Annotated in this window: 53 protein-coding genes (1 of these 53 only partly in view); 27 read left to right on the top strand and 26 right to left on the bottom strand. The window is 72.7% G+C overall.

Translation table 11 applies throughout. The features are described from left to right. The 5 genes in view from ROT00_RS15400 to ROT00_RS15380 are tightly spaced (at most 45 nt apart) and all read left to right on the top strand, a layout consistent with a single transcriptional unit that may run on beyond the window. Positions 1-65: the end of a hypothetical protein gene (locus ROT00_RS15400; protein WP_404775912.1), read on the top strand. It extends 82 nt beyond the left edge of the window; the window shows 65 of its 147 coding nt (coding positions 83-147); its start codon lies beyond the left edge, outside the window; it ends in the stop codon at positions 63-65. Further along, positions 62-1267, top strand: a complete 1206-nt coding sequence (locus ROT00_RS15395) for a CaiB/BaiF CoA transferase family protein (RefSeq protein ID WP_404775911.1) — start codon at positions 62-64, stop codon at positions 1265-1267. Before ROT00_RS15400 ends, ROT00_RS15395 begins: the two co-directional genes overlap by 4 nt. Continuing rightward, positions 1264-2127 carry an amidohydrolase family protein gene (locus ROT00_RS15390; protein ID WP_404775910.1) on the top strand — a complete coding sequence of 288 codons (864 nt, stop codon included), beginning with the start codon at positions 1264-1266 and terminating at the stop codon, positions 2125-2127. Before ROT00_RS15395 ends, ROT00_RS15390 begins: the two co-directional genes overlap by 4 nt. A 45-nt stretch (positions 2128-2172) precedes the next feature. Then, complete coding sequence (locus ROT00_RS15385; RefSeq protein ID WP_404775909.1) at positions 2173-3015, top strand: DODA-type extradiol aromatic ring-opening family dioxygenase; 843 nt, start codon at positions 2173-2175, stop codon at positions 3013-3015. Next, positions 3015-3362 (top strand): hypothetical protein, encoded by a 348-nt coding sequence (locus ROT00_RS15380; protein ID WP_404775908.1) that lies wholly within the window; start codon positions 3015-3017, stop codon positions 3360-3362. Before ROT00_RS15385 ends, ROT00_RS15380 begins: the two co-directional genes overlap by 1 nt. A 105-nt stretch (positions 3363-3467) precedes the next feature. Here ROT00_RS15380 and ROT00_RS15375 read toward each other — a convergent pair whose 3' ends face one another. Together ROT00_RS15375 and cofD are read right to left on the bottom strand one after the other, a co-directional pair. After that, a complete protein-coding gene (locus ROT00_RS15375; RefSeq protein ID WP_404775907.1) occupies positions 3468-3689 on the bottom strand; it encodes a hypothetical protein in 222 nt (73 codons plus the stop codon). A 183-nt stretch (positions 3690-3872) separates the two neighbouring features. Next, positions 3873-4910 carry a 2-phospho-L-lactate transferase gene (gene cofD / locus ROT00_RS15370; protein WP_404775906.1) on the bottom strand — a complete coding sequence of 346 codons (1038 nt, stop codon included), beginning with the start codon at positions 4908-4910 and terminating at the stop codon, positions 3873-3875. A gap of 269 nt (positions 4911-5179) precedes the next feature. Here cofD and ROT00_RS15365 point away from each other — a divergent pair, with 269 nt between their 5' ends. The 5 genes from ROT00_RS15365 (at position 5180) to ROT00_RS15345 (ending at position 11557) form a co-directional block, all read left to right on the top strand. Then, positions 5180-6028, top strand: coding sequence for a nitrilase-related carbon-nitrogen hydrolase (locus ROT00_RS15365; protein ID WP_404775905.1), 849 nt, complete (start codon positions 5180-5182; stop codon positions 6026-6028). A 120-nt stretch (positions 6029-6148) separates the two neighbouring features. Next, positions 6149-7612 carry a dihydropyrimidinase gene (gene hydA, locus ROT00_RS15360; RefSeq protein ID WP_404775904.1) on the top strand — a complete coding sequence of 488 codons (1464 nt, stop codon included), beginning with the start codon at positions 6149-6151 and terminating at the stop codon, positions 7610-7612. 26 nt (positions 7613-7638) lie between these two features. Further along, positions 7639-8655 carry a TIGR03842 family LLM class F420-dependent oxidoreductase gene (locus ROT00_RS15355; protein WP_404775903.1) on the top strand — a complete coding sequence of 339 codons (1017 nt, stop codon included), beginning with the start codon at positions 7639-7641 and terminating at the stop codon, positions 8653-8655. An 80-nt stretch (positions 8656-8735) separates the two neighbouring features. Beyond that, a complete protein-coding gene (locus tag ROT00_RS15350) occupies positions 8736-10061 on the top strand; it encodes an aspartate aminotransferase family protein (RefSeq protein ID WP_404775902.1) in 1326 nt (441 codons plus the stop codon). Then, positions 10058-11557 carry a CoA-acylating methylmalonate-semialdehyde dehydrogenase gene (locus ROT00_RS15345; RefSeq protein WP_404775901.1) on the top strand — a complete coding sequence of 500 codons (1500 nt, stop codon included), beginning with the start codon at positions 10058-10060 and terminating at the stop codon, positions 11555-11557. The genes ROT00_RS15350 and ROT00_RS15345 overlap by 4 nt, the downstream gene beginning before the upstream one ends. Positions 11558-11594: 37 nt before the next feature. Here ROT00_RS15345 and ROT00_RS15340 read toward each other — a convergent pair whose 3' ends face one another. Next, a complete protein-coding gene (locus ROT00_RS15340; protein WP_404775900.1) occupies positions 11595-12560 on the bottom strand; it encodes a helix-turn-helix transcriptional regulator in 966 nt (321 codons plus the stop codon). A 61-nt stretch (positions 12561-12621) separates the two neighbouring features. On the opposite strand from ROT00_RS15340, the gene ROT00_RS15335 reads away from it, so the two are divergent. Together ROT00_RS15335 and ROT00_RS15330 are read left to right on the top strand one after the other, a co-directional pair. Continuing rightward, entirely contained in the window at positions 12622-13218 is a 597-nt protein-coding gene (locus ROT00_RS15335; protein ID WP_404775899.1) for a VOC family protein, read from the top strand. Further along, positions 13215-13811, top strand: coding sequence for a YdeI/OmpD-associated family protein (locus tag ROT00_RS15330; RefSeq protein ID WP_404775898.1), 597 nt, complete (start codon positions 13215-13217; stop codon positions 13809-13811). Before ROT00_RS15335 ends, ROT00_RS15330 begins: the two co-directional genes overlap by 4 nt. A 41-nt stretch (positions 13812-13852) precedes the next feature. On the opposite strand, the gene ROT00_RS15325 is transcribed toward ROT00_RS15330, so the two are convergent. From ROT00_RS15325 to ROT00_RS15315, 3 genes are all read right to left on the bottom strand, one after another. Then, positions 13853-15445: an HNH endonuclease gene (locus ROT00_RS15325; protein WP_404775897.1), complete on the bottom strand. Its 1593-nt coding sequence runs from the start codon at positions 15443-15445 to the stop codon at positions 13853-13855. A gap of 113 nt (positions 15446-15558) precedes the next feature. After that, complete coding sequence (locus tag ROT00_RS15320; RefSeq protein ID WP_404775896.1) at positions 15559-16242, bottom strand: hypothetical protein; 684 nt, start codon at positions 16240-16242, stop codon at positions 15559-15561. A gap of 87 nt (positions 16243-16329) precedes the next feature. Beyond that, positions 16330-17265 carry a LysR family transcriptional regulator gene (locus ROT00_RS15315; protein WP_404775895.1) on the bottom strand — a complete coding sequence of 312 codons (936 nt, stop codon included), beginning with the start codon at positions 17263-17265 and terminating at the stop codon, positions 16330-16332. A gap of 121 nt (positions 17266-17386) precedes the next feature. Between ROT00_RS15315 and ROT00_RS15310 the strand changes: the two genes are divergently transcribed. From ROT00_RS15310 to ROT00_RS15285, 6 genes are all read left to right on the top strand, one after another. After that, positions 17387-17524 carry a hypothetical protein gene (locus ROT00_RS15310; protein WP_243570243.1) on the top strand — a complete coding sequence of 46 codons (138 nt, stop codon included), beginning with the start codon at positions 17387-17389 and terminating at the stop codon, positions 17522-17524. 265 nt (positions 17525-17789) lie between these two features. Next, a complete protein-coding gene (locus ROT00_RS15305) occupies positions 17790-18545 on the top strand; it encodes a Type 1 glutamine amidotransferase-like domain-containing protein (RefSeq protein WP_404775894.1) in 756 nt (251 codons plus the stop codon). Further along, a complete protein-coding gene (locus ROT00_RS15300) occupies positions 18542-19897 on the top strand; it encodes an anaerobic C4-dicarboxylate transporter family protein (RefSeq protein WP_404775893.1) in 1356 nt (451 codons plus the stop codon). Before ROT00_RS15305 ends, ROT00_RS15300 begins: the two co-directional genes overlap by 4 nt. Positions 19898-19938: 41 nt before the next feature. Further along, positions 19939-21255, top strand: coding sequence for a threonine/serine exporter family protein (locus ROT00_RS15295; protein WP_404775892.1), 1317 nt, complete (start codon positions 19939-19941; stop codon positions 21253-21255). Positions 21256-21322: 67 nt separating this feature from the next. Continuing rightward, entirely contained in the window at positions 21323-21883 is a 561-nt protein-coding gene (gene pyrE, locus ROT00_RS15290) for an orotate phosphoribosyltransferase (RefSeq protein ID WP_404775891.1), read from the top strand. Further along, positions 21883-24837 carry a septum formation family protein gene (locus ROT00_RS15285; RefSeq protein WP_404775890.1) on the top strand — a complete coding sequence of 985 codons (2955 nt, stop codon included), beginning with the start codon at positions 21883-21885 and terminating at the stop codon, positions 24835-24837. The genes pyrE and ROT00_RS15285 overlap by 1 nt, the downstream gene beginning before the upstream one ends. A 52-nt stretch (positions 24838-24889) precedes the next feature. Here ROT00_RS15285 and ROT00_RS15280 read toward each other — a convergent pair whose 3' ends face one another. The 5 genes from ROT00_RS15280 to ROT00_RS15260 form a co-directional block, all read right to left on the bottom strand. Continuing rightward, the gene (locus ROT00_RS15280) at positions 24890-25684 is read right to left on the bottom strand and encodes an HAD-IIA family hydrolase (RefSeq protein ID WP_404775889.1); all 795 of its coding nucleotides are present in this window, start codon (positions 25682-25684) and stop codon (positions 24890-24892) included. A 96-nt stretch (positions 25685-25780) separates the two neighbouring features. Beyond that, positions 25781-27124, bottom strand: coding sequence for a serine hydrolase domain-containing protein (locus ROT00_RS15275; RefSeq protein ID WP_404775888.1), 1344 nt, complete (start codon positions 27122-27124; stop codon positions 25781-25783). A 38-nt stretch (positions 27125-27162) separates the two neighbouring features. Further along, on the bottom strand, positions 27163-27834 hold the full coding sequence (locus tag ROT00_RS15270) for a metal-dependent transcriptional regulator (RefSeq protein ID WP_404775887.1): 672 nt from the start codon (positions 27832-27834) through the stop codon (positions 27163-27165). Between the two features lie 183 nt (positions 27835-28017). After that, positions 28018-29352, bottom strand: a complete 1335-nt coding sequence (locus tag ROT00_RS15265) for an ATP-binding protein (protein ID WP_404775886.1) — start codon at positions 29350-29352, stop codon at positions 28018-28020. A 217-nt stretch (positions 29353-29569) separates the two neighbouring features. Beyond that, entirely contained in the window at positions 29570-30988 is a 1419-nt protein-coding gene (locus ROT00_RS15260; RefSeq protein WP_404775885.1) for an Nramp family divalent metal transporter, read from the bottom strand. A 69-nt stretch (positions 30989-31057) separates the two neighbouring features. Here ROT00_RS15260 and ROT00_RS15255 point away from each other — a divergent pair, with 69 nt between their 5' ends. Together ROT00_RS15255 and ROT00_RS15250 are read left to right on the top strand one after the other, a co-directional pair. Beyond that, the gene (locus ROT00_RS15255) at positions 31058-31756 is read left to right on the top strand and encodes a TrmH family RNA methyltransferase (protein WP_404775884.1); all 699 of its coding nucleotides are present in this window, start codon (positions 31058-31060) and stop codon (positions 31754-31756) included. Between the two features lie 101 nt (positions 31757-31857). After that, positions 31858-32892 (top strand): magnesium and cobalt transport protein CorA, encoded by a 1035-nt coding sequence (locus ROT00_RS15250; RefSeq protein ID WP_404775883.1) that lies wholly within the window; start codon positions 31858-31860, stop codon positions 32890-32892. Positions 32893-33071: 179 nt separating this feature from the next. Here the strand turns inward: ROT00_RS15250 and ROT00_RS15245 are convergent, their stop codons facing one another. Both ROT00_RS15245 and ROT00_RS15240 read right to left on the bottom strand, forming a co-directional pair. Further along, the gene (locus ROT00_RS15245; RefSeq protein ID WP_404775882.1) at positions 33072-34931 is read right to left on the bottom strand and encodes a YhgE/Pip family protein; all 1860 of its coding nucleotides are present in this window, start codon (positions 34929-34931) and stop codon (positions 33072-33074) included. Then, the gene (locus ROT00_RS15240; protein WP_404775881.1) at positions 34928-35590 is read right to left on the bottom strand and encodes a P-loop NTPase family protein; all 663 of its coding nucleotides are present in this window, start codon (positions 35588-35590) and stop codon (positions 34928-34930) included. Before ROT00_RS15240 ends, ROT00_RS15245 begins: the two co-directional genes overlap by 4 nt. Positions 35591-35794: 204 nt before the next feature. On the opposite strand from ROT00_RS15240, the gene ROT00_RS15235 reads away from it, so the two are divergent. After that, the gene (locus ROT00_RS15235) at positions 35795-36133 is read left to right on the top strand and encodes a hypothetical protein (RefSeq protein ID WP_404775880.1); all 339 of its coding nucleotides are present in this window, start codon (positions 35795-35797) and stop codon (positions 36131-36133) included. 144 nt (positions 36134-36277) lie between these two features. Here the strand turns inward: ROT00_RS15235 and argG are convergent, their stop codons facing one another. Then, entirely contained in the window at positions 36278-37702 is a 1425-nt protein-coding gene (gene argG / locus ROT00_RS15230; RefSeq protein ID WP_251203135.1) for an argininosuccinate synthase, read from the bottom strand. 95 nt (positions 37703-37797) lie between these two features. Between argG and ROT00_RS15225 the strand changes: the two genes are divergently transcribed. Next, positions 37798-38274 (top strand): DUF3151 family protein, encoded by a 477-nt coding sequence (locus ROT00_RS15225; RefSeq protein WP_404775879.1) that lies wholly within the window; start codon positions 37798-37800, stop codon positions 38272-38274. Between the two features lies 1 nt (position 38275). Further along, a complete protein-coding gene (locus tag ROT00_RS15220; RefSeq protein WP_404775878.1) occupies positions 38276-39562 on the top strand; it encodes an adenylosuccinate synthase in 1287 nt (428 codons plus the stop codon). 81 nt (positions 39563-39643) lie between these two features. Here ROT00_RS15220 and ROT00_RS15215 read toward each other — a convergent pair whose 3' ends face one another. Next, positions 39644-39862: an antitoxin gene (locus tag ROT00_RS15215; RefSeq protein WP_404775877.1), complete on the bottom strand. Its 219-nt coding sequence runs from the start codon at positions 39860-39862 to the stop codon at positions 39644-39646. 115 nt (positions 39863-39977) lie between these two features. Here ROT00_RS15215 and ROT00_RS15210 point away from each other — a divergent pair, with 115 nt between their 5' ends. Further along, positions 39978-40625 (top strand): GNAT family N-acetyltransferase, encoded by a 648-nt coding sequence (locus ROT00_RS15210; protein ID WP_404775876.1) that lies wholly within the window; start codon positions 39978-39980, stop codon positions 40623-40625. 14 nt (positions 40626-40639) lie between these two features. Here the strand turns inward: ROT00_RS15210 and ROT00_RS15205 are convergent, their stop codons facing one another. The 7 genes from ROT00_RS15205 to ROT00_RS15175 all read right to left on the bottom strand — a co-directional run bounded on the left by ROT00_RS15205 (position 40640) and on the right by ROT00_RS15175 (position 49316). Beyond that, positions 40640-41380: a TSUP family transporter gene (locus tag ROT00_RS15205; protein ID WP_404775875.1), complete on the bottom strand. Its 741-nt coding sequence runs from the start codon at positions 41378-41380 to the stop codon at positions 40640-40642. Between the two features lie 68 nt (positions 41381-41448). Next, the gene (locus tag ROT00_RS15200) at positions 41449-43737 is read right to left on the bottom strand and encodes an exo-beta-d-1,3/1,6-glucosidase (RefSeq protein ID WP_404775958.1); all 2289 of its coding nucleotides are present in this window, start codon (positions 43735-43737) and stop codon (positions 41449-41451) included. Positions 43738-43787: 50 nt separating this feature from the next. Next, positions 43788-44930 carry an ABC transporter permease gene (locus ROT00_RS15195; protein WP_404775874.1) on the bottom strand — a complete coding sequence of 381 codons (1143 nt, stop codon included), beginning with the start codon at positions 44928-44930 and terminating at the stop codon, positions 43788-43790. 1 nt (position 44931) lies between these two features. Beyond that, positions 44932-45915 carry an ABC transporter permease gene (locus ROT00_RS15190; protein ID WP_404775873.1) on the bottom strand — a complete coding sequence of 328 codons (984 nt, stop codon included), beginning with the start codon at positions 45913-45915 and terminating at the stop codon, positions 44932-44934. Then, complete coding sequence (locus tag ROT00_RS15185; RefSeq protein WP_404775872.1) at positions 45912-46718, bottom strand: ABC transporter ATP-binding protein; 807 nt, start codon at positions 46716-46718, stop codon at positions 45912-45914. The genes ROT00_RS15190 and ROT00_RS15185 overlap by 4 nt, the downstream gene beginning before the upstream one ends. After that, a complete protein-coding gene (locus tag ROT00_RS15180; protein WP_404775871.1) occupies positions 46715-47596 on the bottom strand; it encodes an ABC transporter ATP-binding protein in 882 nt (293 codons plus the stop codon). Before ROT00_RS15180 ends, ROT00_RS15185 begins: the two co-directional genes overlap by 4 nt. Positions 47597-47657: 61 nt before the next feature. Further along, positions 47658-49316 carry an ABC transporter substrate-binding protein gene (locus ROT00_RS15175; RefSeq protein ID WP_404775870.1) on the bottom strand — a complete coding sequence of 553 codons (1659 nt, stop codon included), beginning with the start codon at positions 49314-49316 and terminating at the stop codon, positions 47658-47660. Between the two features lie 249 nt (positions 49317-49565). On the opposite strand from ROT00_RS15175, the gene ROT00_RS15170 reads away from it, so the two are divergent. Then, a complete protein-coding gene (locus ROT00_RS15170; RefSeq protein ID WP_404775869.1) occupies positions 49566-50201 on the top strand; it encodes a TetR/AcrR family transcriptional regulator in 636 nt (211 codons plus the stop codon). A gap of 38 nt (positions 50202-50239) precedes the next feature. On the opposite strand, the gene ROT00_RS15165 is transcribed toward ROT00_RS15170, so the two are convergent. From ROT00_RS15165 to ROT00_RS15150, 4 genes are all read right to left on the bottom strand, one after another. After that, positions 50240-51727 (bottom strand): sodium/solute symporter, encoded by a 1488-nt coding sequence (locus ROT00_RS15165; protein ID WP_404775868.1) that lies wholly within the window; start codon positions 51725-51727, stop codon positions 50240-50242. Continuing rightward, on the bottom strand, positions 51724-52086 hold the full coding sequence (locus ROT00_RS15160; RefSeq protein ID WP_404775867.1) for a DUF485 domain-containing protein: 363 nt from the start codon (positions 52084-52086) through the stop codon (positions 51724-51726). The genes ROT00_RS15165 and ROT00_RS15160 overlap by 4 nt, the downstream gene beginning before the upstream one ends. Positions 52087-52163: 77 nt before the next feature. Beyond that, positions 52164-52895: a LytR/AlgR family response regulator transcription factor gene (locus ROT00_RS15155; protein ID WP_404775866.1), complete on the bottom strand. Its 732-nt coding sequence runs from the start codon at positions 52893-52895 to the stop codon at positions 52164-52166. Beyond that, positions 52892-54103: a sensor histidine kinase gene (locus ROT00_RS15150; protein WP_404775865.1), complete on the bottom strand. Its 1212-nt coding sequence runs from the start codon at positions 54101-54103 to the stop codon at positions 52892-52894. Before ROT00_RS15150 ends, ROT00_RS15155 begins: the two co-directional genes overlap by 4 nt. Before the next feature lie 196 nt (positions 54104-54299). On the opposite strand from ROT00_RS15150, the gene ROT00_RS15145 reads away from it, so the two are divergent. Further along, entirely contained in the window at positions 54300-54677 is a 378-nt protein-coding gene (locus ROT00_RS15145) for a DUF485 domain-containing protein (RefSeq protein ID WP_404775864.1), read from the top strand. After that, the gene (locus ROT00_RS15140; protein WP_404775863.1) at positions 54674-56311 is read left to right on the top strand and encodes a solute symporter family protein; all 1638 of its coding nucleotides are present in this window, start codon (positions 54674-54676) and stop codon (positions 56309-56311) included. Before ROT00_RS15145 ends, ROT00_RS15140 begins: the two co-directional genes overlap by 4 nt. The last annotated feature ends 194 nt before the right edge of the window (positions 56312-56505 follow it).

Below are 56505 nucleotides of genomic sequence, written 5' to 3'. Positions count from 1 at the left end.
GGCCCGGCACGGCCGCCGCATCCGCCATCCCCCGTGCGCCCCGAGGAGAGGACCTCCCAGCATGACCCCCACCCCCAGCGGCCCGCTCGCGGGCGTCCGCGTCATCGAGCTCGGCCAGTACATCTCCGGGCCCTACGCCGCGAAGCTCCTCGCCGACCTCGGCGCCGACGTCGTGAAGGTCGAGTCGCCCGACGGCGACCCCATGCGCCGCTGGGAGGGCAGCGGGCAGATGAGCCCCCAGTTCGCCGCGTACAACCGGGGCAAGCGCGCCGTCGTGCTCGACCTGAAGAGCGAGGACGGGCTCGCCGCCCTCCTCGACCTCGTCCGCGACGCCGATGTGCTGATCGAGAACTTCCGTCCCGGGGTCGCCGCGCGCCTGGGCTTCGGCCCCGAGGTGCTCGCCCGGGTGAACCCGCGCATCGTCTCCTGCGCGATCACCGGCTTCGGGCCCGAGGGGCCCTACGCCAAGCGACCCGCCTACGACACGGTGATCTCGGCCGTGGGCGGCATGTACAGCCAGGTCGTCCCGGACGACATCCTGCGTCCGCTCGGGCCCGCGTTCTCCGACCTGCTCTCGGGCATGTCGGCCGCCCAGGCCGTGCTCGCCGCGCTGCACGCCCGCGGCGACGGCGGACCGGGCGAGCACGTCGAGGTGTCGATGGTCGGCTCGCTCATCGACTTTCTCACCGAGGCGGCCTCGACCTACCTCGAGACCGGGCAGGTCGCCGGGCCCGACTCGCGCCCGCGCCGGGCGCAGGCGTACGCGTGCCGCGGCTCCGACGGGCTCGAGTTCGTCATCCACATGTCGGTGCCCGAGAAGTTCTGGACCGGGCTGCTCGAGGTGCTCGAGCGCCCCGAGCTCGCCGACGACCCGCGCTTCTCCACCCGCGAGGCGCGGGTGCGCAACTACGACGAGCTCGACGCGGAGCTCAAGGCGACGACGGCGCGGATGCCCCGGCAGCACTGGCTCGACCGGCTCGTCGCGCACGACATCCCGCACGGTCCGCTGAACACGGTGGCGCACCTCTTCGACGACCCGCAGATCGCCGCGATGCAGCTCGTCGAGGAGATCGCGGGGCCGGATGGCTCGGCCCTCCGCGTGCCGGTGCCGAGCACCCGCTTCCACCGCTCGGGCCGGCCCGCGCTCGCCGCGGCCCCGCGCCTCGGCCAGCACGGCGCCGAGCTCGTCGGCGCCGCAGCTTCCGCGGCATCCACGGCAGCGCCCGCACCCGCGGCATCCGCCACCCCCGAGAGGAGCCGCGCATGAGCCGCATCGACGAGCTCGTCGCGATCGACGTGCACACCCACCCGCAGACCGAGGAGTTCCTGCAGGCGATGGGCAAGCGCCACCAGCAGATGGCGAAGCACTTCGGCCGTGAGCGGCCCGTCGTCTCCTTCGCGGAGCAGGCCGACCAGTACCGCGAGCGCAAGATGATGGCCGTGATCGTGAACTCCGACTCGGAGACCACCTCGGGCATCCCGGGGGCGCCGAACGATCTGCTCGGCCAGGCCCAGGTGGACCATCCCGACGCCTTCATCGCCTTCGCGGGCATCGACCCGTGGAAGGGCGAGGCGGCGATCGCGGAGATCCGCCGGATGCACGCCGAGTACGGCATCAAGGGCGTCGGCGAGCTCAACGCGTCGCGGCAGAAGTTCCTGCCGAACGACCGCCGCTTCTTCCCGATCTGGGAGACCTGCGCCGAGCTCGGGCTCGTCGTGATGTTCCACTCGGGCTTCCCGGGCGCCGGCGCCGGCACGCCGGGCGGCGGCGGGTACCGGCTCGAGAACGCCCGGCCGGTGCCGTACCTCGACGACGTCGCGGCGGAGTTCCCCGAGCTGAAGATCATCAGCGCGCACCCGGCCTGGCCGTGGCACCTCGAGAACCTCGCGATGGTGTGGCACAAGTCGAACGTGTACCTCGACCTCTCGGGCTGGGCGCCGAAGTACCTGCCGCCGGAGGTGATCCGCTACGCGGACTCGCTCATCACCGACCGGGTGCTGTTCGGCTCCGACTGGCCGGTGATGACCGCCGACCGCTGGATGACGGAGTTCGCCGAGCTGCCGTTCAAGCCCGAGTCCAGGCAGAAGATCCTCCTCGACAACGCGCGCGCCCTGTTCGGCATCTGAGCCGGGTCGACCCCGCATCCCCCTCGCACCTTCGGAAGGACCCACATGGCCGAGCTCGTCCTGGCGGCAGCCACGCCGCACAACCCGCTGCTCTGGCGGGCGATGAACGATCCGGTGCCGGACGACCTGCAGCCGATCGCGGCGAACTTCGCCCGCATCCGCGACGCGGTCGCCGCGCACGACGTCGACGTGCTCGTCGTCATCGGCACCGACCACGTGCGGCAGTTCTTCTACGACAACTCGCCGGCGTTCGTCGTCGGCAAGGCCGAGGCGTACCACGGCACCTGGGAGAACGAGGTGCGCACCTTCGGCATGGAGTACGTGGAGCTCGCCGGGCACCGCGAGCTCGCCGACGAGATCACCGGCCGCACGGTGCTGCCCGAGACGATCGACCTCGCGGTGAGCCTCGAGTGGCGGCTCGACCACAGCTACGTGATCCCGCTGCAGTACGTGCGGCCCGAGCTCGATCTGCCGGTCGTGCCGATCCACACGAACGCCTCGATGCCCCCGGTGCCCTCGGTGCGCCGCTTCGTCGCCCTCGGCGAGCACCTGCGCGACTCGATCGAGCGCTGGGACTCGGACGCGCGCGTCGCGATCCTCACCTCGGGGCACATGGCGAACGACGTCGGCGGGCCGCGCACCTTCGCGGGCTCGCCCGATCCGGACTTCGACCAGGCGGCCGCCGCGTGGATGCGCGACGGCGACCTCGAGGGCGCCATCCGCGTCTGCAGCGACTTCCAGCGCCTCCTCGAGGCGGGCTGCATGACCTATCAGTACCTGAACGCGGTGGCGGCGCTCGCCGCGATGGGCGGGCGCCCCGCCGACTTCGCCGAGGTGACGCCCTCGCGCTTCGCCTCGAGTCCGTTCTTCCTGTGGGGGAGCCGCTGATGAGCAAGTACATGGTCGACAAGTTCATCCGCGCGGTGGAGCTGAGCGACGCGGCCGTCGCGGCGTACGTCGCCGATCCGGCCGGGGTCGTCGACGCCTGGCTCGCCGGGGCGGGCGGGCCCACCGGCCCGACGGACGACCGCGAGCTCACGCCGGCGGAGCGGGACGCCTTCGCGGCGCGCGACTTCGAGGCGCTCTACGCGCTCGGGGCGCACCCGTACCTCCTCTGGCACTTCACCGAGGCGGTGTACGAGCACGAGTACACGCCGGACTCGGGCTGGCGCGAACTCGTCGAGCGCTACCGTACGGCCGTCGCGCCCCAGGGCATCGTCGACTACATCCCGTAACCAGCCAGCCAGCCAGGCCGGTGCCGCGGTGGCGCGGCCCAAGGAGTCGCGCCACCGGACGATCGCGCCACCGGACGATCGCGCCGCCGGATCACCGCGCCGCGGCTACTCGCCCGCGTCCCGGTCGATCGGCTGGGTGCTGCCCAACTCGTCGTCATCGTCGTCGTCGATCCGGCGCTCGTCGTCCGGGACGACGGCGTCCTCCGGCAGCTCCGAGTCGACGTACGCGCCCTCGCCCGCTTCCGGCACGTACTCCTCACCCGGGATCTGCGACTCCACGTAGGAGCCGGCGTCCTCCTCGGGCACCCAGTCTTCGTTCCTCGACATCGCAGCCTCCCCTGCTCGCGATCCTGCGGTGGATGGGGGCCATGCTCCTCCTCGCCGGTTCGAGCGGCAACCGGCTTGACACCCGGCGGGCGCACGCGTGCGTCGCGTGACGTCTCCCGAGTCGCCCGACTTCCAGGAGAGTCGGGCGACTCTTTCAGGAAAGTCGGGCGACTCGAGACGGCGTCAGCCGCGCAGGGCGCTGGCGAGGTCGAGGGCGGCGCCGGCGACGGCGGCCGAGGTGTCGGGGTCGCGCATCCAGAGCGGTGCGGCGTGCGCCGGGATGCCGGATGCCTCGAGCGCGGGCACGGCCGCGGCATCCGCCTCGTCGACGAGCCAGCCGTCGAGGAGCCCGCCGTCGGAACGCGGGCCGTAGTGGCGGGCGACGGCCGCGGCATCCGTCTCCACGCCGATCGCCGCGAGGCAGGCGTCGGCCATGCCGCGCACGACCTTGCCGCCGATGATCGGCGAGACGCCGACGACGCGCGCGCCGGTCGCGCGGAGCGCCTCGGAGATGCCCGGGATCGCGGTGATCGTGCCGATCGAGACGACCGGGTTCGAGGGGGCGAGGAGCACGACGTCGGCGCCCTCGATCGCCTCGACGACCCCGGGCGCGGGCCGGGCGTCGGCGAGGTTCCGCTGCTGGAACGCGCGCGCGGGCAGGCTCGCCCGGTGACGCGTCCACCACTCCTGGAAGTGCAGCTCGCGGCGGCCGTCGTCGGTGGGCTCGGCGATCTCGACCCACGTGTCGACCTCGGTGTCGGTCGCGGGCAGCAGGCGGACGCCGAGCGGCCAGCGGTGCTGCAGGCGCTCGCCGATCTCGGAGGGCGTGAGGCCCTCGCGGAGCCAGGAGGTGCGGGCGAGGTGGGTGCCGAGATCGAGGTCGCCGAGGGTGAACCACGGCCAGCCGACGCCCCACTCGCGGAGTTCCGCCGCGACGCGCTCCGTCTCGCCAGCGCGGCCCCAGCCGCGCTCGACGTCGTTCACGCCGGCGAGCGCGTAGAGGAGGGAGTCGAAGTCGGGCATGAGCCGCACGCCCGCGAGCCAGACGTCGTCGCCGGTGTTCACGACGACCGACACCTGATCATCCGGTGTCGGCTGCTCGGGCGGGGTGGTCGCCCCCGGCACCGGATCCGCACGGGCCGCCCGACGTCGCAGTTCCTCCCTGAGCCCGCGCACGAAGCGCGAGCCGCCGACGCCGCCGGCGAGCACGGTGATCCTCACGGCTCCAGCGTAGGGCGCGAGGCGTGCACCCAGCGCGTGCGGTGCGGTGCGGTGCGTTCCATCGATGCAGCGTGGTGCGGTGCGTTCCCCCCCGGGTGGAGTGCGCGCTGGGAGCCGGGTGGTTCCCGTCCGCGTCCCGAGGGTCGTCAGCGCCACTTCGGGCGCTGCTCATCCGAGCAATCCATTGCCCCGAGCCGCGCCTCGGGAGAGGATGAGCCGAACAGGAACCATGAGCCACGAGAGCACGACGACGTGCGGCAGGAGGCAGCATGACCATCGTTCGAGCAGCGATCACCCAGACGAGCTGGACCGGCGACAAAGCGTCCATGCTCGACAAGCACGAGCAGTTCGCGCGGGATGCCGCGGGGCAGGGCGCGCAGGTGATCTGCTTCCAGGAGCTGTTCTACGGGCCCTACTTCGGCATCACGCAGGAGCAGAAGTACTACCGCTTCGCGGAGCAGGCCGACGGCCCGATCGTGCAGCGCTTCGCCGCGGTCGCGAAGGAGCTCGGCACCGTCATGGTGCTGCCGATCTACGAGGAGGCCGAGACGGGGGTGTACTACAACACCTCCGTGCTGGTCGACGCCGACGGCGAGATCCTCGGCAAGTACCGCAAGCACCACCTGCCCCATCTCGACCGCTTCTGGGAGAAGTTCTACTTCCGGCCCGGCAACCTCGGCTACCCGGTCTTCGACTCGGCGGTCGGTCGCATCGGCATGTACATCTGCTACGACCGGCACTTCCCCGAGGGCTGGCGCGAACTCGGGCTGAACGACGCCCACATGGTGTTCAACCCGAACGCGACGAAGCCGGGGCTCTCGAACCGGCTCTGGGAGGTCGAGGGGCCGTGCGCCGCCGTCGCGAACGGCTACTTCGTGCTCCAGCCGAACCGCGTCGGGCGCGAGGACAACGAGTACGGCGAGCTCGCCGTCGACTTCTACGGCACGAGCCAGGTGATCGACCCGCGCGGCAACTTCGTCGGGGAGCGCGGCTCGGGCGAGCACGAGGAGATCCTCGTGCGCGACCTCGACCTCGACATGGTGCGCCAGATGCGCGACGACTGGCAGTTCTACCGCGACCGCCGGCCCGACTCGTACACGCGGATCGCGCAGCCGTGACCCGCGCCGCCCTTCGACACGCTCAGGGAGCCAGCATCGTGACGCAGCATCCCTTCGACACGCTCAGGGAGCCAGCATCGTGACGCAGCATCCCTTCGACAAGCTCAGGGAGCCAGGACTATGACCACGACCCTCATCTCGGGCGGCACCGTCGTCGGGGCGACCGGGCGCGGAGCCGCCGACGTGCTCGTCGACGGCGAGCGCATCGTCGCCGTGCTGGAGCCCGGCAGCACCCTCCTCGGCGCCGACCTCGCCGGCTCCGTCGACCGGGTGATCGACGCGAGCGGCAAGTACGTCATCCCCGGCGGGATCGACGCGCACACGCACATGCAGCTCCCCTTCGGCGGCACGGAGGCGTCCGACACCTTCGAGACCGGCACCCGGGCGGCCGCGCACGGCGGCACGACCACGATCATCGACTTCGCCGTGCAGCGCACCGGCGAACGCGTGGAGGACGGGCTCGCCGCCTGGCACGAGAAGGCGGCGGGCGAGTGCGCCGTCGACTACGGCTTCCACCAGATCATCGGGGGCGTCGACGAGGCATCCCTCCAGGCCATGCGGAAGCTGCCCGAGGAGGGCATCACGAGCTTCAAGCTCTTCATGGCCTACCCGGGCGTCTTCTACTCCGATGACGCGCAGGTGCTGCGGGCCATGCAGGTGTCCCGGGAGACCGGCATGCTGACGATGATGCACGCCGAGAACGGCCCCGCGATCGACGTGCTCGCCGAGCAGCTCGTCGAGCAGCGCAAGACCGACCCGTACTTCCACGGCATCGCCCGCGCCTGGGAGATGGAGGAGGAGGCGACCCACCGCGCCATCATGCTCGCGAAGCTCACCGGCGCCCCGCTCTACGTCGTGCACGTCTCCGCGAAGCAGGCGGTCGAGCAGCTCGCCTGGGCCCGCGACCACGGGCAGCACGTCTTCGGCGAGACCTGTCCGCAGTACCTCTACCTCTCGCTGGAGGAACAGCTCGGCGCCTCGAGCGAGCCGTGGGGCGCGTTCGAGGGCGCCAAGTGGGTCTGCTCGACGCCGCTGCGCAGCCGCGAGGAACGGCACCAGGACGCGATGTGGCAGGCGCTCCGCACGAACGACCTGCAGATGGTCTCGACCGACCACTGCCCGTTCTGCATGAAGGACCAGAAGGAGCTCGGCCTCGGCGACTTCCGCAAGATCCCGAACGGGATCGGCTCGGTCGAGCACCGCATGGACCTCATGTACCAGGGCGTCGTGACCGGCGAGCTCACCCTCGAGCGCTGGGTCGAGCTCACGAGCACGACGCCCGCGCGCATGTTCGGCCTCGCCGGCCGCAAGGGCGCGATCCAGCCCGGCGCCGACGCGGACCTCGTCGTCTACGACCCGAACGGGCGCACGACGATCGGCATGCCGGTCGACGAGCAGGGCAACCCGACCGGCCGCACCCACCACATGAACATGGACCACTCCGCGTGGGAGGGATTCGAGGTCGACGGGCACGTCGACGTCGTGCTGTCCCGCGGCAAGGTCGTCGTCGAGGGCGACGAGTACCTCGGCCGCAAGGGCGACGGTCGCTACCTGAAGCGCGGGCTGTCGAGCTATGTGAATTGAACGTTCCAGAGACGGAGGCACCACCCATGGACTTCGGCGTCGTCCTGCAGACCAACCCGCCCGCCTCGCGGACGGTGCACCTCGCGAAGCTCGCCGAGCAGTTCGGCTTCTCGCACGTGTGGACGTTCGACTCGCACCTGCTCTGGGAGGAGCCGTACGTCATCCACTCCCAGATCCTGGCGGAGACCAGGCGGGTGATCGTCGGACCGTTCGTCACGAACCCGGCGACCCGCGACTGGACGGTCACGGCGAGCGTGTTCGCGACGCTCAACGAGATGTACGGCAACCGCACGATCTGCGGCATCGGGCGGGGCGACTCGGCCGTGCGCGTGACGAACGGCAAGCCGACCACGATGGCGGAGCTCCGCGAGTCGATCCACGTCATCCGCGAGCTCGCGAACTCGCGCGCCGTGGAGTTCAACGGCGCGACGCTGCAGTTCCCGTGGTCGCTCGGCTCCCGGCTCGACGTGTGGGTCGCGGCCTACGGGCCGATGGCGCTGAAGCTCGCCGGCGAGGTCGGCGACGGCTTCATCCTGCAGCTCGCCGACCTCGACATCGCGGCGTGGATGATCCGCACGGTGCGGAACGCCGCCGAGGCCGCCGGGCGCGATCCCGACGAGATCGCGTTCTGCGTCGCGGCGCCCATGTACATCGGCGACGACCGCGAGCACATGCGCGAGCAGTGCCGCTGGTTCGGCGGCATGGTCGGCAACCACGTCGCCGACCTCGTCGCCCGGTACGGCGAGCACGGGCAGGTGCCGGAGGCGCTGACCGAGTACATCCGGGGGCGCGAGGGCTACGACTACAACAGCCACGGCCGCGCGTCGAACGACCACGTCGACTTCGTGCCCGACGAGATCGTGGAGCGCTTCTGCCTGCTCGGCTCCCCGGAGGAGCACATCGAGAAGCTGCAGCGCCTCGCCGAACTCGGCGTCGACCAGTTCGCCGGGTACCTGCAGCACGACAACAAGGAGGAGACCCTGCGCGTCTACGGCGAGCAGGTGATCCCGGCGCTTCGCGAGCACCTCGTCGCGAAGCGCTGAACCGCCGAGTCGATCACCGAGTCGATCACCGAATCGATCACCGGGTCGACCACCGAGGGGACCACCGAACGGAGCGCACCATGACCGACACCGGACCGGCCGCGACCGACGAGCTCGCGCGCGAGCTCGACCGGGCGCACGTCTTCCACTCCTGGACTGCGCAGGCGCAGGACTCGTCGCTCGTCATCGCCTCGGGACGCGGATGCCGCGTCTGGGACCACAGCGGTCGCGAGTACCTCGACTTCTCGAGCCAGCTCGTGAACGTCAACATCGGGCACCAGCATCCCGCCGTCGTCTCGGCGATCCGGGAGCAGGCCGAGCTGCTCGCCACGGTCGCGCCCGCCACCGTGAACCTCGCCCGCGGCGAGGCCGCGAAGCGGATCGTCGCCCGCGCGCCGGAGGGCTTCCGCCGGGTGTTCTTCACCAACGGCGGGGCCGACGCCAACGAGAACGCGATCCGGCTGGCGCGGCTCACGACGGGGCGCGACAAGATCCTCTCGACGTACCGCTCGTACCACGGCAACACGGGTGCCGCGATCGTGTCGACCGGTGACTGGCGGCGCGTCCCGAACGAGTTCGCCCGGGGGCACGTGCACTTCTTCGGGCCGTACCTCTACCGCTCGGAGTTCTGGGCGCAGAGTCCCGAGGAGGAGTGCGAGCGCGCGCTGCAGCACCTGCGCCGCGTGATCGAGTCGGAGGGGCCGCAGACGATCGCGGCGGTGCTGCTCGAGACGATTCCCGGCACCGCCGGGGTGCTCGTGCCGCCGCCCGGCTACCTGGCAGGCGTCCGCGAGCTCTGCGACCGGCACGGCATCCTGCTGATCCTCGACGAGGTGATGGCGGGCTTCGGCCGCACCGGCCGGTGGTTCGCCTTCGACGGCTACGAGGTGCGGCCCGATCTCATCACCTTCGCGAAGGGCGTGAACTCGGGGTACGTGCCCGCCGGCGGGGTGATCATCGACGAGCCGATCGCTGAGGGCTTCGACGAGCGGGTGTTCCCGGGCGGACTCACCTATTCGGGGCATCCGCTCGCGATGGCCTCGATCGTCGCGACGCTCGACGCCATGGCCTCGGAGGGCATCGTGGAGCACGCGCGCGCGATCGGCGAGACCGCGATCGGGCCGGGGCTCGCCGAGCTGGCCGAGCGTCACGCGGTGATCGGCGAGGTGCGCGGCGAGGGCGTGTTCTGGGCGATGGAGCTCGTCGTCGACCGCGCGACGCGCGAGCCCCTGCCCGCGGCGGCGATGGGGGAGATCAAGGCGGCGCTCCTCGCGCGCGGACTGCTGCCGTTCATTCAGGACAACCGCATCCACGTCGTGCCGCCCTGCGTCGTCACCGCCGACGAGGTGGGCGAGGCGATGGCCGGCTACGACGAGGTGCTGAGCGCAGTGGGAGGCGCAGCATGAGCGAGATCGAGTTCGTCGAGCACTGGATCGACGGGGCCGCGACGAGCGGCACGGGCGAGCGCACGGGACCGGTCTACGACCCGGCGCGCGGCGTCGAGCAGCGGCGGGTGCGGTTCGCCGAGGCAACCGACGTGGATGCCGCGGTGGATGCCGCGGCGCGGGCCTTCCCCGCCTGGCGGGACGCGTCGATCGCGAAGCGGCAGCAGATCATGTTCCGCTTCCGGGAACTGCTCGCCGGACGGTCCGACGAGCTCGCCGCGATCCTCACGAGCGAGCACGGGAAGGTGCTCGGCGACGCCGCCGGCGAGATCGCCCGCGGCCTCGAGGTCGTCGAGCTGGCGTGCGCGATGCCGGCGTACACGAAAGGCGAGTACTCCGAGAACGCCTCGACCGGCATCGACGTCTACACCGTGCGGCAGCCGCTCGGGGTGGTCGGGATCATCAGCCCGTTCAACTTCCCGGCGATGGTGCCGCTGTGGTTCTTCCCGATCGCGATCGCCGCGGGCAACACCGTGGTGCTGAAGCCGAGCGAGAAGGACCCGAGCGCCGCGGTCTGGCTGGCCAGGCTGCTGCAGGAGGCGGGGCTGCCCGACGGCGTGCTGAACGTCGTGCACGGCGACAAGGTCGCCGTCGACGCGCTGCTCGCGCATCCGACCGTGCGCTCGATCTCCTTCGTCGGCTCGACGCCGATCGCCCGGTACATCTACGAGACCGCCGCGAGCACCGGCAAGCGGGTGCAGGCGCTCGGCGGCGCGAAGAACCACATGCTCGTGCTGCCCGACGCCGACCTCGAGCTCGCCGCCGACGCCGCCGTGAACGCCGGTTTCGGCTCGGCGGGCGAGCGCTGCATGGCGATCTCCGCGCTCGTCGCGGTCGACGCGATCGCCGACGAGCTCGTCGCGAAGATCGCCGAGCGGATGGCCCGGCTGCGCACCGGCGACGGCACCCGCGGCTGCGACATGGGGCCGCTGATCACCCGGGAGCACCGCGATAAGGTCGCCGGGTACCTCGACGTCGCCGTGGCGGACGGGGCATCCCTCGTCGTCGACGGGCGCGACCCGCAGGTCGACGGCGACGCGGACGGCTTCTGGCTGGGGCCCACGCTCATCGACCGGGTGCCGAGCGAGTCGGCCGTGTACCGCGACGAGATCTTCGGACCGGTGCTGTCGGTCGTGCGGGTGGCGGGGTACGAGGAGGGGCTCGCGCTCATCAACGGGTCGCCGTACGGGAACGGCACCGCGGTCTTCACGAACGACGGCGGTGCCGCGCGGCGCTTCCAGCGGGAGGTGACGGTCGGGATGGTCGGCATCAACGTGCCGATCCCGGTGCCGGTCGCGTACCACTCCTTCGGCGGCTGGAAGGACTCGTTCTTCGGCGACACGAAGGCGTACGGGCCGCAGGGCTTCGCGTTCTTCCAGCAGGAGAAGGCGATCACCTCGCGCTGGCTCGACCCGAGCCACGGCGGCGTGGACCTGGGGTTCCCGCGGCACGACTGATCGGGCAGGCGCGCGGAGGGCGGGCGGACGGGGAGTCTCAGACGGGGCCGGCGCCGCTCGCCGCCGCGAAACTGCGGGCGAGGCCAGCGATCACCTCGCGGAGCTCGGGCGGGTCGACCACCGTGAACGGCAGCCCGAGCCGGCCGAGGTAGACCGCGAGGTCGTGCAGCGTGTTCGAGCCGGTCTCCACGAGGCAGTGCCGGGCGTCGATCGGCGTGACGAGGCCGGCCGGCGGTTCGAGCCGCCGCATGAGCTCCTCCTGCGGGACGTCGAATCGGATCCGCGCCCGCACCGGCCAGCTCGCGGAGCCGATGCCGCGCAGCACATGCGCGGCGGCCCCGCCCTCGGGCGCCTCCCGCGGTGCGAAGCGGCGCGCGGTCGGCGGGCCGGGTTCGATGCGGTCGGCGCGGAAGCTGCGCCAGTCGTCGCGGTCGAGGTCCCAGGCGAGCAGGTACCAGCGGCGGCCGGTGAAGACGAGCCCGTGCGGCTCGACGAGGCGCTCGGATGCCGCGCCGTCGGCGGCCGCGTAGGCGAAGCGGAGCCGTTCGTGGTCGCGCGCGGCGGCGGCGATGGTCTCCAGCACCTGCGCGTCCACGGTCGGGCCCCCGCCCGCCACGGAGACGGTCGCGTCGCGGAGGGCGTCGACCCGGTGACGGAGGCGTGCGGGCAGGGTCTGCTCGAGCTTCGTGAGGGCGCGGAGCGAGGCCTCCTCGATGCCGGTCACGGAGCCCGCCGCCGCGGCGCGGAGGCCGACGGCGACGGCCACGGCCTCCTCGTCGTCGAGGAGGAGCGGTGGCAGCGCGCTCCCGGCTGCGAGCCGGTAGCCGCCGGCGACCCCTGGCGAGGAGTCGACGCGGTAGCCCAGGATGCGGAGGCGCTCGATGTCGTTGCGGACCGTGCGCGTGGTGACGTCGAGCCGCTCGGCGAGTTCGGCGCCCGCCCACTCGCGGCGTGCCTGCAGGAGGGCGAGCAGGCGGAGCATCCGCACCGAGCTTTCGAGCATTTCTGCAGTCTGCCAGGAATTGCGGAATCGGAGGTTCCGCAATTCCGCATAGCGTGCAGCCATGGACCTGAACGAAACCGATTCCGCAGCATCCGCTCCGCTCGCCACCGAGCTCGTGACCGCCGCGACGGTGCCCGACTCCTCGGCCGCACCTCCGCTCCGCGGGCTCAGCACCGTCACCCTCTACGCCGACGACGTGGCTGCCGCGCAGCGCTGGTACACGGAGTTCCTCGGCGTCGAGCCGTACTTCTTCAACCCGCCGCAGCCGGCGCCCCCGATGTACGTGGAGTTCCGGCTCGGTGATCTGCAGCACGAGCTCGGCATCGTCGATCGCCGTTTCGCCCCTGGCGCCGAATCCGCGGCGGCGGGGGCGAGAGCGGCGGCGGGCGCCTCGGCCGCGTCGCCTGCAGCGCCTGCGGCGGCGACGGCGACGGCGCCGGTGGCGGCGGCGCCGGCGCAGCCGATCACGTACTGGCACGTCGATGACGTCGAGGCGGTGCTCGCCCGGCTGCTCGCCCTCGGCGCGACGGTGCACCAGCCGGTCATCGAGCGCGGTCCGGGGTTCGTCACGGCCTCCGTCGTCGACCCGTTCGGCAATGTGCTCGGCATCATGTTCAACCGCCACTACCTCGATGTCGTCGGCGGGGGCGTCGCATGACCACCGGCGCGACGGCCGGCGCCTCCGCGGCTCGACCCGATCTCCTGCACTTCGACGACGCCGCCGAGTGGGAGGCGTGGCTCGAACGGAACGGCGACGCGGGCGAGGCGTGGCTGCGGATCGCGAAGAAGGGGCGGCCCGGGCTCGCCATCTCGGACGCGCTCGACGTCGCGCTCTGCTTCGGTTGGATCGACAGCGTCCGCCGCGGCAACGATGACGGCTCGTTCGCACAGCGCTACTCGCCGCGCCGGGCGGGCAGCCCGTGGTCGCACGTCAACGTCGAGCGGGCCGAGGCGCTCGAGGCGGCGGGCCGCATGCGCCCGGGCGGACTCGCGCAGCTCGCCTCGGCGAGGGCCGACGGCCGGTGGGATGCCGCGTACGTCCGTCAGCGTGACGCGACCGTGCCCGAGGACCTCGCGGCCGCGCTCGCCGCGGCACCGTTCGCCGCGAGCCGCTTCGCCGCGCTCGGCAAGACGCGGCAGTACGCACTCGTGCTGCCGCTGCTGAAGGCGCGGACCGCCGAGGGGCGCGCGGCGCGGCTCGCGAAACTGGTCGCGGAGCTCGGTGACCCGCACAGCGGGGCGGCGGGCTGAGCCTGCGCCCGGAGCCCGCGCCCGGAGCCCGAGCCCGGGGGTCACGCCGCAGGCAGGCTCAGCGCGCCCGGTGCCGGCGAGGCATCCGCCGTCGTGCGCGTCGCAGGGACTCGCGAATCGGCGCGCAACTCGAACCGGGCCCGGCCGCCACGTCTCGGGCGTTGCTCGGGGTCGAGGTGCGGCGGTGGCACGAACCAGACCTCGTGGCGGTCGGCCCTGATGCGCCAGCCCTCGCGATGCACCTGGTGGTGGCAGTGGCTGCAGAGGAGCACGCCGTTGTCGAGGTCGGTTCGCCCTCGATGCCGATGCCACCAGTCGAGGTGATGCGCCTCGACGTAGGCGATGTTGCGGCCGCACGAGGCGCACCCGCCGTCGCGTTCGCCGAGGGCGAGCCGCTGCGCGCGGGAGAAGAGCCGGCGCGAGCGACCGAGATCGAGCGGAAGCGACTCCCCGCCGAGCACCGAGGGAACGAACTCGGCGTCGACCGCGAGGCGCCGCGCGGCGGCCGCGGAGACCGGCCGGTCGAGACCGTCGATCGTCGCCTCGCCGACTCCGCTCAGCAGCGCGTCGAGTTCGAGGCGGACGACGACCGTCGCCTTCGCGCGCGTCGCGGCGGCCTCGCAGCCGAGGACGTGGCGGGCGAGTTCGCTGAGTGCATCGGCTTGGAGCTGCGGGATCGTGCGCCGATCTTCGAGCACCGGGCTGCACGTCGGCGCGCCCCCGCCTGAATCCGCATGGGCATCGCGTCCCAGTGGGGCATCCGTCTCCCCGCCCGATTCCGCGTGGGCGCCGCTCCCCTGCTCGGGCGCCGCGGCGGCGCGGGCCGTGCTTCGTGAGTCGGCATCCGTTGCCCCGCCCGGGCTGCGTCGATGGAGCACCTCGGTGACGATCGCCTCGATCGCGGCCTTCACCGGCGCCGCTGTGATCGGGTCGAGCCGCGCCGTGATGCGGACCATGCCCGAAGGCTCTTCGACGATGGTGAGGCTGCGCTGGGCGTGCATCGCCTCGTCGCGCGGCTCGACGCCGTCGGGGTCGAGCCGCGCCTCGGCGTGCCGCACCGCGCGCAGCACGAGCCCGTGCGGCGCGGCGCTCGCGAAGCGGACGAGTTCGGCCTCGTACGCCTCGGCGCGGCGGAGGCTCGTGCGCGGGGCGATGCGTTCGAGCATGGCGCAGATGGCGTCGGCGGCGTCGAGCGAGACCGCGCCGTTTGCGAGGGCATCGGCCACCGCGGGATGCCGCGCCGGCCGGACCTGGCCGGTGAGGGTCTGGCGGGGACGCGTCGCGGTGCCGACGCGCAGCAGCTTCGCAGCCCCGGCGACTGCGTCGCCCGTCGAAGCGGCGACGAGCGAGGCCGCGGTGCGGTGGCCGTGCCGCTTGGCGAGGCCCTCGGCGCCGAAGCCCGCCTGGGACCGCTCCGCGACCTCGGCCGCGAGCCGGACGAGCGCCACCTCGCTCGCCCGCCGCAGCCGCGCCGCGGCCTGCAGGACGAGCAGCAGCCCCGTGTCGCTCATCGCCGCGGGGACGGTGGCGCCCGCGCCCAGCCCCGATCCGGCACCGAATGCCGGGCCCGCTTCGCCCCACGCAGCCCGAAGCGACGCCAGGTCGGCTTCGAGTGCGTCGAGCGGGTTCGTCATGCTTCCAGCCTGTCATCGATCGCTCGACAACGGTGCTGGAAGTGGCGCTTCATCAGGGGAAAGGCGCGCTGGAAGTGGCGCTATTGCCGCGGGCGGGGGATCCGCGTCCCGGCTCAGGGCCCGAAGTTGGCCGATGGCGCGTGCATGGACTCGATGACGTCCGCTTCGAGCGGGCCGTCGATCGCGACGGCGAAGTTGCGATCACCCTCGTTGGGGGTGCTTTCGATCGGAACGATGCCGATGCGGACCATCCGGTACACGATGCCCGTGGTGCTCGCGTTCGTGGAGTCGCTGATCTCCCCCTCGACCGCGGTGATCGGCCCGCCGACCGCACTGCCGTCGAAGGCCCGCAGCGCGACGCCGTTCGCGTCGGGGCCCGTGATGCGCACCCAGTGCTCGGGAGTGGCGGGAGGCGAGGCGGGGGGCTCGGTGTCGATCAGTCGCAGCCCGCCCCAATCGTGGTAGGTCGACGGGGGAGCCTCCTTGTACCCCTCGAACTCGGTGTCCACCGGCTCCCCGAGGTATGCGGTGAGCCCGTCGACGACCTCGGCCGTCGGCTGGAAGTAGTCGTAGCTCGCGACGACGGCACCGTCGTCGTCGACCACCTCGAGATGTTCGGTGGAGACGACGATGGCGGCCGCCACCGGCGGCTCCGGGCTCGGCGTCGGCGTCACACTCGGCGTCGGGGACGGGCTGCTCGTCGGCGGTGGGGTCGGCGCGGGCGAGGCTGCGCAGGCGGCGAAGGCGGAGAGCACGAGTGCGGCGAGCGCGGTGCGCGCGAGGAATCGGCGGGTCACGGGATGAGTCGAGCACAGGATGCACGATCCGGGCAAGAGGGCGGACACTGAACTCCGATTCGACGGGCCACCGGCCCGTGCGCGCCGCTACGCCTCGACTCCCACCGGCGCGACCCCCGCCCCAGCACCGAGCTCGGCCGCCTTCGCCACGAGCACGTCGAGCACGGTGCGCACCGCGAGCCGCTCGGCGACGTCGGGCCGGACGAGCGCGACGATCTGCCGTGCCGACGGGACCCCGCGCAGCGGCTTCAGCACCAGGTCGGGCGGGAGCGCGCCCGAGGTGTACCGCGGCACGAACGCGACGCCGAAGCCCGCCTGGATGAACGCCTCGACGATGCGCATGTCGCTGAACCGCTGGGCGATCTCGACGCGTCGTCCGCCCTGCTGCTCGATGGCGTGCAGGATGCGCTCGAACGGGAACCCGGGCGGCACCCCGAGCCAGGTCTCCTCCACGAGGTCGCCGGCGGTGAGGTGCGAGCGCGCGGCGAGCCGGTGCGAGGCGGGCAGGCCGATGTCGAGCGGTTCGGTGAGCAGCGGCACGACGCGGAGGCCGCGGCCGCCCCAGGGCAGCACGCCGGGCATGGTGTGGGCGAGCACGATGTCGTAGTCGGCGGTGAGCTCGGCGAACTCGGCGAGCTCCGGGTCGAAGTCGGTCGCCCGCACGACGAGCCCCGGCACCTGCCGGAGCTCGGTCAGCACGGCGGGGAGCATCGTCGCCCCGATGGTCGGGAACGTCAGCAGCGTGACCTCGCCGCTCGGGTCGTTCCGGAACTCGTCCCACACGGCGTCGGCCCGGGCGAGTGCGATGGCGACATCCGCCGCGCTCCTCGCCAGCGCGTGCCCGGCGCTCGTCAGCACGATGCCGCGCCCGCTGCGCTCGGTGAGCGGGGCGCCGGCCTCGCGCTCGAGCACCTTCAACTGCTGTGAGACGGCCGACGGGGTGCGCCCGGTGGCCTCCGCGACCGCGGTCACGCTGCCGCGTTCCGCGAGCTCTCTGAGGAGGTCCAAGCGCCGCACATCCATGTAGCGATGCTACATCCTCAGTGAAGGAGTATCAGATTGTGCTGAACGGTTTTCCGCGGTTCAATTGAGGTGTCGAACACGTGCAACGGCGCCTCCGTCGCTCGACGATCCACTGGTCTTCGTGAAAGGAACCACCGTGTTCGCCATCCTGCTCATCCTCGGCGGCGTATCGCTCGCCGGCCTCGTCGGCTCCGTCGTCGTCGCCTCGCGCGACGGCTACCGTCGCCTGCCGAAGGAGACCTTCGCGCGCACTGTGTAGCGCGAAGCGGGGCATCGCCCCGGAGTCGAGGGCCGCTGCGCGGGGGAGGGACACCCCGCGGGGCGGCTCTCCTCGTTTCTCCGGACTTCCCACGATCGCGGGTCCCCGGCACCGGCGAAGGCGCGGCTGAGCCGCGCAGGTGCGGGCGGATGCCTCGGGCCGAGGATCGCGCGCCCGGGAGCGATCGCGCCAGCAAATGCTCGACTCCGAGCCGCCGACAGCGCTAGCGTGTGCCGCAACGGGTTCGTCGAGATCTGGGGGGACGATGGCGCACGTTGTGGCGACCGGGGCGGGCAAGGCGATGATGGAGCGTCGCAACGATCCGACCCACGAATACATCCTGAAGCTCACGGGGAAGGATCGCCCGCGGGTGCTCTTCGTCGGCACCGCGACCGGTGACGAGCAGGCGTACACGCTGAGCTTCTACAAGACCTACGACTCCGATCGGTGCGCGCCGCACCACCTGACCCTCTTCCATCGCGACCTCGACGACCTCGCGGGCTTCGTCCGGGGCTTCGACGTCATCCACGTCGGCGGCGGCAACACCGCGAACATGCTCGACGTCTGGCACCGCCAGGGGCTCGACGAGATCATGCGCGGGATGTGGGACGACCCGGCCTCGAACGTCGTCTTCACCGGCGGCTCCGCCGGCGGCATCTGCTGGTTCGAAGGCGGCACGACCGACAGCTACGGCCCGACCCTCCAGGTGCTGCCCGAGGGCCTCGGCTTCCTGCACGGCAGCTTCTGCCCCCACTACGACGCGGAGGACCAGCGCCAGCCGCTCTTCCACGACGCGCTGCTGAAGGGCGAGCTCGCCACCGGCTACGCCGTCGGAAACCTGCAGTCGCTGCACTTCGCGCGCTCGGGCGGCGGCGCCCCCGAGTTCGTCACCGCGATCAGCCCCGTCGAGCCGCCGCTTGCGCTCCGCGTCGAGGCCGTCGACGGCGAGATCGTCGAGACGCCGCTGCCCGTGCAGGTGCTCGCCGGCACCGGCCCGATCGTGAAGGGACCGAGCGCATGAACGACAACGTGTGGATCCTGCTCGCCGAGCTCCTGGTCGTCATCCTGGCGATCTACATGGGCACGCGCACGAGCGGCATCGGACTCGGCGTCTGGGGCCTCGTCGGCGTGGCCGTGCTCATCTTCGTGTTCGGCGAGGCGCCGGGCAACGCGCCGGTGGACGCGGTCTTCATCGTCATCACGGTGATCACCGCGGCCTCGGTCATGCAGGCCGCGGGCGGCATCGACTGGATGGTCTCCGTCGCCGCGAAGGCGATCCGGAAACGACCGCGCTCCGTGGTCTTCCTCGCACCCGCGATGTCGTTCCTCTTCACCGTCGGCGCCGGCACCGGCAACATCTTCTACCCGCTGCTGCCCGTGATCTACGACGTCTCGTACCAGCAGAAGATCCGGCCAGAGCGCGCGCTGTCGGTCTCGGCCGTGGCCTCGCAGGTCGGCATCCTCTGCTCGCCGGTCTCCGCGGCGACGGCCTCGATGGTGGTGCTGCTCGCCCCGCAGGGCTTCGACCTCGGCAAGCTCCTGCTCATCATGTGGCCGGCGTCGGTCGTCGGCCTCTTCCTCGCCGCGCTCGTCATGCTGAAGCACGGCAAGGAGCTGGAGGACGACCCGGAGTTCCAGAAGCGCCTCGCCGCGCACCAGGTCGACGCACCGCAGGAGGACGCCCACGACCAGAAGCTGCCGAAGACGGCGGTGCTCTCGGCATCCCTCTTCCTCGCCGGTGTCGCCGTCATCGTCTTCTGCGGCCTCTTCTCCAACCTCCTGCCGGTGATCGGCACGAACGACGCGGGCGACCCGATCCACCTCTCGGTGACCACCGTCATCGAGGTCACGATGGGCGTCATCGCGGCCCTCATCTTCGTGTTCTGCAAGGTGAAGGCGGCCGACGTGCCGAAGCAGTCCACCTTCCCCGCCGGCATCGTCGGTGCCATCGCGCTGTTCGGCATCGCCTGGCTCGCGAACACCTTCGTCGCGGCCAACAACCAGCTCATCGTCGACGGGCTCGGCTCGATGGTCTCGGGCTCCTCGGCCTTCGTCGGGGCGCTGCTCTTCGCGCTCGCGCTGTTCGTCGTCGCGATGCTGACGACGAGCCAGTCCAGCGCGACCAACGCGATCGTGCCGATCGGCCTCACGATCGGCCTGCCGGCGCATCTGATTGCCGGGCTGTGGCCGAGCGCGATGGGCATGTACACGCTGCCGGCGAACGGCAGCCAGGTCGCGACGGTCGCCTTCGACCGCACCGGCACCACGAAGATGGGCAAGTTCGTCTTCGACCACTCCTTCCAGCTGCCGAACCTCGTCTACGTGTTCAGCGCGATCATCGTGGGCGTGGCGATCTCCTTCGTCCTCGGCTGATGACGGCGGCCCGGGCTGCAGCCGACCGGGCGGCGGATCGGATGGACGACCCGCTGCTCGGCCGCTTCCTGCTCGGGCTCGCCGAGGGGATGAACGCGGCGGCCGAGTCCGTCGACCAGATCCGTTCCGACATGACGCGCGTCGCCCGCGCGTACGGGCGCGACGACATCGACTTCGTCGTGCTGCCGACCGTGATCCTCGTGGAGACCGGCTCCGGCGAGGCCGGCCGGGTCGCGATTCGCTCGGTGAACGCCTCGTTCCGCTTCGACCAGATCGCCGCGCTCTACCGGCTCCTGGGTGAGGCGAAGGAGGCGAAGGTCGCGCCGGCCGACGGCATCGACCGCCTGAACGAGATCGGCCGGATGCGGCCCAAGCGCGGCTGGCTCGTCCGCACCCTCGGCCACGCCGTGCTGACGACCGGGCTCGCCCTGCTCCTCACCCCGACGTGGGAGGGGGCGCTCGTCGCCTTCGTCCTCGGCGCCCTCATCGGCGTCGCGAAGCTCGTGCCCTCGCCGACGCTGCAGCTCGTGTTCCCGGTGTTCGCGTCGTTCGTCTGCGGCATCGCGGTGTTCCTGCTCGCGCCGCACTTCCCGCTCGGCGACCCGCTGCGGCTGCTCATCGCCCCGCTCGCGACATTCCTCCCGGGCGGCGTGCTGACCACCGCGGTCATGGAGCTCGCCGCGGGGCAGATGATCGCGGGCGCCTCGCGCCTCGTCATGGGCATGGTGCAGCTCGGGCTCCTCGCCTTCGGCATCCTGGCCGCGGGCACCGTCGTCGGCGTCGCGAACTCGAGCTACCGCCCGCTCGAGTCGACGGAGTCGCTGCCCTGGTGGGTGAGCTGGTTCGCACTCCTGCTCTTCGCGATCGGCAACTACCTGCACTTCTCCGCGCCGGGCTCGACGTTCGCGTGGGTGCTGCTCGCGCTCGTCGTCGCGTACCTCGGCCAGCTCATCGGCACCGCGCTCCTCGGGGCCACGGTCTCCGGCTTCGTGGGTGCGCTCGCGATGACCCCGGTGGTGCTCTGGATCGCCTCGCTCCGCACGGGCGCGCCCGCGCAGCTCACCTTCCTCCCGGCGTACTGGCTGCTGGTGCCGGGGGCCGCCGGACTCGTCGCGCTCACCGAGGCGGTCGGGGCGAACGAGGGATTCGACGACTTCGCCCTCGCGCTCGTCTCGATCATGTCGATCGCGCTCGGCGTGCTGATCGGCACCGCCCTCTACCGGGCGGTCCACCACGGTGCCGAGGAGCTCGCGGCGTTCCACATCGAGAAGCCGATCGCCGCCGTCGCGGGCGAGGCGTCGAGCGTGTGGGGCCGTCTTCGCGAGCGGCTCCGGCTGGGCGCGGGGCGCCGGAAATGATCGGCGCCTCCGCGGACCGGCGCCGAGGCTGAGGGCGTTCCCGGGAGCCGGGCCGTAGAGTATTCGCGTGACTCAGCACGACTCGGACGCCCGCCGCCAGCTCATCGACCACATCTCGCGTGAGGCGGTCTTCCACGGCGACTTCACCCTGACCAGCGGCAAGAAGGCGAGCTACTACGTCGACCTCCGCAAGGTCAGCCTCGACCACCGCGTCGCGCCGCTCATCGGCCATGTCATGCTCGACCTCATCGCCGACGTGCCCGACGTGGCGGCCGTGGGCGGCATGACGATGGGCGCCGACCCGATCGCGAGCGCCATCCTGCACCAGGGCGCCGCGCGCGGCCTCGCCTACGACGCCTTCGTCGTGCGCAAGGAGCCGAAGGACCACGGCCGCGGCCGCCAGATCGAGGGCCCCGAGCTCGAGGGCAAGCGCGTCATCGTGCTCGAGGACACCTCCACCACCGGCGGTTCGCCGCTGAAGGCCGTCGAGGCGCTGCGCAAGGTCGGCGCCGAGGTCGTCGCGGTCGCGGTCGTCGTCGACCGCAACACGGGTGCGCGCGAGGTCATCGAAGCAGCGGGCGTGCCGTACCGCTACGCGATCGGGCTCGATGATCTGGGGCTCGCCTGATGGTCCAGCGCGGCGGGTCCGAGGGCGAGGGGTTCGGCGACGCCGATTGGCTGCTCGGCCAGTTGGGCGAGGGGGAGGCGGATGCCTCGGCCGAGCCCGGCCCGCAGGGTCGACGCCGCCGCGCCGCCGGCGAGCCCGAGCAGCCGGCCGGAACGGACCGGACCGCTGGAGCGGACCGACCGGCTGAAGGGGGCCGGCCCGCTGAGGCCGCCGAGTCCGGTGCGAGGGGCCGCTCGGCCGAGCCCGCGGGGGAACCGCGCGGTGCGGCGCCTGGCGCGCCTGCGACGCATCCCGCCGGAACGCCCGCCGAACCGGTCGGGACGGATGCCTCGGCACCGCGCACGCCCTGGTGGACGAACCGGACGCGCGGTCGCCGTGCGGCCGAGCCGGAGGGCGCCGCGGCCGACGCCGGGGGCACCGGAACGATCCCGGCCGCCTCAGCCTCGGCCGCTGCGAGCGCGGCGGCATCCGCGAGCTCGGATGCCGAGCGCGGGGAGCAGAGCGGTCGTCGCCGGGCCGACTCGTCCGGCGAGGAGTCGCTCGACTGGTTCTCCCTCGCCGCGCAGCCCCCGCAGCAGCTGCCGGGCCCCGACTCGGCCCCCGAACAGTCCGCACCGGGCGCCGGCGCCGGCGGGACCGCGAACGACTCCGCGGCGCCGATGACGACGCCGTCCGTGCCGGTCACCGACGAGCCGCGCAGCGAGCGGGGCGACACCGGCGTGCTCGACGAGTCGCTGCGTCGACGCCGCGACCGCGGTCCCGCCGCCCCGCCGGCCGATCCGATCCTCACCGCCGTGGAGCCGCCGGTCGCGCCGCAGCGCGCCTCGCAGGCGCCCACCGCGCCCCAGGCGCCCGCAGGGACGACGGCCCCGGGCGTGCCGCCCACGGCTGCCGATCCGTGGGCGCCGGCCGCTCCCGCCGCGCCCGCTGCGCCCCAGACGCCCGCAGCGGCGCCGGCCCCGGGTGCGCCGTCTGCCGAGCCGCGGCCTCCGGTCGTGCCGGGTCCCGCGACCCCGACCGCACCCTTCGCCCTGACCTGGGGTGACCCCGCCGCCGCGGCCGTTCCCGGCGACCCCGCAGTTCCCGGCGCTCCGGCGGTTCCCGGTGCTGCGGCCGCTCCCGGTGCGTCGGCGCCAGATGCCGCGCCGGCCGGATCCGACGCGGCCCGCACCGCCGATGCGGCCCGCGCCGCCGAGGCGGCCCGCACCGCCGATGCGGCCGACACCGCCGATGCGGCCCGCACCGCCGATGCGGCCGAGACGGGGGCCTTCGGCGAGCCGCTCGTCCCGCCGCCGGTGTCCGCGGCGGCCGCCTCGGCATCCGCGTCCGCCACCACCGACTTCGACGCCGCGCTCTGGTCCGCCCTCCAGGAGGGCGAGACCGGCGAGGCCCCGACCATCGGGCAGCACGGGACGGGCAGCGCCTCCGACGCCGCCCAGCCGGACTCCCCGGCCGCCTCGCGGACCCCGTTCCCGGCGTTCGCCTCCGGGACGGAGACGCCGGCCGAACCCGCCGCCGACGCCCCGGTCGACGACCTGCTCGCCGGACTCGCGATCGGCGGAGCGACCGCGGGTGGCGCCGCGATCGTCGGCGCCCCCGGTGCCGCCGCGAGCGGGCGCCCCGAGTCCGATCCGCTCGCCGAGTCGTCGGAGCCGGCGGGCCCCGCCGCCGAGGAGCTCGATCCGCTCGGTCTGGGCTTCGGCGACGACGCTCGCGATGGCGCCACCGCACCCGACTCGGCCGCGGCGCACGAAGCCGGTGACCTCGCCGGCGCCGATGACGCGGATGTCGAGCTCGACGCCGAGTCGGCCGACACGGCCGACGAGGACCTCGCCGCATCCGGCTTCGTCTGGGGCCTCGTGCCCGACCCGAACGCGGAGGACCCGCGGGCCGAAGCCGGTCCGCTCGGCACCGTCGCGCTCGCCGCGGCCGCCGCGGGCGACGACGAGGAGCCATCCGCCCTCGAGCCCGAGCCCGTGGACCTGCCGGAGGCGGATTCGGAGGCGGATGCCGATGCCGCCCTCGCCGCCGAGGCCGAAGCCGCAGCAGACGCCGCGGCCGACGCCGACGCGCTCCAGCCCACGGCGTTCCACGACGAGCCGCTCGCAGCGACCCCGGCGGAACCCGAGTTCCCCTTCCTCGACGCGTCGGCGTTGGAGCCGGAGTCGACACCGGGCACGCAGCCGGAGCCCCTCGCGGCGACTGCGCTCGTGCCGACGGTCGCGGCCGGGGCCACGGCCGGGGCCGGGGCCGCTCTTCCGGGCGGTCGCCCGAGCGCCGACGGCTCGGCCACGCACGGCCCGACCACCGGCGGCTCGACCGGCGGCGGCACCGGCGGCGGGCGCGGCGGCTCCCGAGGCGCCGACGGCGGTGCCGTGCGCCGGCGCCGCACGCTGCTCTGGATCGCCGGCGGCCTCGTCGCGGTGCTCGTGCTCGCCGGCCTGTTCTTCCTCGGCACCAAGCTGCCGTTCGGCGGCGCGCCCGCGGCATCCACCCCCGCGACGAGCGAGTCGGCGACGCCGAGCGACACCCCGGCGCCCGCACCGACCGCGGCGCAGCCCGCGGGCGTCCACGCCTGGAACACGCTCTTCGGCGGCGAGTGCCTCGATCCGTTCACCGACGCGTGGGCCGAGGACTACACCGTCGTCGACTGCGCGGCGCCGCACGCCGCCCAGCTCGTGCTCCGCGGCACGCTGTCGGGCGAGGCCGGGGCGGCGTTCCCGGGCGATGCCGAGCTCGCCGCGCAGCTCGGCACGGCCTGCCAGGCCGACGGCGTCCTCGACCAGAACGCGATCGCCGGGCTCACCGATCTGCAGCTCGTCTTCTCGTACCCCGTCGCCGAGCAGTGGGACGCGGGGGAGCGCACCTTCTACTGCTTCGCGAACCGGTCGAGCGGCGAGCCGCTGACGGCGAGCATCGCGGGTGCGACGCCGTCGCAGGTCGCCGCGGGCTGAGCCGGCCCGCGGGCAGGTCCCGCGCCGCGGCCGCGGCCGCAGACGGGGGTCGCTAGAGCTCGGTCTCCTCGGCTTCGCCGACGAGCTCGAAGACGCCCTTCAGCACCTCGTCGGGACGGAACGGGTACTTCTCGATCTCGGCCCGGTCGCTGATGCCGGTGAGCACGAGGACGGTGTGCAGGCCCGCCTCGATGCCCGCGACGATGTCGGTGTCCATGCGGTCGCCGATCATCGCCGTGTTCTCGGAGTGCGCGCCGATCTTGTTCAGCGCCGACCGGAACATCATCGGGTTCGGCTTGCCGACGACGTACGGGTCTTTCCCGGTCGCCTTCGTGATGAGCGCCGCGATCGCGCCCGTCGCGGGCAGCGGGCCCTCGGCGCTCGGCCCGGTCGCGTCGGGGTTCGTCACGATGAAGCGCGCGCCGCGGTCGATGAGGCGGATCGCCTTCGTGATCGCCTCGAAGGAGTAATTGCGGGTCTCGCCGACGACGACGAAGTCGGGATCGGTCTCGGTCATGATGTAGCCGGCGTCGTGCAGCGCCGTGAGGATGCCCGCCTCGCCGACGACGAACGCGGAACCGCCGGGCACCTGCTGCTTCAGGAACTCCGCCGTCGCGAGCGCCGAGGTCCAGATGCGGTCCTCGGGGACGTTCAGTCCGGACGCCCGGAGCCGGGCCGAGAGGTCGCGCGCCGTGAAGATCGAGTTGTTCGTGAGCACCAGGTAGGGCGTGCCGCGGTCCTCCCACTGCTGCAGCAGCTCGGCGGCGCCGGGCAGGGCGTGGTTCTCGTGCACGAGCACGCCGTCCATGTCGGTCAGCCAGCACTCGACTTCGTCGCGTCGTCCCATGCCTCCAGCGTAGGGCTCCGATGTTGCGAACGGATGACGAGGGCGGGATGCCCCGACGACCGACGCGCGGCCGGGGCATCCGGCGGTCTGCGCGACTCAGCCGAGCGCCGCGATGAGCTCCTCGACGAGCTGCACCTCGCTCGGCTCGTCGTCGGCTTCGGGCGTGAAGCCCATCCGCACGACCACGAGGCCCTCCGAGGGCACCACGATGACCTTCTGGCCGTCGTGCCCCGAGGCGTAGTACGTGTCGGCGGGCAGGCCCGGCCAGCGCGGCGAGCCGTCGGTGAGGGTGTTCACCCGCCAGCCCATGCCGTAACCGGGGTCGTCGGTCTGCTCCACGGGGAGCACCTCGAGGCTCTTCGCCATCCAGTCGGCGGGGAGGAGCTGCTCGCCGTTCCACTCGCCGTTCTGCAGGGCGAACTGGCCGAGCACGGCCCAGTCGCGCGGCGTCATCCACAGGTACGAGGAGCAGACGGGGGTGCCGGCGGCATCCGGCTCGAAGACCGCGGAGGAGAGTCCGAGCGGGCCGAGCAGCGTCTGCCGCGGCAGGTCGGCGCCGAGGCCGGTGCGCTCGGCGAGCACCGAGCAGAGCAGCGTCGTGGAGCCGCTCGAGTACTCCTGCACGGTGCCCGGGGCGTGCTCGAGCGGGAGCCCCGCGACGTACGCGCCCATGTCGGCCTCGCCGTAGAGCATCTGCGTGATGGGGGTGCCGAGGTCGTAGGTCTCGTCCCACTCGATGCCGCTCGTCATCCGCAGCAGCTGCTCGATCGTGATGCTCGCGCGCTCGTCGGTCCACTCGGGGCGGAGGTCGGCGTCGTCGAGGGCGACGACCCCCTGCTGCACGAGCACGCCCGTGATGAGATCGGTCGCGCTCTTCGACATCGACCAGCCGAGCTGCGGGGTCGCGGCGTCGAAGCCGTCGGCGTAGCGCTCGCCCACGAGCTCGCCGTCCTTCAGCACGACGACGGCCCGGGTGCCGAGGGCGGCCGCCTGCTCGGCGGGCGCCCCGTCGGCGAAGGCGGCGGCGATGGCCGCGTCGACCGCGGGGTCGGCCGCGGGCGCGGCGGCGTCCGCGAGCGGATTGCCGGCGTCGTCGATCGCGGTCGCGGTGCCGAGCTCGGGGCGCTCGCCGGCGAGGGTGCAGCCGAAGCCCGCCGTGTACCAGGCGCGCTGCTTCGCGAGCACGCCGAGCAGGGAACCGGTGGTCTCGCCGGGCTCGTCGGCCCCGAAGCGCAGGTACGGCACGAGCGGGTTCGGCGGGAGGTCGCGCTCGGGGTCGTCGCGCCCGGCGACCTCGGTCACGGCGCACGCGTTGTGCGCGGCGTAGCCGGTGCCGGTGAGGAGCATCGGGCGCTGCCACCAGTACACCGCGGTGCCCGCGGCGACGACGACGGCCACCACGATGGCGAGGGCGATGAGCGTTCGACGGAGAATGCGCACCGCCGGATGCTATCAGGCGCGTGCCGGTCGGCTCGGCGTCAGGCGGTGAGCCAGATCTCGGCGGCCGCGGCGCCCGGCAGCTCGAACGCCGGCGCCGGGGCATCCGCCGGGCCGGTGGTGAGGCGGACGCGCTCGCCGTCGCCGAGGCTCACGAGCACCTCCACGCCGGGGGCGATGCCCGCCCCCTCGAGCTCGCGGAGCACCGCGGGGTCGCGGTCGCTGATGCGGAGGATGCGGCCGCGGTGGCCCTCCGGGGTCTCGTCGAGGCGGAGGAACGGCTCGGCCGGAACGGTGCCGTCGGCCGCGGGGATCGCGTCGCCGTGGGGGTCGCGGGCGGGACGCCCGAGCCGGGCGTCGATGACGTCGAGGAGGCGGTCGGACACCGCGTGCTCGAGCACCTCGGCCTCGTCGTGCACCTCGTCCCAGCCGTAGCCCATCTCCTGCACGAGCCAGGTCTCGATCAGGCGGTGCCGGCGGACGACGGCGAGGGCGCGCTCGCGGCCGGCGTCGGTGAGGCGCAGCGGGCCGTACGGCACGTGCGCGACGAGGCCCGCGGCGGCCATCTTCTTCACCATCTCGGTGACGCTCGAAGGCGCGACGCCGAGCTTGCCGGCGAGCACCGACGGCGTGATGGGGTCGGGCTGCCACTCGGTGTGCGCGTACACCGTCTTCAGGTAGTCCTCGATCGCGGGATTCTTGCTGGCCGGCATCGGGCCCAGACTACCGGGCCCGGTGCGGGCGGTGTGCTCGGGCGGCGTGCTGGGGTGGCGTGCTGCCGTTGCCTCGATCGCGCCACTTCGGCGTTGTTGCGCCAGCAGAGGTGGCGCGACGCGGCGGAAGTGGCGCGCGTGCTCGGCGGAGGGAGCGGATGCCCGCGGAACCGTCTCGACCGGTTACACGCGAGCCAGTGCGTCGATGTCCTCGAGGAAGGCCTCGGCGGTCTCGGCCGACACCGTGGTGCGGGTGCTGCCGATCGCGTCGAGGTAGTCCGCGGTGCTCGGGCCGGCGGGGCCGGCCGGGCGCCCCGAGGCATCCGCCGTCCCGGAGGCATCCGAGCGCGCCGCATCCGCCGCCCCGTTCCGCACCGCCGCCTCGAAGGCGCGCTGCGAGGCGCTGCGCGCGGCGAACTCGATGTCGGCCGGCGAGAACCCCGCCGTCCGCTCGACGAGGAGCGCCAGATCGACCTCGCGCGCCACCTGCTCCGGCACGTAGCGTTCCCAGATCGCGAGCCGCGCGGCGTCGTCGGGCAGGCCGATCGGGATGACGTAGTCGAACCGTCCGTGCCGGAGGAACGCGCTGTCGAGGGCGCGGATGAAGTTCGTCGCGCACACGAGGAGCCGGCCGGGCTGCTCGCGGAACGCCGGGATGATCTTCAGCAGCTCGTTCGTCACGCCCTGCAGCGGCGACGGCGGCTCGCCCGAGCGCTGCGCGGCGATCTCCTCGACCTCGTCGATGAAGACCACGGCGTGCTCGAGCTCGGCGATCTTCGTGAAGGTCTCGCGCAGCGCGCCCGCGAGCCCGCGCGGGTCGGCGGCGAGCCGCGAGGGGAACACCTCGACGAACGACCACTCGAGCCGCGAGGCGATCGCCTTCGCGAAGGTCGTCTTGCCGGTGCCGGGCGGCCCGAACAGCACGACCGCCCGCGGCGGCACCACGCCGTAGCGCTCGGCGAGGTCGGGTTCGGCGAGGGGGAGCACGAGGCGCTGCTCGAGGATCTCCTTCTCCCGCCGCATCCCCGCCACCGACTCCCACAGCGTGCGCGGCAGCAGGCGGCCACCGAGCTCGGCGAGCGAGGTCAGCTCCTGCCGCTGCACCGGGATGCGGCGCTCGAAGTAGCGCAGCTGGTGCTTCGGTTCGAAGCCCTGGTTCGCGAAGGCGTCGACCCGGCTCTCGTTCTCGGGGATGAGCGCCGACAGCTTCGTGAGCCCGTGCGGGGCCATCCGCTTCTCGAGCGCCGCGAGCATCGCGGAGCCGATGCCGCGTCCGCGCCAGTCGTCGTCGATGCCGAAGAACACGACCCAGCCCTGGTCGTGGGCGGCCCGGCCGACGACGGCGCCGACGAGCTGCTCGCCGTGCACCGCGACGATCGCGTGGTCCTTCTGGCAGGAGGCGACGACCTCGCTGAGGTCGTAGACGGGCTCGTGGGCCGAGCGGCGCTGCGCCTCCCAGAGGTGCAGGATGCCGTCGAGGTCGTCGCTGTGGAACTCGCGCACGCGCCAGCCGGTCATGGGGTCCTCCTCCGTGGGCGGGGCCGGGATCCGGCTCCGAGGTTCCAGCAGCGTAGGCGACGGCGGGGCGCCCGCGGCCCGTGTGACGGGCCGCGGGGATGAAACTCTGCCGACTGTTGCCGTGGCCGAAACTTCGGCGGCAGTTCTGCGCGGGCGCGGCGGGCGGGGCGGGCGGGGTGGCCGGGCTGCCGGGGCCGGCTGGGCGTGCTGGGCCGGCCTACGCCCCGGTGAACACCAGCCAGAGCAGCAGGCCGTTCAGGGCGATGAGGAACACGGATGCCGCAACGCCCGTCGCCGTCGTCGCCCAGTGGTTGCGCCAGCGGCCGAGCACCCCGGCCTTGGCGGTGAGCGCCACGAGCGGCACGAGCGCGAAGGGGATGCCGAACGACAGGACGACCTGGCTGATCACCAGCGAGAGCGTCGGGTCGAGCCCGAGCCCGAGCACGACGAGCGCCGGCAGCAGCGACACCAGCCGGCGCAGCACGAGCGGCACCCGCACGTGCAGCAGCCCGTGCATGATCTCGGCGCCGGCGTACGCGCCGACGGAGGTCGAGGCGAGTCCGGAGGCGAGCAGGCCGATGGCGAAGAGCGTCGCGATGACCGGTCCGAGCGCGGCTCCGAGCGCCGCGTACGCGCCCTCGAGGCTGTCGGTGCCGTCGATCCCGGCGAGGTTCACCGCCGCGAGCAGCAGGATGCAGAGGTTCACGGTGCCCGCGATCGCCATCGCGACGGTGACGTCGATGCGGGTCGCCCGCAGCAGCACGCCCGCCGGGAGCGCGGTCGCCTCGCCGGGGGCGACGGTGCGGGACTCGGCCGCGGCGTCGGCGGAGACGACCCGGCGCCAGCCGCGCGTCCGCTCCGGGGTGCGCGGTTCGGCGGGGGTGCGCGGCGTCGCGAAGCGGTCGCGGCTGAGGGCGGAGTGGGCGTAGATGGCGTGCGGCATGATCGTCGCGCCGAGGATGGATGCCGCGAGCAGCACCGAGCCCGTGTCCGCGAAGCGCGGGACGAGGCCCGCGAAGAGCCCGCCCGGGTCCGGCGGGGCGATGAGCACCCCGACGCTGAAGCCGATCGAGATGATGAGCAGCAGCCCGATGATCACGAACTCGAAGGTGCGCGGGCCCCGCCGGGACTGGATCATGAGCAGCCCGATCGAGACCGCCCCCGTGATGACGCCGCCCCAGATCAGCGGGATGCCGAACAGGAGGTTCAGCGCGACCGCGCCGCCGATGATCTCGGCGAGGTCGGTCGCCATCGCGACGAGCTCGGCCTGCAGCCAGTAGGCCCGGCGGCCCCAGCGGTTGCGGATGCGCTCGCCGAGGACCTCCGGCAGGCTCCGGCCGGTGACGATGCCGAGCTTCGCCGAGAGGTACTGGATGAGCCAGGCCATCAGGTTGCCGAGCACCACCACCCAGACGAGCAGGTAGCCGTACTGGGCGCCGGCGGTCATGTTGCTCGCGACGTTGCCCGGGTCGAGGTAGGCGACACCCGCGACGAGGGCGGGCCCGATCAGCCAGGCGGCGCGGGGGACCGAGCCGCGCCGCTTCGGACGACGGCCGCGCGGCCCGGCGGCGTCGGCGGTTGCCTCGTCGAGGCGGTCTGCGGCGGGCGCGAGCTGATCGGCGGGAGATTTCGGCATACCGAAAAGTTAGCAGAATTTAGGCGCACCGAAAAGTGCTGGGCGGCGGGCCCGAGTACCGTGGCAGCGATGAACGACGCAGCGCCGGAGGAGCCCGACACGGGGCCGCGCCCCGCCGCGTCCGACGAGCCGGCGGAGGCCGAGCTCCCGCTCCATGGCGTCGGCCCCTGGCCCGGCGGACGCGATGCCTGGCCGAGCGAGCCGCACTACGACCCGGAGCTGCTCGAGCACGGCGACCGTCGCAACGTCGTCGACCGCTACCGCTACTGGCGGCTCGAGGCGATCGTCGCGGATCTCGACGAGCGCCGGCACGGCTTCCACGTCGCGATCGAGAACTGGCAGCACGACCTGAACATCGGCTCGATCGTGCGCACCGCGAACGCCTTCGCCGCGGACACGGTGCACATCATCGGCCGCCGTCGCTGGAACAAGCGCGGCGCGATGGTCACCGACCGCTACCAGCACCTCGAGCATCACGAGGACGTCGCGGGCTTCGCCGCGTGGGCGCACGAGGCATCCCTCCCGATCATCGCCGTCGACAACGTGCCCGGCGCCGTGCCGGTCGAGGCCTTCGGCTGGCCCGAGCGCTGCGTGCTGCTCTTCGGGCAGGAGGGGCCGGGCCTCTCGGCCGAGGCGCAGGAGGTCGCCGACGCCGTCGTCGAGATCACCCAGTACGGCTCGACCCGCTCGCTGAACGCGGCCGCCGCCGCGGCCATCACGATGCACTCCTGGATCCTCCGGCACGCGGAGCCCGGCGCGCGCGGCTGATCGCCCGTGCCTGAGCGGGGCCAGGCCGGGCCGGGCGCGCGAGGCGTCTCGGGCGCGCGAGGCATCCCGGCCCGGCCGCGCGCGCGTGCCAGACTGGCGCCGTGACCGTCATCGACAACGCCGTGTACGTCGACGGGCGACGCGTGGCGACGCCCACGAGTCTCGACGAGACCTTCGAGGCGCTGCAGGCCGCCCCCGGCGGCTTCGCCTGGATCGGGCTGTACCGCCCCGACGAGTCCGGGCTCGAGGTCGTCGCGCGGGAGTTCGGGCTGCACGAGCTCGCCGTCGAGGACGCCCTGACCGGTCACCAGCGGGCGAAGCTCGACCGCTACGGCGACACGCGCTTCCTGGTGCTCCGGCCGGCGCGCTACCTCGACGCCGAGGAGCGCGTCGAGTTCGGCGAGGTGCATCTCTTCGTCGGGCGGGACTTCGTCGTCGGCGTCCGGCACGCCGAGTCCCCCGACCTCGGCCGGGTCCGGGCGCGCCTCGAGGGCGACGGACTGCTCGCCCGCGGCCCGCTCGGCGTGCTCTACGCCGTGCTCGACCAGGTCGTCGACGAGTACGCGCCCGTCGTCGCCGGCCTCGAGAACGACATCGACGAGATCGAGGACGAGCTGTTCTCCGGCGAGGCGGCCGTCGCGAAGCGCATCTACGACCTCTCGGGCGAGGTGATGGAGTTCCAGCGCGCCACGAAGCCCCTCGTCGCGATCATCGAGACCCTCCGGGCCGAGCTCGACGCCGGGACCGAGGGGAGCGACGACGAGACGGGGCTCGAACTGCGGCGCTCGCTGCGCGACGTGCTCGACCACGTCATCCGGATCACGGAGAAGGCGGACGAGTTCCGCCAGACCCTGCAGAACGCGCTCAGCGTGCACGCCACCCTCGTCGCGCAGCGGCAGAACGAGGTCATGCAGTCCCTCACCGAGACGAGCCTCGCGCAGAGCGAGCAGACGAAGAAGATCTCGAGCTGGGCGGCGATCTTCTTCGCACCGTCGCTCGTCGCGGGCATCTACGGCATGAACTTCCGCAACATGCCGGAGCTCGGCTGGCTGTTCGGCTACCCCTTCGCGATCGTGCTGATGTTCGCCTCGGGCTTCGTGCTCTACCGCATCTTCAAGTCGCGCCACTGGCTCTAGCCCGCCCGCCCACCTTCCCGACCCGAGGTCGCGCAGACGGTCCTTCCCGGGACGTCGGGAGCACCATTCGCGCGACTTCGGGATGTGGAGTCGCCCGAATCGCGGCGAGGGGGATGCCGGGAGCACCGTTTGCGCGACTTCGGGATGTGGAGGCGAGCCGGAGGCGACCCGCGCGCCCGTCAGCCGATGAGGCTCGGCTGGAGGTCGCGCAGCGTGCGGAAGTGCGTCATCCGGGTCACGCCGATCCCCGCGAGCAGGAGCGCGCCGGCGAGCCAGATGGCGAGCACCCCGGCGTCGGCCCAGGCTCTGGACAGCTCGCCCCCGTACATGAACTGGCGCATCATGTCGACGACGTAGCCCATCGGGAGCACGTGATGCAGCGCCGCGAGCGGCGCGGGCAGCGTCTGCCACGGGAAGGTGCCGCCCGCGGTCACGAGCTGCAGCACCATGAGCACGAGGCCGAGGAACTGCCCGACCGAGCCGAGCCACACGTTCAAGGCGAGGATGATCGCGGCGTACGTCGCCGAGGCGAACACCATCGTGCCGACGACGCCGAGCGGATGGTGCATCTGGAAGCCGAGCGTCACCGCGAGCACGACGTACAGCGCCACCATCTGCACCGCGCCGAGGAGCCCGGGCGTGAGCCAGCCGGCGAGGGTGATCCGGATCGGCGAGTGCAGGGCCGTGACCGCCCGGCGCGAGATCGGCTTCACGATGAGGAAGAGGGCGTAGATGCCGATCCAGCCCGCGAGGGCGGCGAAGAACGGCGCGAGCCCGGCGCCGTAGTTGCCGGCCTGCGTCACCTGGCTCGTCTCGAGGGTGATCGGGTCGGCGATGGTCGCCGCCTGCGCGTCCCGCGTGGACTGGGAGGAGTCCGGGATCTCGGCGACGCCGGCCGCGAGCCCGTCGCGGAGCGTGCCGGCCCCCGTCTCGAGCTCGCCGAGTCCGGTCTGCAGGGTGCCGAGCCCGTCGCGCAGCTGCGCGGCTCCGCTCGCGGTCTGCGCCGCCCCGTCGGCGGCGGTGCGCGCGCCGGCGGCGAGCTCCGCCGAGCCGTCCGCCACCCGGCGGCTGCCGTCGGCGAGCCGGTCGACCTGGCCCACGACCTCCTGCGCCCGCTGGTTGCCGTCGACGATCGCCGCGCCGACGACGTCGAGCCGGGCGAGCACGGCGTCGATCGTCGCCTGGTCGAGGCCCTGGGCCCGCAGCAGCGCCTCGATCTCGGCCCGCGCCTGCGGCACGTCGGCCGCGGCCTGCGCGACGACGGCGCCGACCCGGTCGGCGGCCGCCGCGAGTTCGGCGTTGCCGTCGGCGACCTGGGCCGCCCCGTCGGCGAGGGTGGCCGAGCCGTCGGCCAGCTGCGCGGTGCCGTCGCGCAGCTGCGCGGTGCCGTCGGCGAGCCGTCCCGCGCCGGTGCCGAGCTGCGTCGCACCGTCGACCGCGGTGCCGGCGCCGTCGGTGAGCTTCGTGGCGCCGTCGGCGGCCTCGCCGAGCTTGCCGCGGATCGTCGAGATCGAGTCGAGCAGGGTGGATGCCGCTTCCTGGCCGACCTTCTCGGCGATCGTCGTGCGGATCTTCTCGACCGCCTGCTTGCCGATCGTGCCCGCGAGGTAGCTGTTGGCGTCGTTCGTGGCGAGCACGATCTCGGCCTGCCGCGGGGCATCCGTCTGCACGGAGGCGAGCGCCTCGGAGAAGTCGCGCGGGAAGGTGATCGCGAAGTCGTAGCGCGACTCGTCGAGCCCCTGCTCGGCCTCCTCGGCCGAGACCCGGTGCCAGTCGAAGGCGCCGTCGGCGACGACCTCCGAGGCGATCTCGTCGCCGACGTTGCGGGCCGGGGCGTCGTCGCTCGCCGGCGTGCCCTCGTCCTCGACGACGAGGGCGACGGGGACCTCGGCGAACTTCGCGTAGGGGTCCTGGTTGGCCCAGAGGTAGAGGCCGCCGTAGAGCACCGGCACGGCGATGAGCGCGAGGAGCGCGAGCACCGACATCTTCGTGGAGGTGAGCCGGCGGAACTCCGCGGCGATCATCTGCGGGATCTTCACGCGAAGCCTCCTTCGGCGAGCGGCAGCTCGTCGTCCGGTTCGTCGGGCCCGTGCATCCTGGCGATCATCGCGGCGGCGCCGATCGCCGCGGCCGAGGCGTCGCCGGCGATCACGAGCAGCGCGAAGCCGCGGTCGGCGAGGCCCTTCGCGAGCTCCCACCACTCCATCGGGTCGCCGCCGTGCCGGTCGGGGGAGACGATGACGAGCCCTTCGACCCCGTCGCGGAGGAGCGCGAGCTCCGTGAGGAGGCGGAGCCTGGCGTGCGGGGCGACGTTCGCGATCGGCACACGGGCGAGGTGGTCGAGCCCGAGCTGGCCGAGCCAGCGGCCGACGGAGACCGGGTTCGAGGGGATGCCGGCGAACATGAGCTCCTCGGCCGCGACGCCGCCGAGGGTCACGTTCGGCGCGGGGTCGCTCACCTCGGGCGCGTCGACGAGGGCGACGCGGCGGCGGATGGCGGCGGCGTCCGGCTTGCCGTCGACGACGACCTCGCCGGAGTCGGGGCGCATCCGCCCGGCGGCGATGAGTCCGAGCACCGTGGGCCGCTGCTCGGTCTCGGCTCTCGCGAGCGTCGCGCGTCCGGATTCGAACCCGACGGTGGTCGAGGGCAGCGCCTGCCCGTCCCGGCCCTTGACGACTCCGCGGAGCTCGATCCTCACGCGCCCTCCTCCTCATCCGCCTCGTGGGCAGACCCCCATTGTCCTCCTTCGGGAGGCCTTCGCCGCGCGCCCGTCCGGGTCCGGCGCGGCGCACCCCGAACGGGGGTGAGGATTCCTCTTGTTGGCGGGGGTGCGCAGTGCTTCACTGACCCTGACCGCATACCCGCATGACGCGGTCGCCCGAACCCGAGAATGGAGCCCATCATGGCCGAGCGCAGCATTCGGCGCGCCGTCGCCGTCCTCGCCGCCGTGCCCTTCGCCGCGGCCGCCCTCCTGGGGGCCGCGACACCGGCGTTCGCCTCGAGTCCCGTGGACGGCGACCACAAGGTCCCGTACTGCCACGCGACCCACAGCGCGAAGAACCCCTTCGTCTACATCGAGACCGACAAGCTCGCCGTCGTCAAGGCGCACGCGAAGCACCAGGACGAAGAAGACGTCTACCCCGGCTTCTGGTACGACGATCACGGCACCGCCGTCTGGATGGAGGGCCGGGGCGACCCGCTCTTCGCCCTGAACGGCTGCAGCGGGCAGATCCCGCGCTAGACCCGCGCGGCGCCCGAACCGCCGCCCGGCACCCCGACGCCCGAACTGTCGGCCGTCCCATCGGCGCCCGAACCGCCGCGCACACGACCGAGCCCGGCACCGCGACGGTGCCGGGCTCGGTCGTGTCTCGCGCCGTGCGGCGGATCAGTCGGTGCCGAGGTCGAAGGCCGCGGCCTCGATCGCGGCATCCGTCGCAGCCGAGGCGGCGTCGTCGGCGGGTGCGGCGATCTCGGCCGCCTCGCCCTCCGCCAGATCGCCCACGAGCGCCGCGGTCGAGCCGCCGACGATGCCGAGGTGCGCGTACTGCTCGAGGCGGCTGCGCGAGTCGGCGATGTCGAGGTTGCGCATGGTCAGCTGGCCGATGCGGTCTTCGGGGCCGAAGGCGGCGTCGCCGACGCGCTCCATCGAGAGCTTCTCGGGCTGGTAGCTGAAGGCGGGGCCCTCGGTGTTCAGGATGGTGTAGTCGTCGCCGCGGCGCAGACGCACCGTGACCTCGCCGGTGACCGCCGAGGCGACCCAGCGCACGATCGACTCGCGCAGCATGAGCGACTGCGGGTCGAGCCAGCGGCCCTCGTACATGAGCCGGCCGAGGCGGCGGCCCTCGTTGTGGTAGTTCGCGATCGTGTCCTCGTTGTGGATCGCGTTCAGCAGGCGCTCGTACGTGAGGTGCAGCAGGGCCATGCCCGGCGCCTCGTAGATGCCGCGCGACTTCGCCTCGATGATGCGGTTCTCGATCTGGTCGCTCATGCCGAGGCCGTGGCGGCCGCCGATGCGGTTCGCCTCGAGCACGAGCTCGACCGCGTCCGAGAACTCGACGCCGTTGATCGCGACCGGGCGGCCCTGCTCGAAGCGCACGGTGACGTCCTCGGCGGGGATCTCGACCGACTCGTCCCAGAACTTCACGCCCATGATCGGCTCGACCGTGGTGATGCCGGCGGAGAGCTCCTCGAGCACCTTCGCCTCGTGGGTCGCGCCCCAGATGTTCGCATCGGTCGAATACGCCTTCTCGGCGCTCGCCCGGTAGGGCAGCTCGCGCTCGAGCAGCCACTCGCTCATCTCCTGGCGGCCGCCGAGCTCGGTGACGAAGGCCGAGTCGAGCCACGGCTTGTAGATGCGCAGGCGGGGGTTCGCCATCAGGCCGTAGCGGTAGAACCGCTCGATGTCGTTGCCCTTGTAGGTGGAGCCGTCGCCCCAGATGTCGACGCCGTCCTCCATCATCGCGCGGACGAGCAGCGTGCCCGTGACCGCGCGACCGAGCGGCGTCGTGTTGAAGTACGTCTTGCCGCCGGAGCGGATGTGGAAGGCGCCGCACTGGAGCGCCACGAGGCCCTCCTCGACGAGGGCGGCCTTGCAGTCGACGAGGCGGCTGAGCTCGGCGCCGTACTCGAGGGCGCGGCCGGGGACCGCCTCGACGTCCGGCTCGTCGGGCTGGCCGAGGTCGGCGGTGTAGGTGCAGGGCACCGCGCCCTTCTCGCGCATCCAGGCGACGGCGACCGAGGTGTCCAGCCCCCCGGAGAAGGCGATGCCGACGCGCTCGCCGGCGGGCAGGGAGGTGAGGACCTTCGACATGGCCTCCAGCCTACTTGCGCCGGAGGGGTCGTGACATCCGCGCCCGCCCGCCTGCGCCTCCCGGGCCGCCGGGCGGCCTCGCGATATGGTGGAGTGTGACTCCTGACGAAGCGCCGGCGGAGGCCGAGGCCTCACTCGCCGATGAGCCAGAGGTGCGCGAGGCGCTGGCGACGAGCGACCGCGGGGCCGTCCAGGCCGTCGTCGCCGAGCACCCCGCCTCGCCGCTCGCCTGGGCCGAGCTCGCCGACCTCGCCGACTCCGAGGGGCGGGCCATCGAGGCCTACGCCTTCGCCGCGGCATCCGTCGAGTTCGCCCGTGCGCAGCTCGTCGCCGCGGGCTGGACCGCCGGAGACCCGGTGCGCTGGGCCGAGGAGCCCAACCGCGCCTACCTGCGCGCGCTCGACGCGCAGCGCCGGGCCGCCCTCTCCCTCGGCCTGGCCGAGCGCGCCGACGCGCTCGCCGCAGAGCTCGAGGCCGCCGATTCCGAGGCGCCCGCCCGCATCGCGAGCGAGTTCACCCCGACCCAGCTCATCACCGTGATCCCGGCGGAGACGCCGGCAGGAGAGGACTGATATGCCCGCGGTCGTACTCGTCGGAGCCCAGTGGGGCGATGAAGGCAAGGGGAAGGCCACCGACCTCCTCGGTTCCCGGCTCGACTACGTCGTGAAGTTCAACGGCGGCAACAACGCCGGGCACACCGTCGTCGTCGGCGACGAGAAGTACGCCCTGCACCTGCTGCCGTCGGGCATCCTCACGCCGGGCGTCACGCCCGTCATCGCGAACGGCGTCGTGGTCGACATCGAGGTGCTGTTCGAGGAGCTCGAGGGGCTCGCGAGCCGCGGGGTGGATGTCTCGAAGCTCCGCGTCTCGGCGAACGCCCACGTCATCACCCAGTACCACCGCACGCTCGACAAGGTGACCGAGCGCTTCCTCGGCAAGCGGCAGATCGGCACCACCGGTCGCGGCATCGGGCCGAGCTACGCCGACAAGATCAACCGCGTCGGCATCCGCATGCAGGACCTGTTCGACGAGAACATCCTGCGGCAGAAGGTCGAGGGCGCCCTCGACCAGAAGAACCACCTGCTCGTGAAGGTCTACAACCGCCGCGCGATCGCCGTCGACGAGATCGTCGACGAGCTGCTCGGCTACGTCGACCGGCTGCGCCCCATGGTCACCGACACCGCGCTCGAGCTGCACCAGGCGCTCGGCCGCGGCGAGACGGTGCTCTTCGAGGGCGGCCAGGCCACGATGCTCGACGTCGACCACGGCACGTACCCGTTCGTCACGTCCTCGAACGCGACCTCCGGCGGCGCGGTCACGGGTTCCGGCATCGCGCCGAACCAGATCGACCGCGTCATCGCCGTCATCAAGGCGTACACGACGCGCGTCGGCGCCGGCCCGTTCCCGACCGAGCTGTTCGACGAGTGGGGCGACTTCCTCACCGAGAACGGCCACGAGTTCGGCACGACGACCGGACGCCGCCGCCGCACCGGCTGGTACGACGCCCCGATCGCCCGCTACGCGGCGCGCATCAACGGCGTCACCGACTTCGTGCTGACGAAGCTCGACGTGCTCACCGGCATCGAGCGCATCCCGGTGTGCGTCGCCTACGACGTCGACGGCGAGCGCTTCGACGAGGTGCCGGTGTCGCAGTCCGACTTCCACCACGCGAAGCCGATCTACGAGGAGTTCCCCGGCTGGAGCGAGGACCTCTCGGGCGCGCGCGAGTTCGCCGACCTCCCCGCGAACGCGCAGGCGTACGTGCGGGAGCTCGAGGCGATGAGCGGCTCGCGGATCTCGGCGATCGGCGTCGGCCCCGAGCGCGACGCCATCGTGCAGCTGCACGACCTGCTCGACTAGTACGAGCGCGGGGCGCGCTGCGCCCGGCGGACACGACGAGGGGCGGATGCCGCGGCATCCGCCCCTCGTCGTCGCTCCGGCCTACTCGTTGCCGATGGCGCCGTCGGCCGTGTCGCGGGCGCCGTCGATCTGCTCGTCGAACTTGCCGCCCGTCACCTTCTTCGCGAAGTCCGCGACGCCGTCGAGCACCGAGTCGCTGATGCCCTCGGCCTGCTCGCTCTTCAGGGCTTCGGTGATCTTGTCCTTGTTCTCGTTGATGAAGTCGCCGGCCTGCTTGGCGGCGTCGTCCAGTGCACCCATGGTCGGTCCTCTCGTGTTCGCTCGGAATGGCGGTTTCGCCGTCATCGTCGCACACGCGGCGCCCCGCGGGAAGGGGGCATTCGTGCCCCGCCGGGGCCCGTGCCAGACTCGATCCGTGACCGCGACCCTTCCCCCGCCCGCCGAGCTCCGAGGCACCCGCATCCGGCTCTCGCCGTGGCATCCCGACGACCTCGCCGGCCTCTTCGAGGCGCTCGCCCGTCCCGAGGTGTTCGCCGGCGGCTACGGCGGCGGTCCGGCGGGCCTCCCCGACGGCCGGACGGCCTTCGACCGCTGGGCGACGGGCTACTACGGCGAGACCCCGGGCGGGGCCCCGCAGCGCCCGTTCACGGTGCGGCTCATCGGCGGCCCCGACGACGGCCGCATCGTCGGCGCCACGAAGCTCGCCGATTTCGACCTGCCGAACGAGTCGACGCACATCGGCTGGACGGGCTACGACCCGCGCGTCTGGGGCACCGCCGTGAACCCCGAGGCGAAGCTCCTGCTGCTCGGCCTCGCCTTCGCGAACGGCTTCGGCCGGGTGAAGATCCAGGCGGATGCCGCGAACGCCCGCTCCCGCGGCGCGATCGAGAAGCTCGGCGCGAAGCTCGACGGCGTCATGCGCCGCGACAAGCGGCGGGCCGACGGCAGCTGGCGCGACAGCGCGGTGTACTCGGTCGTCGTCGACGAATGGCCCGAGGTCCGCGCCGGGCTGGAGGCGCGGCTCGCCGCGATCGGCGACGGGCCGGTGACGCTCCGGGGCTGAGCGCCGCAGCCTCCTCAGGCGAGCAGCTTCAGTGCGCCATCGACGAGCGCCGCGGCGCCGCCGAGGTAGGCGATCGCGATGACGGCGATGCGGGCCGCCCGGTGGCTGATCCGCGCGTGCAGCAGTTCGCCGAGCAGGAGCCCCACGAGGAGGGCCGCGATCACCCAGGGCCAGGCCCCGGGCTCGAGCTCGGGCAGCTGCCAGCCGGTCGTCGCGAGCTTGCTCGCGAGCGCCGCCGAGCCGACCGCGACGAAGTACGCCTGCGCGGTCGCCGCGAACCCCGTCTGCGACCATCGGCTCGCGACGGCGTAGACGCTGAGCGCCGGCCCGCCGACGCCGGCGGCGGAGTTCATGAAGCCCGAGGCCGCGCCCGCGAGGATCGCGGGCGGCGCGCCGTGCACGACGTGCTCGGTGCGGGTCACGAGGAGCGTCACCGTGAGGGCGACGATCACGAGCGCGCCGATGCCGAGCTGCAGCCAGGGCCCCGGGATGGCCGTGGCCGCGAGGGTGCCGAAGAGCGTACCGACGAGCGCGGGCACGACGAGCCAGACGAAGCGGCGCCACTCCACCTGCTTCCACACCCTCGGCAGGATGAGGAGGGAGGAGAGCACGGCGCAGACGTTCACGATGATGACGCCGTCGAAGGGGCCGAGCAGGATGACGAGGGCCGGCGAGGCGATGAGGGCGAAGCCCATGCCCGTGATGCGTTGTGCGAACGCGCCGACGAGGACGGAGATCGCGACGGGCAGCAGCACCGATCCAGCCTAGTCGGGGAGGCCCGGCCTCCCGGCGGGGCGCCCGGCCCGTCGCCGGGCGCCCGCGCTCAGCCGAGGACCGTGAACGGTGCGCGCAGCAGCCGCTCCTCGCGCGAGGACGGGCCGACGAGCAGCTCGAAGCCGCCGGGCTCGACGACGCGCTCGCCCGCCGCGTTCACGATGCTGCACTCCGCGACGGGCAGCTCGATCGTCACCGTCGCGGTCTCGCCCGGGGCGAGGTCGAGCTGCCGGAACGCCTTCAGCTCCTTCGCCGCCCAGCTCGCCGAGGTGACGGTGTCGCTCACGTAGGCCTGCACGGTCTCGCGGCAGGGGCGTGCGCCGGTGTTCCGCAGTACGATCGTCGCCCGCAGCGTGCCGGCCTCGGTGAGCTCGTCGGCCTCGAGCGCGAGCCCCGAGTACTCGACGCTCGTGTACGAGCGCCCCTCGCCGAATGCCCAGGCGGGCGACTGCGTGAGGTCGGCGTAGCGGTCGCCGTGCTGGCCGCGGATCTGGTTGTAGTAGGTGGGCTGCTGGCCGACATGCCGCGCGAAGGAGATGGGCAGACGTCCGCTCGGCTCGATGAGGCCCAGGGCGAGCTCGGCGATCGCCCGCCCGCCCTCCATGCCCGGGGAGGCCGCCCAGACGACCGCGGCGGCGCGGGCCGCCGACGGCGGCAGCACGAGCGGCTTCGAGGCGAGCAGCACGACGACGACGGGGGTGCCGGTCTCGACGAGGGCGTCGAGGAGGGCGATCTGCCCGCCGATGAGCTCGAGCGTCGCGGTCGACCGCCCCTCGCCGACGAGCTCGATGACGTCGCCGACGACGGCCACCACGACGTCCGACTCCTCCGCGACGGCGACGGCCTCGGCGATGAGCGCGGCATCGGCCGGGGCCGGCACCACGATCGGGGGCCGCGGCTGCCCGTCGGGGAAGGTCGCCCCGGCCGGGTCCGGTTCGAGGCTCAGCACCTCGGCGCCGCGGGCGTGGGTCACCGTCCACTCGGCGGGGGCGACGTCGCGGAAGCCGTCGAGCACGGTGGAGATCATCTCGCGCGGCTGCCCGTCGAGCCATCCCGCCTGCCCCGAGCCGCCCGCCCAGTCGCCGAGCTGCGTCTGCGCGTCGTCGGCGAGCGGGCCGACGACGGCGATCCGGCGCGCGGCGGAGCCCGCGGGGGCGATCGCGCGCCCGGCGGGGTCCGCGGCGAGTCCGCCGCCGAGCGGCAGCAGGCCGTCGTTCTCGAGCAGCACCAGCGACCGCCGGGTGAGCTCGAGGTTCAGGGCGCGGTTTCCCGGGGTCGCGATCTCCGCCGCGATGCGCTCGCGGTCGGGGTGGCGCGGGTCCTCGAAGAGGCCGAGCTCGTACTTCAGGGTCAGGATGCGGGCGACCGCGGCATCCAGCTCCGACTCCGCGAGCAGGCCCCGCTCGATCGCCTCGAGCGCGCCCTCGTAGAAGCCGGGCGTCGTCATGATCATGTCGTTCCCGGCCTGCACGGCTGCCGCGGAGGCGTGCGCGTAGTCCGGCTGGATCTGCTGCTCCCAGACCATGCGGCCGACGTTGTCCCAGTCGGTGACGAGGGTGCCGGTGTAGCCCCACTCGCCGCGGAGCACCTCGGTGAGGAGCCACTCGTTGAGCGTGATCGGCACGCCGTCGGTCGTCTGGTAGCCGAGCATGAAGGTGCGGCAGCCCTCGCGGGCGACCCGCTCGAACGGCGGCAGGAACCACGAGCGGAGCTTCCGTCGCGACAGATCGGCCTCGCTCGCGTCCCGGCCGCCCTGCGTCTCCGAGTAGCCGGCGAAGTGCTTCGCCGTGGCGAGGATGGCCCGCCGGTCGTCGAGGCCCTCGCCCTGGTAGCCGCGCACCATCGCCGAGGCGAGTTCGCCGATGAGGTGCGGGTCCTCGCCGAAGGTCTCGTCGACCCGGCCCCAGCGCAGGTCGCGGCTGATGCAGAGCACGGGGGAGAAGGTCCAGTGGATGCCGGTCGCCGAGACCTCGGCCGCGGTGATCCGGGCGGCCGCCTCGACGAGTCCCGGGTTCCAGCTCGCGGCCATGCCGAGCTGCGTCGGGAAGATCGTCGCGCCCTCCCAGAAGGAGTGACCGTGGATGCAGTCCTCGCCGACGAGGAGCGGGATGCGCAGCCGGGTGCCCGCCGTCAGCCGGTGGGCCTCGTCGAGCCGCTCCGGGGAGGCGTGCAGGATCGAGCCGGCGTGCTGGCGCTGCACGATCTCGACGATGTCGTTGCGCGCGTCGAGCTGCAGCATCTGGCCGACCTTCTCCTCCGCCGTCATCCGGCCGAGGAGGTCGGCGACGCGGGCGGGGATGGGCAGGGCGGGGTCCTGGTAGGGCAGGGGAAGTGACATGTCGTCGGTCCTCGTGGCGCTGCCGCGGCGGGCGCGGTCGGTGGTGCTGGTCATCGGGTCGGGGCTTCCGCGTCGGCGGCGTCGCGCGGGGCGTCCGGGGCGTCCGGGGCGTCCGCGCCCGTGGCATCCGCGTCGGCCGCGCCCGCGGCATCCGCGCTCGTGGCATCCGCTGCGGCCGGCGCGCTCGTCCGCACCGGCGTGACCGCGGGCTCGGCGAGCACGGCCGTGACGCCGCTCGTCGCCGCGATGCCCTTCTTCCGCAGCGCGCGGGCCCGCTCGCCGGCGGAGCGCAGGCGCGGGTTCACGTACTCGTCGATGCCGAAGTTGATGAGGGAGAGGGCGGTGCCGAGCAGGGCGATGCAGAGGCCGGCGGGGACGTACCACCACCAGTAGTCGGGGAACGCCCCGTTCTGCTGCGCCCAGAACAGGATCGTGCCCCAGTTCAGGTTCGTGATCGGGATGACCCCGATGAACGCGAGCGTGGTGAGTCCGAGCACGGCCGCGGTCACCGTGCCGACGAAGCTCGACGCGACGATCGCCATCAGGTTCGGCAGCATCTCCACGAGGATGACCCGCCAGAGCGGCTCCCCGTTCGCGCGCGCGGCCTGCACGAAGTCCCGCCCGCGGAGCGACATCGTCTGGGCTCTGAGCACCCGCCCGCCCCAGGCCCACCCGGTGATGGCGAGCACCCCGGCGATCAGGAACAGGCTCGGGTCCTCGTACTGCGAGGCGATGATGATCATGAGCGGCAGGCCGGGGATCACGAGGAAGACGTTCGTGAGCGCCGAGAGCGACTCGCTGCGCCAGCCCGACACCATGCCCGCGGTGACGCCGATCGCGATGGCGATGACGGTCGCGATGATGCCCGCGAGGAAGCCGACGAGCAGCACGCCGCGGGTGCCGTAGACGATCTGACTGAACACGTCCTCGCCCATGTGGGTGGTGCCGAGCCAGTGCGCCGCCGAGGGCGGCTGCTTCAGCGCCGAGTAGTCCTTCTCGAGCGGGCCGTACGGCGCGATGAGGTCGCTGAACACGGCCAGGATCACGAAGAAGCCGAGGATCGCGAGGCCCGTGATCGACTTGCCGTTGCGGAACATGGAGAACGACGCGCTCATGCGCCGCCAGACGTTCGTGCCGGGGCGCGAGCCGCGCGGCGCCGAGTCGCGGAGGGCGGTGGTGGTGGGGACGGACATCTCAGGCCTCCAGCTGGCGGGCGCGCGGGTCGAGGATCGCGTACGCGATGTCGGCGAGGATGTTCGCCGCGAGCACCGCGAGGGTGATCACGAGGAAGAGCCCCTGCATGAGCGGGTAGTCCTTCGCGTTCGTCGCGTCGAGCAGCAGCTTGCCGACGCCGGGATAGGAGAAGACGAGCTCCATGACGAGGGTGCCGCCGACGATGAAGCCGAGGGCGAGCGCGAAGCTCGACAGCTGCGGCAGCATGGCGTTGCGCGCGGCGTAGTCGCGCACGACCTTCGCGTTCGGCAGGCCCTTCGCCTGCGCGACGGTGACGTAGTCCTCGTCGAGCACCGTGATCATCATGTTGCGCATGCCGAGGATCCAGCCGCCGAGCGACGCGACGACGATCGTGAGCGCCGGCAGCGTGCCGTGGTAGATCACGCTGCCGATGAACTCGGCGGAGAAGCCGGGCCGCAAGCCCTTCGCGTAGGCGTGGGAGGCGGGGAACCAGCCGAGCGCGGTCGAGAAGATCGCGATCGCGATGAGCCCCATCCAGAAGTACGGCACGGTCGAGAAGAACGTGGCGACCGGGATGACCGCGTCGGAGGCGCGGCCGCGCCGCCAGCCGATGATCGCGCCGACGGTGGTGCCGAGGAGGAAGGAGATGATCGTGGCGATGCCGACGAGGCCGATCGTCCACGGCAGCGCCGAGGCGATCACCTCGGTGACGGGGGCGAGGCCGTGCGAGAAGGAGCGGCCCAGGTCGCCGCTGAAGAGCAGCCGCCAGTAGTCGAGGTACTGCTCCCAGAGGCTCTTGCCGCTGTCGAGGCCGAAGAGGGTGCGCAGCGCGTCGGCGGCCTCGGGGCTGATCTTGCCCTGGTTCTTCTGCAGGTACGCCGAGATGGGGTCGCCCTTCATCATCCGCGGCAGGAAGAAGTTGATCGTGATCGCCGCCCAGGCGGTGAACAGGTAGAAGACGACGCGTCGGCCGACGAATCTCACGGGCGGGCTCCTTCGGCGCCGGGGACCGCGAAGTGGCGGTCGGGATCGGGGGAGGCGTCCCGCAGGGCACGGGTGTAGTCCTGCTCCGGGCGCAGGATGACGTCGTCGGCGGGGCCGTGCTCGACGACGCGGCCCTGGTTCAGCACCATGATCTCGTCGCTGAAGTGTCGGGCTGTCGCGAGGTCGTGGGTGATGTAGAGCACGCCGAGCTCCGACTCGCGCTGCAGCTCGGCGAGGAGGTTCAGCACGCCGAGGCGGATCGAGACGTCGAGCATCGAGACGGGCTCGTCGGCGACGAGGAGGCTCGGCCGGGAGGCGAGCGCGCGGGCGATGGCGACGCGCTGGCGCTGGCCGCCGGACAGCTCGTGCGGTCTGCGGTCGATCGTGCGGTCCGGGTCGAGGCGGACGCGCGCGAGCAGGCGGCGCACCTCGGCGTCGAGCTCCGCACGCGGGACGACACGGTCGAGCCGCAGCGGCCGCTCGAGGTGATGGCGGATCGTGTGGTAGGGGTTCAGCGAGGCGAAGGGATCCTGGAACACCATCCGCACCTGCTGCCGGTAGCGGCGCAGCGCGCGGCCGGAGCGGGGGATCGGCTTCCCGTCGAGCAGCACCTGCCCGGAGGTCTGCCGCTCCAACTGGGTGATGATCTTCGCGATCGTGGACTTGCCGCTGCCGCTCTGGCCGACGAGGGCGAGGGTGCGGCCGCTGCGCACCTCGAAGCCGACGCCGTCGAGCGCGAGCATGTGGCCGGCGCCGCGCACGCGGTAGCGCTTCGTGACGTCGCGGAACTCGAGGACGGTCATCGCCCCACCTCCTGGGACTCGGTGGACGTCGTGAGCGGGGCGCTGCCCGCCGCCCGGACGAAGTCGCCGCGGTCGCCGGTGAGGCTCGGGAAGGAGCGCAGCAGCGTGCGGGTGTACTCGTGCTGCGGCCGGCGGTAGATGGCCTCGGCGGTGTCGAGCTCGACGATCCGCCCCTCGCGCATGACCGCGATGCGGTCGGAGATCTCGAGGAGGAGCGGGAGGTCGTGGGTGATGAAGACGACGGAGAAGCCGAACTCGTGCCGGAGCGCCGAGATCTGGCGCAGGATGTCGCGCTGCACGAGCACGTCGAGCGCCGTCGTCGGCTCGTCCATGATCATGAGCTGCGGACGCAGGGCGAGCGCCATGGCGATCATGACGCGCTGGCGCATACCGCCCGAGAGCTCGTGGGCGTAGGACTTCAGCCGCGCCCGGCCGACGCCGACGAGGTCGAGGAGGTCGCCGCTCGCCCGGACCCGCTCGGCGCGCCCGAGCTCGGGGCGGTGGGTCGTGAAGACGTCGTCGAGCTGACGGCCGACGGTGGTGACGGGGTTCAGTGCGTTCATCGCGCCCTGGAACACCATCGAGGCCTTGTTCCAGCGGAAGCGCCGCATCTCGTCGGCGTCGAGGCGGGAGATGGTCACGTCCTCGCCGGAGGCGTCGTGGAAGACGACCTCGCCGCCGGTGATGACGGCCGGCGGCTTCAGCAGCCGCTGCACGCCGTAGGCGAGGGTGGTCTTGCCGCAGCCGGACTCGCCGGCGAGGCCGAGGATCTCGCCGCGGCGGAGCTCGAGGCTCACCTCGCGGACGGCCTCGACGGGCGGGTCGACCTCGTAGGTGACGCTGAAGTCGGTGATGCGGAGCAGTACGTCGTCGGTCATGTGTCGAGTCTCTGCGCAGTGCGGGAGCCGGGCCGTGCCGGCCCGGCTCCCGCGAGGTGGATCAGTCGGCCGGCTGCAGCTTGGTCAGGATGTAGACCGCGGTCGGCTGGGTCGGGTCGGCGTTGACGTACGGGTCGTCCTCGCCGGGCCATCCCACGTAGTTGCGCGTGTTGTACTGGCCGATGAAGGGGCGGGTGCCGATCGGCATCGCGGGCACCTGCTCGACGTAGATGCGCTGCACCGTCTCGAGGGCGGCGGCGCGCGTGGCGTCGTCGGTGGCGCTCATGTACTCGGCGAGCGCGGCGGTGGCCTCCGGGTTGTCGAAGCGGCCGAAGTTGAAGTCGGCGGCCTCGCCGATCGGCTTCAGGAAGCGGCCGTCCATCTGGTCGCCGTAGAGGTCGTACGGCGTCATGCCCGAGTCGGTCCAGTGGAGCACGGCCTGGAAGTCGCCCTCCTGCTTGGCGGCCCACCAGGTGTCGGCGTCCGGGGTGTCGACGGCGGCCGCGACGCCGAGCTCCTTGACGGAGTCGGAGATCAGGCTGATGCCGGTGACGTAGTCGTTCCAGCCCTGCGGGACGGAGAGGGTGAAGGTCACGGCCTCGCCGTCGGGATCGATGAGGGTCTCGCCGTCCCAGGTGTAGCCGGCGTCGGAGAGCACCTTCTTCGCGGCGTCGACGTCGACCGAGAGGTCCTCGCCCTGGAACTCGTCGGCGATGTAGGCGTCGCCGGCCGGCGTCGGCAGGCCGGTGACGCTCGTGAGCTCGGGCACGCCGCCCTCGCGGGCGATCTCCTGGTGCTTCTGGCGGTCGATGACGAGGTTCACGGCCTGGCGGAACGCGACGTCGTCGAACGGCTTCGTGGTGGTGTTCACGAACATCGTGTCGATGCCGAGACCGGCGGCCGCCCAGTAGACGTTGTGCTCCGCGTCCTTGTCGATGAAGGCCGACTGCACGTTCGGGATGAACGCCTGCGCCCAGTCGGCGTCGCCGTTGGCGAGGGCCGTGGTGAGCGCGGTGTTGTCGGCGTACGAGACGTAGTAGAGCGTCGGCACGGCGAGCTCGCCGCCCCAGTAGTCGTCGCGCGCGGTGAGCTCGACGGCCTGGGTGTTGAAGTCGGAGAGCACGTAGGGGCCGGTGCCGACCGGATCCTCGTTCGTGAAGGTGGTCGGGTCGGCGACGTCCTTCCAGATGTGCTCGGGGACGATGAGCTTGTGCAGCACCTTGTCCTGCTTCACGAACATGGGGTTCGTGAAGCTGATGGTCGCGACGTCACCGTCGACGGCCACGTCGGCGATGCCGAGCGCGGTGGTGTCGAGGGCGGGGTTGTCCTTCATCAGCTGGAAGGTGAAGCCGATGTCGTCGGCGGTGAAGTCCTCGCCGTCGCTCCACTTGACGCCCTCGCGGGCGGTGAGCCGGACCTCGCGGTAGTCGTCCGACCAGGAGATCTCGGACGCGAGCCACGGCACGACGTCGGCGGTCGGGTCGAGCAGGTTCACGATGCCGAGGGGCTCGAAGATCGCGTTCGCGTAGCCGAGCCGCATCGCCGAGGCGTCGCTGACCCAGGGGTTGTTGACCTCGGTGGTGATCGGGCCGTCTGGCTTCGCGATCGTGAGGGCGGCCCCGGACTCGGGGGCCCCCTCGTTGGAATTGCCGCTCGTGCAACCGGTCAGCACGAGCGCGGCGGCGACGCTCGCGGCCACCATTGCGGACTTCAGCCTCACTGCTGTCTCCTCAGGGGTCGGTCCGGCTTCAGCCGGATCGGATGTGATCATCTCTGCGCGACGCGCGCCGACTCGCCCTGAGGGGGCGGATGCGGACGTCGCTGTCGCAGCTTCGCGGTGCTCGGGATTTACCTTACTGACAAGTCAGCAAATTGCAAACGGAATCGGATGCATCGGGCTGGATCGCCCGGAAGTCCGCGGCGATCGGCATAGACTTACCGGTCGGAAGGTCGTGGAGAGGGGGGCAGCGTGTCGGACACGGTGAAGCGACCGCGCTCGCGCCCGGAGACGCTCGCGAAGCGCCGCGAGATCGTGCACGCCGCCATGGAGGTGTTCGGCAACAAGGGCTTCACCAACGGCACGCTGGCCGAGATCGCCGAGCAGGTCGGGATGACCCACGCCGGAATCCTGCACCACTTCGGCTCGAAGGACCAACTGCTCATGGAGGTCCTCACCTACCGCGACCAGTCGGACGTCGCCGACCTGGAGGAACAGCACATCCCCGGGGGGATCGAGCTGTTCCGGCACCTCGTGCGCACGGCCTTCGCGAACGCGCAGCGCGCCGGCATCGTGCAGGCGTTCGTCGTGCTCTCCGGCGAGTCGGTCACCGACGCGCACCCGGCGCAGGCGTACTTCGCCGAGCGCTACCGGGTGCTCCGGGGCGAGGTCATCGAGGCCTTCGGGGTCGTCTGCGCCGAGCGCGGGGTCACCGCGCCAGAGACCGTCGCGCACGCGGCGAACGCCATCATCGCCGTCATGGACGGCCTCCAGGTGCAGTGGCTGCACGCGCCCGAGGCCGTCGAGCTCGCCGAGGCGACGGAGTTCGCGATCGACGCGATCGTCTCCGCCGTGCTCGACCCCCGGCCCTCGCCGATCGCCGGCTGAGGCCGCGCCGGGGGCGATGCGAGGCCCGTCTGCCGTGCTCAGCGCAGGCGCTCGGGCACGTGCAGGCGGGCGAGGAACGCGTCGGCGCTCCGAGGCATCCGCCGGCGGTCCGCGAGCGAGACGAGCACGATCACCGCGACCGCGAGCGGCACCGTCCACGCCGCCGGCTGCTCGACGAGCGGGCGCAGCCACGCGGGAGCCGCGGCGGTCGCGCCGGCCGCGCTCGCGAGGACGGCCCCGCCGGAGAGGAGGGCGCCCGTCACCATGCCCGCGATCGCCCCGCGCGCCGTCAGCCCCCGCCACCAGATGCCGAGGAGCAGCACCGGGCAGAGCGTCGAGGCCGTGAACGCGAACACGAGCCCGACGCTGCCCGCGAGGCCGGCCGATTCCGTCACGAGGGCCACCCCGAGCGGCACGAGCGTCGAGAGCACCGCCGCGATGCGGAAGCCCCGCACGCTGCCGCCGAGCAGATCCTGGCTCACCACGCCCGCGAGCGACACCACCAGCCCCGACGTCGTCGAGAGGAACGCCGCGAACGCCCCGCCGATCACGAGCGCCGTGAGCAGCTCCCCCCAGAGACCGGGCACGAGGAGGCCCGGCAGCAGCAGCACGAGCGCGTCGGCCCGCCCGCTCTCCGCGAGCTCCGGCGCGAAGGCGCGGCCGAGGAGGCCGAACACGGTCGGGAAGACGTAGAACACCGACAGCAGGGCGAGCACGATCACCGTCGTGCGGCGGGCGGCCGCGCCATCCGGGTTCGTGTAGAAGCGCACGAGCACGTGCGGCAGCCCCAGCGTGCCGAACAGGAGCGCGACCATGAGCGAGACCGTGCGGTAGACGTCGAGCCCGTGCGGCCCGGCCTCGACCGGGAACGCCTGCGCCGGGGCGAGCGCCGCGCGCGCCTCGATCCCCGGCACGCCGCCCGCGACCACGATAAGCAGGGCGACGACGGGGACCGCGAGCGCCGTGAGCTTCAGCCAGAACTGGAACGCCTGCACGAAGGTGATCGAGCGCATCCCGCCTGCGACGACGACCACGGCGACGATCACCGCGACCGCGAGCGAGCCCGCCCACGGCGGCAGCCCGGTCGTGATCCGCACGGTGAGCGCGGCGCCCTGCAGCTGCGGCACGATGTAGAACCAGCCGACGAGGATGACGAGGGTGCTCGTCACCCGGCGCACCCAGCGCGACTCGAGCCTCGCGGCGGTGAAGTCGGGGATCGTGTACGCCCCGCTCCGGCGGAGCGGGGCCGCGACGAACAGCAGCAGCATCAGGTACCCGGCGGTGTAGCCGATCGGGAACCAGAACCCCGCGGAGCCGCTCAGCAGCACGAGGCCCGCGACGCCGAGGAACGACGCCGCCGAGAGGTACTCCCCGCCGATCGCGGAGGCGTTCCACCACGGCCGCACCGTGCGGCTCGCGACGTAGAAGTCGCCCGTCGTACGCGAGACGCGCAGCCCGTAGAAGCCGATCAGGGCGGAGGCGAGCGACACCACCGCGATCGCGGCGTACCCCGTGGCCGGGTTCACGGCTCCTCCTCGGCGAGCTGGCGGAACCGGGCCTCGTTGCGCGCCGCCGCCCGCGCGTACAGCACGCCGACGGTGATGACGAGCGGGTACAGGCCGAACGCGAGGAGCAGCCACGAGACCGGCACTCCGGCGACGTGCTGCGCGTCGAGGCCGGGCACCAGCACGATCGCGGCGACGAACAGCGCCGTCGCGACGCAGAAGCCGCCCGCGAACACGAGGCCGAGCCGCAGCTGCGAGCGGATCAGCGAGCGCACGTAGACGCCGCGGATGTCGCTCGTCGGCGCCTCGCGGCGGCGGCCCAGGTCGAGGCCGGCTCGGGGCGCCGCGGGGCGGGGCGAGCCGGCCGCGGTGACGCGCACGCGGGCCGGCTGGTTCCCTGAGCCCGTCGAAGGGCCCTGGTTCCCTGAGCCCGTCGAAGGGCGCCGAGTCGGCTCGCTCACGGCCGGGGCCGCACGGTCGACTGCGCGAGCCGGTCGCGCAGGCCCGGCAGCATCCGCCGGCTGACCGGCAGCTCCACGTCGCCGACGATGACGGCCGGGTGGTCGGAGCCGAGCCGGATCCGCGAGACGTGCGCGAGGGCGACGAGGTACGAGCGGTGCACCCGGACGAAGCCCGCGTCGGACCACTGCTTCTCGAGGTCGGAGATCGGCACCCGCACGAGGTGGTTCGCGCCCTCGGTGTGCAGCCGGGCGTAATCGCCCTGGGCCTGCACGTAGCGCACCTCGTCGCGGCGGATCATCCGCGTCGTCCCGCCGAGCGGCACGGCGATCATCTCGCCCGCCGCAGAGGCGTCCTGAACCTGCGGCCGCAGCGAGTCGACGATCCGTCCCACCGAGCGCTGCAGGCGCTCGGCGCGGACCGGTTTCAGCAGGTAGTCGACGGCGGCGAGGTCGAAGGCCTCGAGCGCGCCCTCCTCGTCGGCGGTGACGAAGACGAGCGCGGGCCGGCGCTCGAAGCGCTGCAGCGCGCGGGCTAGGTCGAACCCGGAGAGGCCGGGCATGTGGATGTCGAGGAACGCCGCGTCGACCGGCTCGCGCGTGAGCAGCCGCACCGCCTCCGCACCGGAGGAGGCCTGGTGGATGACGCCGACGCGCGGATCCTGCCCGAGCAGGAACGCCAGCTCGTCGATCGCGGGCTGCTCATCGTCGGCGATGAGGACGGAGATCACGGTTCGAGTCTCCCATCCCGCTCGGGCGGCGGCGCCGTCTTCGGCACGCGCATGCGCACGAGGGTACCGGCGCCCGGGGCCGTCTCGACGACGAGCCCGTGCTCGTCGCCGTAGACCTGGCGGAGGCGGGCGTCGACGTTCCGCAGGCCGACGTGCGCCCCGCCCTGGCCGCCGGCGAGCACCTCTCGGATGAGCTCCGGGTCGAAGCCGACGCCGTCGTCCTCGACGCTGATCTCCGCGTACGCGCCCGAGTCCTCCGCGGTGATCGTGATGCGCCCGCCGCCCTCCTTCGCCTCGAGGCCGTGCCGCACCGCGTTCTCCACGAGCGGCTGGATCGACAGGAACGGCACGACCGCGCCGAGCACCTCGGGCGCGATCTGCAGCGTGACCCGCAGCCGTTCGCCGAAGCGCGCGCGCTCCAGCCGCAGGTAGCTGTCGATCGAGCCGAGCTCGTCGGCGACCGTCGTGAACTCGCCGTGCCGGCGGAACGAGTACCGCGTGAAGTCGGCGAACTCCAGCACGAGCTCGCGCGCCTCGGCGGGGTCGGTGTTGATGAACGAGGCGATCGCGTTCAGCGAGTTGTAGATGAAGTGGGGGCTGATCTGAGCCCGGAGGGCCCGCACCTCCGCCTCGGCGAGGGCGGTGCGCGAGGCATCCAGCTCGCCCAGCTCGACCTGGGCGGCGACCCAGTCGGCCACCTCCGCCGTCGCGCGGACGAGGCCCGCGCGCACCGGCGCCGCGAACGCGACGATCGCCCCGACCGGGCGGCGGCCGACGAGGATCGGGGCGGCGACGGCATCCGTCTCCCGGGCGCCCTGCCCGGCCCGGCCGGGCCGCGGCACCCGCCGCTGCACCTGCGGCTTGCCGGACTCGTGCGCCGCGGCGGCGAGCTCGGCCGCGGTCTCGCGGAGCGCCTCGTCGCCCTCGAGCGCGACGACGCCGTTCGGGTCGACGATGGCGAGGCTGTCGCAGCCGAGGAGCGCCTTCAGGTGCCGGCCCGCGCGCCGGGCGTCCTCGACGCCGACGCCGCCGCGGAGATGCGCGGCCGCCCGCGAGGCGAGGTGCAGGGTCTGGTAGGTGGCGCGCTCGGCTTCGGTGCCGAGCTCCTTCGAGGAGACGACGAGGCGGCGCAGCAGCACGACGAGCCCGACGGCGAGCGCACCGGCGACGACGCCGGCCGCCGCGGCCACCACCAGGGACTCGGGCATGCAGGCCAGCGTAGCGATCGTTCATCGCGGCCGGCCGCCGCTCGTCGCACGATCGGCACCGCTCGGCGACGACGAGCGGCGGGCGCCCCCGGCGCGGCGGCGCCGACGGCAGCATGGTCGGCACCGCGGCCCGCAGCCTCTGGCATCCGGGGGCCGCACGGTGCGATGTCGCACCGACGACCTCGAAGGAGACGCCATGGGCAACGACGCCCTGAGCGCGGAGGCGACGAACCGTCCCATCGTCGACTACCGCGCGGTCCAGCAGTCGGAGCGGTTCCAGCGGTTGAGGAGGCGCCAGCGCGGGTTCGTGTTCCCCGTGCTGGCCGCCTGCCTCGTCTGGTACCTCGCCTACGTGCTGCTCGCCAGCTATGCGCACGACTTCATGTCCACGCCGGTGTTCGGCAGCGTGAACGTCGCCATGCTGCTCGGCCTCGCGCAGGTGGTCACCACCTTCGCGGTCACCACCTGGTACGTGAGCTTCGCCAACCGGCGGCTCGACCCGCTCGCGGGCGAGATCCGCGAGGAGCTCGAGGCGGAGCTCGCGGATGCCTCGAACACGGAGGTGTCGCGATGAGCGCCGCCGCCCTCGGCCTCGTGCAGGCCGCCGAACCCGCCGCGAGCGCGCCCGGCGAGCCCTGGCTCAACATCGCGATCTTCGGCGCCTTCGTCGCGATCACGATGGTGATCGTGTTCCGCGCCAGCCGGAACAACAAGACCGCCGCCGACTACTACGCCGCCGGCCGCTCCTTCACGGGCGGGCAGAACGGCTCGGCGATCGCGGGCGACTACCTCTCGGCGGCGTCGTTCCTCGGCATCGTCGGCGCGATCGCGATGACCGGCTACGACGGCTTCCTCTACTCGATCGGCTTCCTCGTCGCGTGGCTCGTCGCACTCCTGCTCGTGGCCGAACTGCTCCGCAACACCGGCCGGTTCACGATGGCCGACGTGCTGTCGTTCCGGCTGAAGCAGAAGCCCGTGCGGATCGCCGCGGCCCTCACCACGCTCGTCGTCTGCTTCTTCTACCTGCTCGCGCAGATGGCCGGTGCCGGCGGGCTCGTGTCGCTCCTCCTCGGCATCAGCGACACCCTCGGCCAGTCGCTCGTGATCACGGTCGTCGGCGCGCTGATGATCCTCTACGTGCTCGTCGGCGGCATGAAGGGCACCACCTGGGTGCAGATCATCAAGGCGGTGCTGCTCATCGCGGGCGCCGGCGTGATGACGGTCTGGGTGCTCGCGATCAACGGCTTCGACTTCTCGGCGCTGCTCGACCAGGCCGTCGCCGTCGCCGAGAACCCGGCCATCCTCGACCCGGGCCTGAAGTACGGGGTCTCCGACCTCTCGAAGGTCGACTTCCTCTCGCTCGGGCTCGCGCTCGTGCTCGGCACCGCCGCCCTGCCGCACGTGCTCATGCGCTTCTACACGGTGCCGACGGCGAAGGAGGCCCGCAAGTCGGTCGTCTGGGCGATCTGGCTGATCGGCATCTTCTACGTGTTCACGCTCGTGCTCGGCTACGGCGCCGCGGCGCTCGTCGGGCCGGCCGTCATCGCCGCCGCGCCCGGCGGGCCGAACTCCGCCGCGCCGCTGCTCGCCTTCTCGCTCGGCGGACCGCTGCTGCTCGGCCTGATCTCGGCGATCGCGTTCGCGACGATCCTCGCGGTGGTCGCGGGGCTCACGATCACGGCGGCGGCGTCCTTCGCGCACGACATCTACGCCTCCGTCGTGAAGAAGGGCAAGCCGGAGGCGGGCGCCGAGGTGAAGGTCGCCCGGCGCACGGTGGTGATCATCGGCATCGTCGCGATCATCGGCGGCATCGGCGCCAACGGGCAGAACGTCGCGTTCCTCGTCGCGCTCGCCTTCGCGGTGGCCGCCTCGGCGAACCTGCCGACGATCGTGTACTCGCTCTACTGGAAGCGCTTCTCCACGAAGGGCGCACTGTGGAGCATGTACGGCGGCCTCGCCTCCGCCATCCTGCTGATCGCCTTCTCCCCGGTCGTGTCCGGCTCGGAGACCTCGATGCTGAAGACCGACGCGATCGACTTCGCCTTCTTCCCGCTGTCGAACCCGGGCATCGTCTCGATCCCGCTGGCGTTCTTCCTGGGCTGGCTCGGCACGGTGCTCGACCGCGGCACCGAGGACCCGGCGAAGCAGTCGGAGATGGAGGTGCGCTCGCTCACGGGCGTCGGCGCCGAGAAGGCGAGCGAGCACTAGTCGGCCCGGCGGCGCGGGGGGGGGGGGCGGCCGGGCCCCCCCTTGGCGGGGGGGGCCCCCCCCCCCCCGGGCGCCCCGCCCACCCCACACCCCGCCCCCCGGCGCGGCCGGGCGCCCGGGGTTCTGATGCGCGTGGTGGTGGTGAATTTTTATTAAAAAAATTTTTAAAAAAATTTTCTCTCTAATATATAAAA

Origin of the sequence: Agromyces mediolanus, assembly GCF_044917495.1 — a bacterium.
GTDB classification, from domain to species: domain Bacteria; phylum Actinomycetota; class Actinomycetes; order Actinomycetales; family Microbacteriaceae; genus Agromyces; species Agromyces mediolanus_B.
This window is presented reverse-complemented; position numbering and strand designations above follow the sequence as displayed.

Excerpts from the sequence above, each read along its gene's own strand:
- ROT00_RS15335 (WP_404775899.1), top strand. The coding sequence starts at position 12,622 with ATGGACCTGAACGAAACCGATTCCGCAGCATCCGCTCCGCTCGCCACC.
- argG (WP_251203135.1), bottom strand. The coding sequence starts at position 37,702 with ATGTCGAAGGTCCTCACCTCCCTGCCCGCCGGCGAGCGCGTCGGCATC.
- ROT00_RS15355 (WP_404775903.1), top strand. The coding sequence starts at position 7,639 with ATGGACTTCGGCGTCGTCCTGCAGACCAACCCGCCCGCCTCGCGGACG.
- ROT00_RS15380 (WP_404775908.1), top strand. The coding sequence starts at position 3,015 with ATGAGCAAGTACATGGTCGACAAGTTCATCCGCGCGGTGGAGCTGAGC.
- ROT00_RS15235 (WP_404775880.1), top strand. The coding sequence starts at position 35,795 with ATGGCCGAGCGCAGCATTCGGCGCGCCGTCGCCGTCCTCGCCGCCGTG.
- ROT00_RS15390 (WP_404775910.1), top strand. The coding sequence starts at position 1,264 with ATGAGCCGCATCGACGAGCTCGTCGCGATCGACGTGCACACCCACCCG.
- ROT00_RS15340 (WP_404775900.1), bottom strand. The coding sequence starts at position 12,560 with ATGCTCGAAAGCTCGGTGCGGATGCTCCGCCTGCTCGCCCTCCTGCAG.
- ROT00_RS15305 (WP_404775894.1), top strand. The coding sequence starts at position 17,790 with ATGGCGCACGTTGTGGCGACCGGGGCGGGCAAGGCGATGATGGAGCGT.
- ROT00_RS15180 (WP_404775871.1), bottom strand. The coding sequence starts at position 47,596 with ATGACCGACGACGTACTGCTCCGCATCACCGACTTCAGCGTCACCTAC.
- ROT00_RS15265 (WP_404775886.1), bottom strand. The coding sequence starts at position 29,352 with ATGACCGGCTGGCGCGTGCGCGAGTTCCACAGCGACGACCTCGACGGC.
- ROT00_RS15300 (WP_404775893.1), top strand. The coding sequence starts at position 18,542 with ATGAACGACAACGTGTGGATCCTGCTCGCCGAGCTCCTGGTCGTCATC.
- ROT00_RS15270 (WP_404775887.1), bottom strand. The coding sequence starts at position 27,834 with ATGCCGGCCAGCAAGAATCCCGCGATCGAGGACTACCTGAAGACGGTG.
- ROT00_RS15195 (WP_404775874.1), bottom strand. The coding sequence starts at position 44,930 with ATGTCCGTCCCCACCACCACCGCCCTCCGCGACTCGGCGCCGCGCGGC.
- ROT00_RS15395 (WP_404775911.1), top strand. The coding sequence starts at position 62 with ATGACCCCCACCCCCAGCGGCCCGCTCGCGGGCGTCCGCGTCATCGAG.
- ROT00_RS15220 (WP_404775878.1), top strand. The coding sequence starts at position 38,276 with ATGCCCGCGGTCGTACTCGTCGGAGCCCAGTGGGGCGATGAAGGCAAG.
- ROT00_RS15140 (WP_404775863.1), top strand. The coding sequence starts at position 54,674 with ATGAGCGCCGCCGCCCTCGGCCTCGTGCAGGCCGCCGAACCCGCCGCG.
- ROT00_RS15260 (WP_404775885.1), bottom strand. The coding sequence starts at position 30,988 with ATGCCGAAATCTCCCGCCGATCAGCTCGCGCCCGCCGCAGACCGCCTC.
- ROT00_RS15365 (WP_404775905.1), top strand. The coding sequence starts at position 5,180 with ATGACCATCGTTCGAGCAGCGATCACCCAGACGAGCTGGACCGGCGAC.
- ROT00_RS15285 (WP_404775890.1), top strand. The coding sequence starts at position 21,883 with ATGGTCCAGCGCGGCGGGTCCGAGGGCGAGGGGTTCGGCGACGCCGAT.
- ROT00_RS15375 (WP_404775907.1), bottom strand. The coding sequence starts at position 3,689 with ATGTCGAGGAACGAAGACTGGGTGCCCGAGGAGGACGCCGGCTCCTAC.
- ROT00_RS15385 (WP_404775909.1), top strand. The coding sequence starts at position 2,173 with ATGGCCGAGCTCGTCCTGGCGGCAGCCACGCCGCACAACCCGCTGCTC.
- ROT00_RS15325 (WP_404775897.1), bottom strand. The coding sequence starts at position 15,445 with ATGACGAACCCGCTCGACGCACTCGAAGCCGACCTGGCGTCGCTTCGG.
- ROT00_RS15330 (WP_404775898.1), top strand. The coding sequence starts at position 13,215 with ATGACCACCGGCGCGACGGCCGGCGCCTCCGCGGCTCGACCCGATCTC.
- ROT00_RS15350 (WP_404775902.1), top strand. The coding sequence starts at position 8,736 with ATGACCGACACCGGACCGGCCGCGACCGACGAGCTCGCGCGCGAGCTC.
- ROT00_RS15200 (WP_404775958.1), bottom strand. The coding sequence starts at position 43,737 with ATGTCACTTCCCCTGCCCTACCAGGACCCCGCCCTGCCCATCCCCGCC.
- hydA (WP_404775904.1), top strand. The coding sequence starts at position 6,149 with ATGACCACGACCCTCATCTCGGGCGGCACCGTCGTCGGGGCGACCGGG.
- ROT00_RS15150 (WP_404775865.1), bottom strand. The coding sequence starts at position 54,103 with ATGCCCGAGTCCCTGGTGGTGGCCGCGGCGGCCGGCGTCGTCGCCGGT.
- ROT00_RS15215 (WP_404775877.1), bottom strand. The coding sequence starts at position 39,862 with ATGGGTGCACTGGACGACGCCGCCAAGCAGGCCGGCGACTTCATCAAC.
- ROT00_RS15295 (WP_404775892.1), top strand. The coding sequence starts at position 19,939 with ATGGACGACCCGCTGCTCGGCCGCTTCCTGCTCGGGCTCGCCGAGGGG.
- ROT00_RS15145 (WP_404775864.1), top strand. The coding sequence starts at position 54,300 with ATGGGCAACGACGCCCTGAGCGCGGAGGCGACGAACCGTCCCATCGTC.
- ROT00_RS15185 (WP_404775872.1), bottom strand. The coding sequence starts at position 46,718 with ATGACCGTCCTCGAGTTCCGCGACGTCACGAAGCGCTACCGCGTGCGC.
- ROT00_RS15255 (WP_404775884.1), top strand. The coding sequence starts at position 31,058 with ATGAACGACGCAGCGCCGGAGGAGCCCGACACGGGGCCGCGCCCCGCC.
- ROT00_RS15315 (WP_404775895.1), bottom strand. The coding sequence starts at position 17,265 with ATGGATGTGCGGCGCTTGGACCTCCTCAGAGAGCTCGCGGAACGCGGC.
- ROT00_RS15345 (WP_404775901.1), top strand. The coding sequence starts at position 10,058 with ATGAGCGAGATCGAGTTCGTCGAGCACTGGATCGACGGGGCCGCGACG.
- ROT00_RS15280 (WP_404775889.1), bottom strand. The coding sequence starts at position 25,684 with ATGGGACGACGCGACGAAGTCGAGTGCTGGCTGACCGACATGGACGGC.